Source organism: Vulcaniibacterium gelatinicum (genome assembly GCF_008033445.1).
Taxonomy (GTDB): domain Bacteria; phylum Pseudomonadota; class Gammaproteobacteria; order Xanthomonadales; family Xanthomonadaceae; genus Vulcaniibacterium_B; species Vulcaniibacterium_B gelatinicum.
Genome location: NZ_VNKO01000020.1, coordinates 1 through 54,174 on the forward strand (window position 1 = coordinate 1; position 54,174 = coordinate 54,174).

General features: G+C 72.2%; 49 protein-coding genes. 24 read left to right on the top strand and 25 right to left on the bottom strand.

The genetic code is table 11. The annotated features are described in order from the left end of the window. Window positions 1-168: 168 nt before the first annotated feature. From FPV26_RS10985 to FPV26_RS11005, 5 genes are all read right to left on the bottom strand, one after another. The gene (locus FPV26_RS10985) at window positions 169-1,254 is read right to left on the bottom strand and encodes an ABC transporter permease (RefSeq protein ID WP_147653930.1); all 1,086 of its coding nucleotides are present in this window, start codon (window positions 1,252-1,254) and stop codon (window positions 169-171) included. After that, window positions 1,251-2,180 carry an ABC transporter ATP-binding protein gene (locus tag FPV26_RS10990; protein WP_147653977.1) on the bottom strand — a complete coding sequence of 310 codons (930 nt, stop codon included), beginning with the start codon at window positions 2,178-2,180 and terminating at the stop codon, window positions 1,251-1,253. Before FPV26_RS10990 ends, FPV26_RS10985 begins: the two co-directional genes overlap by 4 nt. A 32-nt stretch (window positions 2,181-2,212) precedes the next feature. Continuing rightward, window positions 2,213-3,181 (bottom strand): HlyD family secretion protein, encoded by a 969-nt coding sequence (locus FPV26_RS10995; protein ID WP_425473096.1) that lies wholly within the window; start codon window positions 3,179-3,181, stop codon window positions 2,213-2,215. Between the two features lie 65 nt (window positions 3,182-3,246). Next, window positions 3,247-4,017, bottom strand: coding sequence for a TetR/AcrR family transcriptional regulator (locus FPV26_RS11000; protein ID WP_147653932.1), 771 nt, complete (start codon window positions 4,015-4,017; stop codon window positions 3,247-3,249). Window positions 4,018-4,140: 123 nt separating this feature from the next. After that, a complete protein-coding gene (locus tag FPV26_RS11005) occupies window positions 4,141-5,808 on the bottom strand; it encodes an amidohydrolase (protein WP_147653933.1) in 1,668 nt (555 codons plus the stop codon). Window positions 5,809-5,913: 105 nt separating this feature from the next. Between FPV26_RS11005 and FPV26_RS11010 the strand changes: the two genes are divergently transcribed. From FPV26_RS11010 to FPV26_RS11040, 7 genes are all read left to right on the top strand, one after another. After that, a complete protein-coding gene (locus FPV26_RS11010; protein ID WP_147653934.1) occupies window positions 5,914-6,894 on the top strand; it encodes a PhoH family protein in 981 nt (326 codons plus the stop codon). A 26-nt stretch (window positions 6,895-6,920) separates the two neighbouring features. Further along, the gene (gene ybeY / locus FPV26_RS11015) at window positions 6,921-7,394 is read left to right on the top strand and encodes an rRNA maturation RNase YbeY (RefSeq protein WP_147653935.1); all 474 of its coding nucleotides are present in this window, start codon (window positions 6,921-6,923) and stop codon (window positions 7,392-7,394) included. A 100-nt stretch (window positions 7,395-7,494) separates the two neighbouring features. Beyond that, window positions 7,495-8,355, top strand: a complete 861-nt coding sequence (locus FPV26_RS11020; protein WP_147653936.1) for a CorC family transporter — start codon at window positions 7,495-7,497, stop codon at window positions 8,353-8,355. Next, window positions 8,342-9,499: a lipoprotein N-acyltransferase Lnb domain-containing protein gene (locus FPV26_RS11025; protein WP_147653937.1), complete on the top strand. Its 1,158-nt coding sequence runs from the start codon at window positions 8,342-8,344 to the stop codon at window positions 9,497-9,499. The genes FPV26_RS11020 and FPV26_RS11025 overlap by 14 nt, the downstream gene beginning before the upstream one ends. Window positions 9,500-9,529: 30 nt before the next feature. Beyond that, the gene (gene corA, locus FPV26_RS11030; protein ID WP_147653938.1) at window positions 9,530-10,537 is read left to right on the top strand and encodes a magnesium/cobalt transporter CorA; all 1,008 of its coding nucleotides are present in this window, start codon (window positions 9,530-9,532) and stop codon (window positions 10,535-10,537) included. A gap of 318 nt (window positions 10,538-10,855) precedes the next feature. Further along, the gene (locus tag FPV26_RS11035; protein WP_147653939.1) at window positions 10,856-12,913 is read left to right on the top strand and encodes a carbon starvation CstA family protein; all 2,058 of its coding nucleotides are present in this window, start codon (window positions 10,856-10,858) and stop codon (window positions 12,911-12,913) included. Next, a complete protein-coding gene (locus FPV26_RS11040) occupies window positions 12,888-13,100 on the top strand; it encodes a YbdD/YjiX family protein (protein ID WP_220429087.1) in 213 nt (70 codons plus the stop codon). The genes FPV26_RS11035 and FPV26_RS11040 overlap by 26 nt, the downstream gene beginning before the upstream one ends. Here the strand turns inward: FPV26_RS11040 and FPV26_RS11045 are convergent. From FPV26_RS11045 to FPV26_RS11060, 5 genes are all read right to left on the bottom strand, one after another. Next, complete coding sequence (locus tag FPV26_RS11045) at window positions 13,070-13,300, bottom strand: hypothetical protein (protein WP_147653941.1); 231 nt, start codon at window positions 13,298-13,300, stop codon at window positions 13,070-13,072. The genes FPV26_RS11040 and FPV26_RS11045 overlap by 31 nt on opposite strands. A gap of 144 nt (window positions 13,301-13,444) precedes the next feature. Further along, window positions 13,445-13,615, bottom strand: coding sequence for a hypothetical protein (locus FPV26_RS12695; protein WP_181952643.1), 171 nt, complete (start codon window positions 13,613-13,615; stop codon window positions 13,445-13,447). Window positions 13,616-13,664: 49 nt separating this feature from the next. Then, complete coding sequence (locus tag FPV26_RS11050) at window positions 13,665-14,924, bottom strand: DUF819 family protein (protein WP_147653942.1); 1,260 nt, start codon at window positions 14,922-14,924, stop codon at window positions 13,665-13,667. A 55-nt stretch (window positions 14,925-14,979) separates the two neighbouring features. Further along, the gene (locus FPV26_RS11055) at window positions 14,980-17,052 is read right to left on the bottom strand and encodes a S9 family peptidase (protein ID WP_147653943.1); all 2,073 of its coding nucleotides are present in this window, start codon (window positions 17,050-17,052) and stop codon (window positions 14,980-14,982) included. 19 nt (window positions 17,053-17,071) lie between these two features. Further along, complete coding sequence (locus FPV26_RS11060; RefSeq protein WP_147653944.1) at window positions 17,072-19,018, bottom strand: OPT family oligopeptide transporter; 1,947 nt, start codon at window positions 19,016-19,018, stop codon at window positions 17,072-17,074. A 134-nt stretch (window positions 19,019-19,152) separates the two neighbouring features. Here FPV26_RS11060 and FPV26_RS11065 point away from each other — a divergent pair, with 134 nt between their 5' ends. Continuing rightward, window positions 19,153-20,736 carry a peptide MFS transporter gene (locus tag FPV26_RS11065; RefSeq protein ID WP_147653945.1) on the top strand — a complete coding sequence of 528 codons (1,584 nt, stop codon included), beginning with the start codon at window positions 19,153-19,155 and terminating at the stop codon, window positions 20,734-20,736. Window positions 20,737-20,761: 25 nt separating this feature from the next. On the opposite strand, the gene rfbD is transcribed toward FPV26_RS11065, so the two are convergent. Genes rfbD through ssb form a run of 5 tightly spaced genes read right to left on the bottom strand, consistent with a single transcriptional unit; the run spans window position 20,762 to window position 24,731 of the window. Continuing rightward, entirely contained in the window at window positions 20,762-21,676 is a 915-nt protein-coding gene (rfbD, locus tag FPV26_RS11070; RefSeq protein WP_147653946.1) for a dTDP-4-dehydrorhamnose reductase, read from the bottom strand. Next, window positions 21,673-22,230 carry a dTDP-4-dehydrorhamnose 3,5-epimerase gene (gene rfbC / locus FPV26_RS11075; protein ID WP_147653947.1) on the bottom strand — a complete coding sequence of 186 codons (558 nt, stop codon included), beginning with the start codon at window positions 22,228-22,230 and terminating at the stop codon, window positions 21,673-21,675. Before rfbC ends, rfbD begins: the two co-directional genes overlap by 4 nt. Continuing rightward, the gene (rfbA, locus tag FPV26_RS11080; protein WP_246109275.1) at window positions 22,227-23,129 is read right to left on the bottom strand and encodes a glucose-1-phosphate thymidylyltransferase RfbA; all 903 of its coding nucleotides are present in this window, start codon (window positions 23,127-23,129) and stop codon (window positions 22,227-22,229) included. The genes rfbC and rfbA overlap by 4 nt, the downstream gene beginning before the upstream one ends. A gap of 29 nt (window positions 23,130-23,158) precedes the next feature. Next, window positions 23,159-24,220: a dTDP-glucose 4,6-dehydratase gene (rfbB, locus tag FPV26_RS11085; RefSeq protein ID WP_147653949.1), complete on the bottom strand. Its 1,062-nt coding sequence runs from the start codon at window positions 24,218-24,220 to the stop codon at window positions 23,159-23,161. 43 nt (window positions 24,221-24,263) lie between these two features. Continuing rightward, the gene (gene ssb / locus FPV26_RS11090) at window positions 24,264-24,731 is read right to left on the bottom strand and encodes a single-stranded DNA-binding protein (RefSeq protein ID WP_147653950.1); all 468 of its coding nucleotides are present in this window, start codon (window positions 24,729-24,731) and stop codon (window positions 24,264-24,266) included. A gap of 175 nt (window positions 24,732-24,906) precedes the next feature. Here ssb and FPV26_RS11095 point away from each other — a divergent pair, with 175 nt between their 5' ends. After that, window positions 24,907-25,902 (top strand): polyprenyl synthetase family protein, encoded by a 996-nt coding sequence (locus FPV26_RS11095; protein ID WP_147653951.1) that lies wholly within the window; start codon window positions 24,907-24,909, stop codon window positions 25,900-25,902. Here FPV26_RS11095 and FPV26_RS11100 read toward each other — a convergent pair. The 4 genes from FPV26_RS11100 to FPV26_RS11115 are packed head-to-tail and all read right to left on the bottom strand — an operon-like array spanning window position 25,886 to window position 32,253. Next, window positions 25,886-26,872: a DUF2268 domain-containing putative Zn-dependent protease gene (locus FPV26_RS11100; protein ID WP_147653952.1), complete on the bottom strand. Its 987-nt coding sequence runs from the start codon at window positions 26,870-26,872 to the stop codon at window positions 25,886-25,888. The two genes, FPV26_RS11095 and FPV26_RS11100, sit on opposite strands and share 17 nt — an antisense overlap. A gap of 50 nt (window positions 26,873-26,922) precedes the next feature. Next, window positions 26,923-28,329, bottom strand: a complete 1,407-nt coding sequence (gene murD / locus FPV26_RS11105; protein ID WP_147653953.1) for a UDP-N-acetylmuramoyl-L-alanine--D-glutamate ligase — start codon at window positions 28,327-28,329, stop codon at window positions 26,923-26,925. Next, the gene (gene murL, locus FPV26_RS11110; protein WP_147653954.1) at window positions 28,310-29,671 is read right to left on the bottom strand and encodes a UDP-N-acetyl-alpha-D-muramoyl-L-alanyl-L-glutamate epimerase; all 1,362 of its coding nucleotides are present in this window, start codon (window positions 29,669-29,671) and stop codon (window positions 28,310-28,312) included. The genes murD and murL overlap by 20 nt, the downstream gene beginning before the upstream one ends. After that, complete coding sequence (locus tag FPV26_RS11115) at window positions 29,668-32,253, bottom strand: bifunctional aspartate kinase/diaminopimelate decarboxylase (protein ID WP_246109276.1); 2,586 nt, start codon at window positions 32,251-32,253, stop codon at window positions 29,668-29,670. The genes murL and FPV26_RS11115 overlap by 4 nt, the downstream gene beginning before the upstream one ends. Before the next feature lie 142 nt (window positions 32,254-32,395). Here FPV26_RS11115 and FPV26_RS11120 point away from each other — a divergent pair, with 142 nt between their 5' ends. Beyond that, window positions 32,396-33,274 (top strand): PhzF family phenazine biosynthesis protein, encoded by an 879-nt coding sequence (locus FPV26_RS11120; protein WP_147653956.1) that lies wholly within the window; start codon window positions 32,396-32,398, stop codon window positions 33,272-33,274. A gap of 60 nt (window positions 33,275-33,334) precedes the next feature. Here FPV26_RS11120 and FPV26_RS11125 read toward each other — a convergent pair whose 3' ends face one another. Both FPV26_RS11125 and FPV26_RS11130 read right to left on the bottom strand, forming a co-directional pair. Next, on the bottom strand, window positions 33,335-34,048 hold the full coding sequence (locus FPV26_RS11125) for a glycine zipper 2TM domain-containing protein (protein WP_147653957.1): 714 nt from the start codon (window positions 34,046-34,048) through the stop codon (window positions 33,335-33,337). 134 nt (window positions 34,049-34,182) lie between these two features. Then, complete coding sequence (locus tag FPV26_RS11130; protein WP_147653958.1) at window positions 34,183-34,617, bottom strand: OsmC family protein; 435 nt, start codon at window positions 34,615-34,617, stop codon at window positions 34,183-34,185. Window positions 34,618-34,884: 267 nt separating this feature from the next. On the opposite strand from FPV26_RS11130, the gene fusA reads away from it, so the two are divergent. The 4 genes from fusA (at window position 34,885) to FPV26_RS11150 (ending at window position 38,871) form a co-directional block, all read left to right on the top strand. Then, on the top strand, window positions 34,885-36,933 hold the full coding sequence (gene fusA, locus FPV26_RS11135) for an elongation factor G (protein WP_147653959.1): 2,049 nt from the start codon (window positions 34,885-34,887) through the stop codon (window positions 36,931-36,933). A gap of 171 nt (window positions 36,934-37,104) precedes the next feature. Beyond that, window positions 37,105-37,485: an HU family DNA-binding protein gene (locus tag FPV26_RS11140; protein WP_147653960.1), complete on the top strand. Its 381-nt coding sequence runs from the start codon at window positions 37,105-37,107 to the stop codon at window positions 37,483-37,485. 145 nt (window positions 37,486-37,630) lie between these two features. Then, window positions 37,631-38,212, top strand: coding sequence for a DUF1439 domain-containing protein (locus tag FPV26_RS11145; RefSeq protein WP_181952644.1), 582 nt, complete (start codon window positions 37,631-37,633; stop codon window positions 38,210-38,212). Window positions 38,213-38,223: 11 nt separating this feature from the next. Continuing rightward, on the top strand, window positions 38,224-38,871 hold the full coding sequence (locus FPV26_RS11150; RefSeq protein ID WP_147653962.1) for a hypothetical protein: 648 nt from the start codon (window positions 38,224-38,226) through the stop codon (window positions 38,869-38,871). Between the two features lie 7 nt (window positions 38,872-38,878). Here FPV26_RS11150 and FPV26_RS11155 read toward each other — a convergent pair whose 3' ends face one another. Continuing rightward, complete coding sequence (locus tag FPV26_RS11155; RefSeq protein WP_147653963.1) at window positions 38,879-41,122, bottom strand: DUF5916 domain-containing protein; 2,244 nt, start codon at window positions 41,120-41,122, stop codon at window positions 38,879-38,881. A 124-nt stretch (window positions 41,123-41,246) separates the two neighbouring features. Next, window positions 41,247-41,729 (bottom strand): SET domain-containing protein, encoded by a 483-nt coding sequence (locus FPV26_RS11160; protein WP_147653964.1) that lies wholly within the window; start codon window positions 41,727-41,729, stop codon window positions 41,247-41,249. Between the two features lie 136 nt (window positions 41,730-41,865). On the opposite strand from FPV26_RS11160, the gene FPV26_RS11165 reads away from it, so the two are divergent. From FPV26_RS11165 to FPV26_RS11205, 9 genes are all read left to right on the top strand, one after another. Beyond that, the gene (locus tag FPV26_RS11165) at window positions 41,866-42,435 is read left to right on the top strand and encodes a cytochrome C (protein WP_147653965.1); all 570 of its coding nucleotides are present in this window, start codon (window positions 41,866-41,868) and stop codon (window positions 42,433-42,435) included. 75 nt (window positions 42,436-42,510) lie between these two features. Continuing rightward, window positions 42,511-42,963 (top strand): SUF system Fe-S cluster assembly regulator, encoded by a 453-nt coding sequence (locus FPV26_RS11170; protein ID WP_147653966.1) that lies wholly within the window; start codon window positions 42,511-42,513, stop codon window positions 42,961-42,963. Window positions 42,964-43,020: 57 nt separating this feature from the next. Beyond that, entirely contained in the window at window positions 43,021-44,469 is a 1,449-nt protein-coding gene (gene sufB / locus FPV26_RS11175) for a Fe-S cluster assembly protein SufB (RefSeq protein ID WP_147653967.1), read from the top strand. Between the two features lie 65 nt (window positions 44,470-44,534). Further along, on the top strand, window positions 44,535-45,302 hold the full coding sequence (gene sufC / locus FPV26_RS11180) for a Fe-S cluster assembly ATPase SufC (protein ID WP_147653968.1): 768 nt from the start codon (window positions 44,535-44,537) through the stop codon (window positions 45,300-45,302). After that, a complete protein-coding gene (sufD, locus tag FPV26_RS11185) occupies window positions 45,299-46,558 on the top strand; it encodes a Fe-S cluster assembly protein SufD (protein ID WP_147653969.1) in 1,260 nt (419 codons plus the stop codon). The genes sufC and sufD overlap by 4 nt, the downstream gene beginning before the upstream one ends. Then, complete coding sequence (locus tag FPV26_RS11190) at window positions 46,555-47,811, top strand: cysteine desulfurase (protein ID WP_147653970.1); 1,257 nt, start codon at window positions 46,555-46,557, stop codon at window positions 47,809-47,811. The genes sufD and FPV26_RS11190 overlap by 4 nt, the downstream gene beginning before the upstream one ends. Window positions 47,812-47,872: 61 nt before the next feature. Further along, the gene (locus tag FPV26_RS11195; protein WP_147653971.1) at window positions 47,873-48,421 is read left to right on the top strand and encodes a GNAT family N-acetyltransferase; all 549 of its coding nucleotides are present in this window, start codon (window positions 47,873-47,875) and stop codon (window positions 48,419-48,421) included. Between the two features lie 28 nt (window positions 48,422-48,449). Continuing rightward, on the top strand, window positions 48,450-48,773 hold the full coding sequence (locus FPV26_RS11200) for a non-heme iron oxygenase ferredoxin subunit (protein WP_147653972.1): 324 nt from the start codon (window positions 48,450-48,452) through the stop codon (window positions 48,771-48,773). 139 nt (window positions 48,774-48,912) lie between these two features. After that, window positions 48,913-51,099 (top strand): TonB-dependent receptor, encoded by a 2,187-nt coding sequence (locus FPV26_RS11205; protein ID WP_147653973.1) that lies wholly within the window; start codon window positions 48,913-48,915, stop codon window positions 51,097-51,099. An 87-nt stretch (window positions 51,100-51,186) separates the two neighbouring features. On the opposite strand, the gene FPV26_RS11210 is transcribed toward FPV26_RS11205, so the two are convergent. After that, the gene (locus tag FPV26_RS11210) at window positions 51,187-51,792 is read right to left on the bottom strand and encodes a HutD/Ves family protein (RefSeq protein WP_147653974.1); all 606 of its coding nucleotides are present in this window, start codon (window positions 51,790-51,792) and stop codon (window positions 51,187-51,189) included. Window positions 51,793-51,985: 193 nt separating this feature from the next. Beyond that, window positions 51,986-52,300, bottom strand: a complete 315-nt coding sequence (locus FPV26_RS11215; RefSeq protein WP_147653975.1) for a ComEA family DNA-binding protein — start codon at window positions 52,298-52,300, stop codon at window positions 51,986-51,988. Between the two features lie 192 nt (window positions 52,301-52,492). Between FPV26_RS11215 and FPV26_RS11220 the strand changes: the two genes are divergently transcribed. Next, window positions 52,493-53,983, top strand: a complete 1,491-nt coding sequence (locus tag FPV26_RS11220; RefSeq protein ID WP_147653976.1) for a M20 family metallopeptidase — start codon at window positions 52,493-52,495, stop codon at window positions 53,981-53,983. Window positions 53,984-54,174 lie beyond the last annotated feature (191 nt).

Consider the following 54,174-nt stretch of genomic DNA (forward strand, 5'->3'; position numbering starts at 1 on the left):
ACCTGCGCACCGCTGCGGCGATCGCCACCCCGGTCGAGCGTTCGCTGCAGCGGTTGGCGGAACTGGAGCACGGGCAGCCGCAGCCGCCGTCGCCGGCATGGGCGCAGACGCACGCGCGCGGCGAACCCGAGGCCCCGCGCCTGGCCCTGAGGTGACACGCCGGACGCCTCAATCCAGGCGCTTGCGGAACCGCAGGATCGCCGCGGTCATCATCAGCACGGTGAAGGCGGCCAGGGCGAGCACGTCCGGCCACAGTTCGAGCAGGTCCGCGCCGCGCAGCATCACCCCGCGCACCAGGCGCAGGAAGTGGGTCAGCGGCAGCGCCTCGGCGAGCCACTGCGCGGCCCTGGGCATGCCCGAGAACGGGAACATGAAGCCCGACAGCAGGATCGAGGGCAGGAACACGAAGAAGGTCATCTGCATCGCCTGGAACTGCGAACGCGCGGCGGTGGAGATCAGCAGGCCCAGGGTGAGGTTGGCCAGGATCAGCAGCACCGCGGCCAGGTACACGTCGAGCGCGCTGCCGCGGATCGGCACCTCGAACAGCCACAGCCCGAGCAGCAGCACCAGCGTGGTCTGGACCAGGCCGATCGCCACGTACGGCAGCACCTTGCCGAGCATCAGCTCGGTGCGCGAGACCGGGGTGGCGATCAGCAGCTCCATGTTGCCGCGTTCGCGTTCGCGCACGATCGCCACCGCGGTGAACAGGACCATGGTCATGGTCAGGATCACGCCGATCAGGCCGGGCACGATGTTCACCGCCGAGCGCCGCTCCGGGTTGTAGAAGCCGACCACGGCGATCTGCGGCGGCCGCCGCGCGCCGCCGGCGCCGTCCAGCGGCATCTGCGCGAGCTGGATCGCCGCGCTCTGGACCACGGTGTCGGATCCGTCCACCAGCACCTGCACCGCCTCGCGGCCCTCGGCCAGGCGCCGCTCGAAGTCCGGCGGCACCACCACGCCGACGCTGATCTCGCCGCGCCGCAGCAGTTCCATCAGCTCCTGCGGCGCGCGCGCCTGCCGCACCGGCGCGATCACGCCGGTGGCGACCATGTCCATCACCAGCGCGCGCGAGGCGGCGGTGTTGGCCTGGTCGGCGATGCCGGCGTCGAGGTCGCGCAGGTTGAGGTTGATGGCGTAGCCGAACAGCACCAGCTGCAGCACCGGCACGCCGACGATCATCGCCAGGGTGATGCGGTCGCGGCGCAATTGCCGCACTTCCTTGAGCATCACCGCGAACAGGCGGCGCAGGCTCATGCGGCGCGCTCCTGCGCAAGCGCGCGGCCGCGGGTGGCGGCGACGAACACGTCCTCCAGGTTCGGCGCGGCCGGCGCGACCTCGGCCGCCACGCCGGCTCCGGCCAGCACCGCGCGCAGGCGCTCCGCGGCACCGCCATCCTCGGCCGTCAGCACGCGCAGCGCGTTGCCGACCTGGACCACGCTGACCACGCCGGGCGCCGCCTGCAACGCTTCCCGCGCGCGCCGCGGTTGCGCGGCGTGCACGACCAGGGTGCGGCCGGCGAGCGCGCCGGCCAGCGCCGCCGGCGCGCCGTCGGCGACCAGCACGCCGCGGTCGAGGATCGCCAGGCGGTGGCAGCGCTCGGCCTCGTCCATCAGGTGGGTGGAGACCAGAATCGTGGTGCCGGCGTCGGCCAGCTCGAAGAGTTTTTCCCAGAAGTCGCGGCGCGATTCGGGGTCCACCGCGCTGGTCGGTTCGTCCAGGAACAGCAGCTCGGGCGCATGGATCACCGCGCCGGCCAGCGCCAGGCGCTGCTTCTGGCCGCCGCTCAAGGTGCCGGCGAGCTGCTTCTGCCGGTCCGCGAAGTGGTACTGCACCAGCAGTTCCTCGATCCGGGCTGCGGCGCGGCGACGCGGGAGGTCCTGCACCGCGGCCAGGAACTCCAGGTTCTGGCGCACGGTGAGGTCCTCGAACAGCGAGAACTTCTGGGTCATGTAGCCGATCCGGCGCCGCAGCGCCTCGGACTGCTCGGGCACGCGCAGGCCGAGCACCTCGATCTCGCCCGCGCTCGGCGCGAGCAGGCCGCACAGCATGCGGATGGTGGTGGTCTTGCCCGAACCGTTGGGGCCGAGGAAGCCACACACCTGCGCCCGCGGCACGGTCAGGTCCACGCCGTCCACGGCCTGCAATGCGCCGAAGCGCTTGCCCAGGCCGCGGGCGCGGATGGCGACGTCGGCGGACATGGCCGCGGCCGGGTTCAACGCCGGAACTCCACCCGCACCGGCAGGCCGGCCGGCAGGCCGCGGGCGGCCGGGTCGGTCAGCGCGATCTCGGCCAGCCAACTCAGGCGCGCGGCGTCCTTGCCGATCAGCGCGTAGTACGGGGTGAACACGGGCTCGCTGCGGATCATGCGCACGCGCCCGGCGAACGTGTCCTCGCGGCCGTGCACGAACACGCGCACCGCCTGCCCCGCCCGCACCTGGACGCGGATCGGTTCGGGCACGTACACGCGCGCATACGGCGCCTCGCCGACCAGCAGCACCGCCAGCGGCGCGCCGGCCGGCGGCTGGTCGCCGGGTTCGTACGGCAGGCTGTCCACCACGCCGGCGCGCGGCGCGAGCACGTCGAGCTTGCCGCGCGTGGTCCGCTGTGCGCGCGCCTGCGCCTGCGCGGCGGCCACGGCGGCGCGGCCCTGGGCGAGGCGCTCGGCGCGCGTGCCCCGCTCCAGCTCCAGCAGCGCCTGCTGCGCGGCCTGCACCTGCGCCTGCGCGCCCTCGGCGGCGGCGCGGGCGCGGTCCACCTCGGCCGAGGCCACCAGCCGGCGTTCGCCGAGCGGGCGCACGCGCGCGTAGTACGCCTGCGCGTCGCGGGCCTGCGCCTGCGCGGCGGCGAGCTGCGCGCGCGCCTGCGCGATCGCTTCGCGGCGCGGTCCGGCCTCCAGTTCCGCCAGCGCCTGGCGCTGGCGCTCGGCCTCGGCCTGTGCGGCCTCGACCGCGGCCTGGGCCCGGTCGGGCTCGAGCTGCAGCAGCGGCTGTCCGGCACGCACCCGCTCGCCCTCGCGCACGTGGATCGCGACGATGCGCTCGCTCGCCGGCGCCGGCAGGGTGATGCGGTCGTACTCGAGCGTGCCGAGCGCCTGCGGCGGCTCGGGCTGGCAGGCGGTCAAGGCGAGCAGCAGAGCCAGCCACGGATGGACACGGATGAACACGGATCGGGCAAGCGGCAGGAACCGCCGGGCCAGGCCGGTCCGTCTCCGCGATGAAGCAAGCACGGCCATCGTCTTCTCCGTTTTCATCCGTGTGGATCCGTGTGCATCCGGGTGGGCCCGCCCTCGAGCCCCAAGCCGCGGCCGAGCAGCGCGAGCGCGTGGTCGCGCAGGCGCTCGGGGGAGATGTCTTCGGCGTCGAACATGCTGCGCCACAGCGGCGCGCTGGCGGCGGGGAACAGGGTCAGGCCGACCAGCGACACCACCACCAGGCGCGGGTCGAGGCCGGGATCGAGCGTGCCCGCGCGCTGCGCCTGCGCCAGCTTCTGCACCAGCAATTGCGGCAGTTGCGGGGCGAACCGCGCCAGCAGCACCTCGCGCAGCGCGCCGCCCTCGCACAGCACCTCGCGCACCCACAGCGGCGGCAGCCACGGATGGCGCGCGACCACCTCGGCCATGCCGCGCACGAAGCCGGCGACCAGCGCGGCCGGGGCGTCGCCGGCGCCCAGCACCGCCTCGCGCACGTGGGCGAACGCAGGCATCAGGCGTTCGGCAACCACCGCTTCCTGCAGGCGCGCCTTGTCGCCGAAGTAGTAATGCACCAGCGCCGGGTTCACGCCCGCCTCGGCCGCGATCCGGCGCAGCGTGGCGGCGCCGATGCCCTCACGGACGAAGCAGGCGATGGCGGCGTCGAGCAGGCGCTCGCGCAGGTCGGGGCCGTCGCCGGCGGGGCGGCCGGCGGGGCGACGCTTCGCCGGGCGCGCCGGCTCCCCGCCCGGTGCACGTGCCGGCTCCCGCGGTGCCCGCGACGGGGCGGAGCGGGCGGTGGGGCGAGCGGCGGCGGGGCGGCGGGCCATGCCCGTATTTAATTCACCGTTTAATTCATTTGCAAGCACCGTTCGTCAGCGGCGGCCGGGCGCCCCGGGCACTGGGTATAACGGGGCCGCGGACGGCGTTGCGGCGAAGGCGATGGGAGGCGGCTACCTGGCCTCGTACACGGGGCGCCCGTCCACGTAGGTGGCGCGGATCGGGAGCGTGCGCAGACGGGCCGGCTCGACCGCGAGCGGATCCTCGCCCAGGATCACGAAATCGGCGCGCTTGCCGGGTTCGAGGCTGCCCACCTCCTGCTCGGCGAAGCCGGCGTAGGCCGCGTCGCGGGTGAAGCCGCGCAGGGCCTCGAACGCGGTCAGCTTCTCCTCCGGGTGCCAGCCGCCGGGCGGCTGCCCTTGCGCGTCGGCACGGGTGACGGCGGCGTACAGGCCCAGGCGCGGATCCACCGACTCCACCGGGAAGTCCGAGCCCAACGCCAGCCGGGCGCCGCTGTCGCGCAGTTGCCGCCAGGCATAGGCCCCGACCGCGCGCGCGGGGCCGAGCCGGTCCTCCGCCCACGGCATGTCGCTGGTGGCGTGGGTGGGCTGCATTGAGGCGATCACCCCGAGCCGGGCCAGGCGCGGCAGGTCCTCCGGCGCCAGCACCTGCGCGTGCTCGATCCGCCAGCGGTGGTCGCCAGCCGCGTCGGCGCCGAGCACCTCGACATAGGCATCGAGCACCTCGCGATTGCCGCGGTCGCCGATCGCATGGGTGGCCGCCTGCACGCCGCAACGCCTGGCTTTCGCCAGCGCGTCGCGCAACCGCTGCGGCGACATCAGCAGCAGGCCGCGGTTGCCCGGATCGTCGGCGTAGTCGGCGAGCAGCGCGGCGCCGCGGCTGCCCAGCGCGCCGTCGGCGTAGAGCTTGACCGTGCGCATGCGCAGGCGGCCCGACGGATGCGCGTACAGGCCCTCGCGGCACAGCCATTCCAGCGCCTCGCCGTCGCCGTCGGCCATCGCGGTGATGCGCAGCGGCAGGCGCCCGGCGTCGGCGAGCGCGATGTAGCGCCGCAGCTCGGCGCGCGAGACGCCGGCATCGTGCACGCCGGTCAGGCCGTGGGCGACGGCCTCGCGCATGCCGAGCTCGAGCGCGCGCAGCGCGGTGGCCTCGTCCAGCGGCGGCACCGCCGCGTCCACCAGCGCCATCGCCGCATCCACGAAGATCCCGGTCGGCCGGCCCTGCGCGTCGCGCAGGATCTGGCCGCCCTCGGGCTGCCAGCTGCCGCCGAGTTCGCGCCGCACCGCGCGCATCGCCGCGCTGTTGGCCCAGCCGGCGTGGCCGTCCACCCGCTGCAGCCAGACCGGACGGTCCGGGAACGCGGCGTCGAGGTCGGCGGCGGTGGGGAAGGCTTTCTCCGGCCAGTCGTTCTGGTCCCAGCCGCGGCCCTGCAGCCAGGCGCCCGGCGGCAGTTCGCGCGCGAACGCGCGCAGGCGCTCGATCACCTCCTGCTTGCTGCGCGCGCCGACCAGATCCACCTGCCGCCGGCTCAGGCCGAGGTTGCCGACATGGCCATGCGCATCGATCAGGCCCGGAACCACCGTCGCCGAGCCGAAGTCGAGCCGCCGCGCGCGCGGGAACCGGGCCAGCACCTCGTCGCGTCCGCCCACCGCCAGCAGCCGGCCCTGCGCGTCCCAGGCCAGCGCCTGCGCCCGCGGCCGGGCCGGGTCGAGGGTGTGGATCCGCGCCGCGGTCAGCACCGTGACGCCATCGTCGGCGCGCGCTGGCATCGCCGCCACCGCCAGGACCGCCGCCAACACCGGGAGCGCCAATGCACGCATGGCCGTGTCCTTCGTCGAGGGAGGCACCCGACTTTGCGAAAAAGCCCGGACAGGCGCAAGCTGCGCACGCGCACCTCGTCCCCCGCCCCGGCGCGCCCCGACCGCATGACCGCCCCCGTCCAACGCGACTTCGTCCTCGAACCCGCCGACAGCGAACGCCTGGCCAACCTGGCCGGCCCGTTCGACGACCACCTGCGCATGATCGAGCTGCGCCTGGGCGTGGAGATCGCCAACCGCGGCAACGTCTTCCGCCTCACCGGCCCCGACGAAGCGGTCGAGCGTGCCGAGAAGCTGCTGCGCGAGCTGTACGCGGAGGCCGCCGACGAGGTGCTCGACGGGCATGCGATCAACCTGCGCCTCGGCACCGCGACGGGCCGCGGCGGGAACGACGAGGCCACGCCGCAGGAAGTGGTGGTCCGGGTCAAGCGCGGCACCATCCGCGGCCGCAGCGCCAACCAGCAGAAATACCTGCACGCGATCGCCACCCACGACATCAACTTCGGCATCGGCCCGGCCGGCACCGGCAAGACCTTCCTGGCCGTGGCGATGGCGGTGGACGCGCTGAACGAATCGCGGGTGCAGCGCCTGATCCTGGTCCGGCCCGCGGTCGAGGCCGGCGAGAAGCTCGGCTTCCTGCCCGGCGACCTGGCGCAGAAGGTGGACCCGTACCTGCGCCCGCTCTACGACGCGCTGTACGAGATGCTGGGCGTGGAGAAGGTGGTCAAGCTGCTGGAGAAGAACGTCATCGAGATCGCGCCGCTGGCGTACATGCGCGGACGCACGCTCAACGACGCGTTCGTGATCCTCGACGAGGCGCAGAACACCTCGATCGAGCAGATGAAGATGTTCCTGACCCGGATCGGCTTCGGCAGCACCGCGGTGATCACCGGCGACCTGACCCAGATAGACCTGCCGCGGCACCAGAAGTCGGGCCTGAAGGACGCGCTGGACGTGCTGCGCGGCGTGGACGGCATCAGCTTCACCTTCTTCGAGGCGCGCGACGTGGTGCGCCATCCGCTGGTGGCGCGGATCGTGGACGCCTACGGCGCGCGCGACCACAAGGACGCGCAGACCGGACCGGCGTAGACTGCCGGGGCCAACGGGGAGCGACGATGACCAGGGGACCGATCCGCCTCGACGTCAGCATCAGCTATGCCGTGCCGCGCGCCGGCGTGCCCGCTCCCGCGAGCTTCCGCAAGTGGGCGGCGGCGGCGCTGGCCGGCCGCATCCGCGAGGCCGACCTCGCCATCCGCATCGTCGGCACCAAGGAGGGGCGCGCGCTCAACCGCCACTACCGCGGCAAGGACTACGCCACCAACGTGCTGAGCTTCCCCGCCGAGCTGCCCGAGGGCGTGCGCCTGCCGCTGCTCGGCGACCTGGTGCTGTGCGCGCCGGTGATCGCGCGCGAGGCGCGAGAGCAGAAGAAGCCCCTCGCCGCGCACTACGCCCACCTCACCGTGCACGGCGTGCTGCACCTGCTCGGCTGGGACCACGACGACCCGCGCGAGGCCGACTGCATGGAGCAGCTCGAGCGCGAGATCCTGGCCGAGCTGGGGATCGCCGACCCGTACGCGCCCGCCGACTGAGCGCCCGCCTGCCCCCGGCCGTCCGGCTGTCACGTCGGCCCCCCGTTCCGCGCTAGACTTTGAACCAGCCGCTCCGTCCGCGGAGCCTCGTCCACCGACCATGTCCGAAGACGACAGTCCCCACGTCTCAGAACAGCCCGAAAAGCGCCGTTCCTGGCTCGACCGCCTCGCCGCGGCCCTTTCGGGCGAACCCGCCACCCGCGAAGACCTCGTCGAGCTGCTGCGCGACGTGCAGGCCGACGGCCTGATCGCCGCCGACACGCTGCGGATGATGGAGGGCGCGCTCGCCGTGTCCGACCTCACCGTGGGCGACGTGATGGTGCCGCGCGCGCAGATGGTGTCGCTGCCGGCCGCCGCGCCCCTGCCCGAGCTGATGCGGATGGTGGTGGAGTCCGGCCACTCGCGTTTCCCGGTCCACGGCGAGGACAAGGACGAGATCCTCGGCATCCTGCTGGCCAAGGACCTGCTGCGGGTGGTGGTGGCCGAGGGCGGCCCGCACGGCGTGCGCGAGCTGCTGCGCCCGGCGGTGCTGATCCCGGAATCCAAGCGCCTGAACGTGCTGCTGCGCGAGTTCCGCCAGTCGCGCAACCACATGGCGATCGTGGTGGACGAGTACGGCGGCGTGGCCGGCCTGGTGACGATCGAGGACGTGCTCGAGCAGATCGTCGGCGAGATAGACGACGAGCACGACGTGGCCGAGGAAGGCGCGCCGCGGATCGCGCAGGCCGACGGCCACTACATCGTGGACGCGCTGACCCCGATCGCGGACTTCAACGAACGCTTCGGCGCCGACTTCGGCGACGACGAATACGACACCATCGGCGGCCTGGTCACGGCCGCGATCGGGCACCTGCCCGAGGTCGGCGAGGAACTCACCATCGGCCGCTTCACCTTCCGCGTCGCGCGCGCCGATGCCCGCCGCCTGCACGCGCTGCATGTGAGCGTGCATGCGGACCATTGAGGGAGTGCTCGCGGCGCTGGCCCTGTGGCTGTGCGCCGCCGTCGCCTGCGCCGCGCCGCGGATCGGCGTGGTGACGATGCAGCCGGGCGAGATCTTCTGGGAGCGCTTCGGCCACAACGCGATCGTGGTGGACGACCCCGAGGACGGGCCGCCGGTGTCGTACAACTTCGGCTTCTTCGACCTCGACGAGCCGGGGTTCCACCGCCGCTTCGTGCGCGGCGAGATGGAATACGCGCTGGTCGCGCTGCCGCTGGCGCAGGACCTGCGCTACTACGAGGACGTCGGCCGCGGCGCCTTCATCCAGTGGCTCGACCTGCGCCCGGAGCAGGCGCGCCGCCTGGCGCGGGCGCTGGCCGAGAACGCGCGCCCGGAGAACGCGCGCTACCGCTACGACTACTTCACCGACAACTGCTCCACGCGCGTGCGCGACGCGCTCGACCTGGCGCTCGACGGCGCCCTGCAGCGGCAGCTGTCGGTGCGCTCGCAGGGCAACACCTACCGCAGCGAGGCGGTGCGGCTGGCCTCGCCGGCACCGTGGCTGTGGCTGGGCTTCGACCTCGGCCTGGGCCCGTACGCGGACCGGCCGCTGTCGCGCTGGGAGGAGGGCTTCGTGCCGATGCGGCTCGCAGACGCGCTGCGCGAGGTCCGCAACGGCGACGGCCGGCCGCTGGTGCTGCGCGAGGAAGTGCTGCTGCCGCACCGGATCGCGCCGGAGCCGCCGGAGCGGCCGCGGCGGGTGTGGGCCTGGCTGCTCGCGGGCCTGGCGCTGGCCGGCGCGATCCTGCTCGCGGGGCGACGCCACCCGCGCCTGCTCGCGGCCGCCGCGCTGCCGTTCTGGACCGCGGCCGGCGCGCTCGGCCTGACCCTGCTGTTCCTGTGGTGCGGCACCACGCACCGCGCCGCCTGGGCCAACCACAACCTGCTGCTGCTCGGCCCGCAGGCGCTGGCGCTGCTGCCCGGCGGCTGGCGGCTGCTGCGCGGGCGCGCCCCCGGCCGCGGGTTCCCGCGTCTGCTCGCGCTCAATGCCGGGCTGGCGCTGCTGACCCTGCCGCTGCAGCTGCTGCCGGGCGCGCAGTACCAGCTGCCGTGGATCGCGCTGCTGCTGCCGGTGCACTTGGCCCTGGCCCGCGCCCTGCGGCGCTGAGGCTTGCCGCGGCCCGGCGCGGCGGGCACGATGCCGCGCATGACGCCCCAGGACGGCACGCTGCCCGGCTCCGTGGTCAACTGCGCCGCCTACGATCGTGCGGGGCGCCGCCGCGACCTCACCCTCGACCAGATCAGCGAGGTGCTCGCCGACGACGACGGCAGTTTCGTCTGGGTCGGCCTGCACGAGCCGGAGGACGCGCTGCTGCTCAAGCTGCAGGAGGAGTTCGGCCTGCACGATCTGGCGATCGAGGACGCGCAGCATGCGCACCAGCGGCCCAAGCTCGAGGCGTACGGCGACGGGCTGTTCATCGCGGTGCACACGGCGCAGGTGGTGGACGAGCGGATCCGCTTCGGCGAGACGCACGCGTTCCTGGGGCCGCGTTACCTGGTCACGGTGCGGCACGGGGCGTCGCTGTCGTATGCGCCGGTGCGGGCACGGGCGGAGCGCGAGCCGGAGCTGCTGGCGCACGGGCCGGCCTTCGCGCTGTACGCGGTGCTCGACTTCATCGTGGACAACTACCTGCCGATCGTCTCGGAGTTCCGCGACGCGCTGAGTGCGCTCGAGCACGACATCTTCGCCGAGACCTTCCGCCGCGAGACCATCGTGCGGTTGTACGACCTCAAGCGCGACCTGATGCAGCTGCGGCTGGCGGTGGCGCCGATGCAGGACATCCTGTCGCAGCTCACGCGCCTGCACGCCTCGCTGGTGCCGGAGGAGATGCGGCTGTACTTCCGCGACGTGCACGACCATTCGATCCGGGTCAGCGAGGCCACCGACACGCTGCGGGAGATGCTGACGGCGGCGATGAGCGTGCATCTGTCGCTGGTGACGATCCAGCAGGGCGAGGTGGTGAAGAAGCTCGCCGGCTGGGCGGCGCTGCTGGCGGCGCCGACGCTGGTGGCGAGCTGGTACGGGATGAATTTCAGGCACATGCCCGAGCTGGGCGCCCGCTGGAGCTACGCGGTCGTCATCGCGGTGACCGCGCTGGTGTGCCTGGGGCTGTACCGGTACCTGAAGAAGGTGCGCTGGCTGTAGCGCCTCTTTTGTCGCTGCGGGTGGGGCATTGATATGCCCGCTGTCCATGGTGGCGGTGTGTGTCTTTGTCGCTTCGGGCGGGGGCGCCGGCATGCCTGGGGTGGGGTTCGCCGCGTGGGCCCCGCGTCCGGCTCCGACACGCGGCCGCGCGCCCGTGCCGCTGCGCGGCCCGGTCCGGCCCCGCGCAGCGGCGTTCCTGACCGAGCGGAAAGCGCCCCCCCGCGCACCGGACCCGGGCCGACCATCTCGTCTACCGGCAATTGACCATCGCCGCGCACATGGCCACCCTTCCGCCATCCACCCGGAGGGGATGACGGAATGAAGCTTCTGCAGTGGCTCGGCTGGGGTGCGGTGTCCGTGTTCGCGGCGTTCAGCCTCGGCACCGTGGCGCTGGCGCGCGGGGAGACGATCAGCGCGATGTGGATCGTCGCCGCCGCGGTCTCCGTGTTCGCCATCGGCTACCGCTTCTACGCCCTGTACATCGCCCACCACGCCCTCCGGCTCGACCCCAACCGCGCCACCCCTGCCTGGCGGCGCAACGACGGACTCGACTACGTCCCCACCCCGAAACCGGTGCTGTTCGGCCACCACTTCGCCGCCATCGCCGGCGCCGGCCCCCTGGTCGGCCCCGTGCTCGCCGCACAGATGGGCTACCTGCCCGGCATGCTCTGGATCCTGTTCGGCGTGCTCCTCGCCGGCGCGGTGCAGGACTTCATGGTCCTGCTCCTGTCCACCCGCCGCGACGGCCGCTCGCTCGGCGAAATGATTCGCACCGAGATGGGCGCCGCCGCCGGCCTGACCGCGATGGTCGGCATCCTCGCGATCATGGTGATCCTGCTCGCCGTGCTCGCCCTGGTGGTGGTCAAGGCGCTGGCGGTCAGCCCCTGGGGCACCTTCACCGTCGCCATGACCATCCCCACCGCCCTGCTGATGGGCGCCTACCTGCGCTGGCTGCGCCCCGGCCGCATCCTCGAGGTCTCCCTGCTCGGCCTGGCCCTGCTGCTGGCCTCGATCTGGATCGGCGGCAAGGTCGCCGCCTCGCCGGTGTGGGGCCCGATGTTCACCTTCGACGGCCGCGCCCTGGCCTGGATGCTGATCGCCTACGGCTTCGTCGCCGCGGTGCTGCCGGTGTGGCTGCTGCTCGCCCCGCGCGACTATCTCTCGACCTTCCTCAAGATCGGCACCGTCGTCCTGCTCGCGCTCGCAGTGCTGGTGGCGATGCCGGAGCTGAAGATGCCGGCGGTGACCCGGTTCGTGGACGGCACCGGCCCGGTGTTCGCCGGCGACCTGTTCCCGTTCCTGTTCATCACCATCGCCTGCGGCGCGGTGTCCGGCTTCCACTCGCTGGTGAGCTCCGGCACCACGCCGAAGATGCTCGAGAACGAGCTGCACGCACGTGCGATCGGCTACGGCGGGATGCTGATGGAGGCGTTCGTCGCGATCATGGCGCTGATCGCCGCCTGCGTGCTCGAGCCGGGCGTGTACTTCGCCATGAACGCGCCGACGGCGGCGATCGGCGCCAGCGCGGAATCGGCGGCGCAGGCGATCGCACAGTGGGGCTTCGTGGTCACCCCGGAGATGCTGACCCGCACCGCGCAGGACATCGGCGAGTCCACGATCCTGTCCCGCACCGGCGGCGCGCCCACGCTCGCGGTGGGCATGGCGCAGATCCTCAACGACGTGTTCGGCGGGCGCGGGATGATGGCGTTCTGGTACCACTACGCAATCCTGTTCGAGGCGCTGTTCATCCTCACCACCATCGACGCCGGCACGCGCGTGGCGCGGTTCATGCTCCAGGACCTGATCGGCGTGGCCTGGCCGGCGTTCCGCCGCACCGAGAGCTGGACCGCGAACGTGGCCTGCACCGCGCTCGCGGTGGGCGGCTGGGGCTGGTTCCTGTACCAGGGCGTGGTGGATCCGCTCGGCGGCATCAACACGCTGTGGCCGCTGTTCGGCATCGCCAACCAGATGCTGGCCGGAATCGCGCTGATCTTCTGCTGCGTGGCGCTGGTGAAGATGAAGCGCGAGCGCTGGCTGTGGATCCCGGCACTGCCGACCGCGTGGCTGCTGGTGTGCACGCTGACCGCGGGCTGGCAGAAGATCTTCCACGACGATCCGAGGATCGGCTTCCTGGCCAACGCGCACCGCTTCGCCGAGGCCGCCGCCCGGGGCGAGGTGCTGGCGCCGGCCACCTCGCTCGCGGAGATGCAGCGGATCGTGTTCAACAACCAGCTCAACGCCGCGCTGTGCGCGGTGTTCATGGCCGTGCTGCTGCTGATGCTGTGCTTCGGCCTGCGCGCCGCGCTCGCCGCGCGCCGCAGCGCCGCCCCCACCGCGCAGGAGACGCCCTATGTGGCCTTCGATCCGGCCCGCTGAGGCCATGCGCCGGTTCTGGCGCACGGCGGTGCGCACCGCGCGCCTGGCGATCGGCGTGCCCGACTACGAGGCCTACCTGGCACACATGCGCACGCACCATCCCGGACGCGCGCCGATGGATCGCGCGGGGTTCTTCGCCGAGCGGCTGCAGGCGCGTTACGGGCGCGGCCGCGCGCGCTGCTGCTGAGCGGCCCGCTCCGCCGCAAGGCCGTGGAGCCAGTGGCTGGACTTGCGCCGATCCTCGCCGCTGCGGCGGTCGGCCAGGCGGCCGGGCTCGAAACGCGCCTCGGCGCGCCGGTCCGGCTGCTGGCGGCGGTCGGCAAGGGTCTGGCGCCGGTCGGGCCCGCGGTAGGGCACGGGCTGTTTCCTGAAGAAGACGTCTTTCATCTCCGCCCCCCCGGGGGTAGGGACAGGGCATCGGGCTGCCGCCACCACACTAGCACTTCCGCGCCCGGCCGCCTGCCGCCGGCCGGCGGGGGCGTTCCGTTCATCGGTGGGGCGCGCCGGCCCGGCGTCGGCCCGGCCACGCCCTCAACGGACGCTGTCCCAACCGTTCTGCCTGCGCCGGTCCTTGCCGCCGCGGCGGTCGCCCTTGCCGGGCTCGAAGCGGATCATGTCGCGCCGGTCGCCGCCCTTGCGGCGCTCGCCCTTGCGACGGTCCGTCCCGCGGGGGCCCGCGGGCCCCGGGGTGTTGCCGGCCATGTGCCTTCCCCTCGGTGTGCCCTGCTGCGGCCAACGTGGCCGGGAGGGGTCATCCGGCCAGCCCGCGCAGCATCAACCCGGTCAGGTAGGCGCAATAGGTGCCCAGGGCGTAGCCCAGCACCGCCAGCAGCACGCCCACCGGCGCCAGCGCCGGATGGAACGCGCTGGCCACCACCGGCGCGGAGGCAGCGCCGCCGATGTTGGCCTGCGAGCCCACCGCCATGAAGAACACCGGCGCGCGGATCAGCCGCGCCACGCCCAGCATCAGCGCGGCGTGCACCGAGATCCAGATCAGCCCGAGCAGGAACAGCCACGGCCGGTCGAGCAGCGCGCGCAGGTCCATGTGCATGCCGATCGTGGCCACCAGCACGTAGAGCATGGCCGAGCCGACCTTCGACGCGCCGGCGCCTTCCAGCGACCGCGCCCGGGTGAAGCTCAGCAGCACGCCGAAGGTGGTGGCGAACACCACCAGCCAGAAGAAGCGCGAATCCAGGCTGTAGTCCTGCAACCGCCACTCCGCCGGCAGGGTCTTGATCCAGGCCACCAGCGGCTCGGCCAGGAAATGCGACAGCCCGGTCAGCCCCAAGCCGAGGGCCAGGATCACCATCAGGTCGGTGAGCGAGGGAATGCGTGCGTGTTCGGCCTGGTAGGCCTCGATCCGGCGCTTGAGGTCCTCGATCGCCGAGGTGTCGGCGCCGGTCCAGCGATCGATGGCGCCGGCGCGCGCGGCCAGGAACAGCAGCACCGCCATCCACACGTTCGCCACCAGCACGTCCACCGCGACGAACTGGCCGAACAGGGTGGCGTCCACCTCGAACACCTCCTTCATCGCCGCCTGGTTGGCGCCGCCGCCGATCCAGCTGCCGGTGAGCGTGGTCATGCCGCGCCAGGTGTCGCCCGCCACGGTCTCGGGATGGATCACGCCCATCGCCAGGAACGACACCAGCGCGCCGAGCATCACCCCCAGCGTGCCGGTGAGGAACATCGCCAGCGCCTTCGGCCCCAGGCGCAGGATCGCGCCCAGGTCTATGGCCACGCACAGCAGCACCAGCGCGCTCGGCAGCAGGTAGTCGCGCGCCATCGGGTACAGGCCCGAGGCGTTGCCGTCGATCAGGCCGAGGCTGTTGTAGATCGCCGGCAGCAGGTAGCACAGCAGCAGCGCCGGGACGTAGGTGTAGAACCGCTTCCAGAAGCCGGCCGGACGCGAGGAGGTCCAGAACACCAGGCCGAGGGTGGCGGCCAGCAGGCCGAGCACCACCGCATCGTTCTGGATCAGCGCCGTGCTCGCGGCGGATTCGGGCGAGGCCATCGTTTTCTCCTTCGGACGAGGGTGCGCCGCGCGCGCGGCGCACCCCGCGGGGCCGTCACTGGCCGAGGTACCGGTGCAGCCAGGCGTTGACGGTGTCGTGCCAGAGCACCGAGTTCTGCGGCTTCAGCACCCAGTGGTTCTCGTCGGGGAAATACAGCAGTTGCGACGGGATGCCGCGCCGTTGCAGCGCGGTGAACGTGGACAGGCTCTGGTCGATCGGCACGCGGAAGTCGTTCTGCCCGGCGACCACCAGCATCGGCACCCGCCACTTGTGGATGTGGCGCGCCGGATTGAAGCGCTCGTAGTTCTCGGGCACGTCGTGCACGGTGCCGCCGAATTCCCATTCGGTGAACCACAGCTCCTCGGTCACCAGGCCCATCGAACGGGTGTCGAACACGCCGTTGTGGTTGACCAGGCACTTCCACGGCTCGTTCCAGTTGCCGGCGATCCAGTTGACCATGTAGCCGCCGTAGCTGGCGCCGAGCGCGCAGGCCCGCTCGCCGTCCAGGAACGGGTACTTGGCCAGCGCCGCGGCCCAGCCCTTCTGCAGGTCCTCGAGCGGACGGTCGCCCCAGTGCTGCGAGATCGCGTCGGTGAAGGCCTGGCCGTAGCCGGTGGACCCGTGGAAATCGATCATCACCACGGCCCAGCCCTGCCCGGCGTAGGTCTGCGGGTTCCAGCGGTAGCTCCAGCCGTCGCCGAAGCTGCCCTGCGGGCCGCCGTGGATCAGGAACGCGACCGGATACTTCCGCCCCTTGCGGTAGTTCCACGGCTTGACCACGTAGCCGTGCACGGTCTCGCCGTTCCAGCCGACGAAGCGGAACTGCTCGTAATCGCCGAACCGCACGTCCGGCAGCATTTCCGCGGCGCTGGGGGTGATCGCGCGCAACGGCGCCTTGCCGTCCGGCGAGGTGGCGTGGATCACGTCGCCGGTCCTGAGCGTGTTGCGCGCCAGCGCGAGCGTGGGCCCGGCGAGCGCGAACGCCGACACACTGCCGTCAGCGACGATCGTCTCCACCTCGCCGTCGTCGAGCCGCACCGCGAACAGCGGATGCCGGCCGAGTTCCTGCGCGGTGGTGTAGATGCGGCGCCCGTCCGGCGACAGGGTGATGCCGTCGGCCGAGGCGTCCCAGCGCGGGGCGAGCTCGCGGCTGGCGCCGGTGGCCAGGTCCATCGCCATCAGCGCGAAGCGGTCGGCCTCGAAGCCGGGCCGGCGCATCGCGCGGTAGTACAGGGTCCTGCCGTCGGCGCTGAACACCGGGCCGGCGTCCCAGGCCTTGTTCGCCTCGGTCAGGTTCTTCGCCGGGCCGGTGCCATCGGCCTTGACCAGGTACAGGTCGAAGTTGGTGGACCAGGCTTCCTCGCGGTCGGCCTTGCGCGCGCTGAGCACCAGCGTGGCGCCGTCGGGCGACCAGGCGTAGTCGGAAGCGTCGCCGAACGGCTTGGACGGCACGTCGCCGACCACGTCCGCGCCCACCAGTGTGGCGGCCTTCGCCGGCGCCTCGCCGAGCGCGAGCACGAACACGCGGTTCAGGCGGCCGTCGCTCCAGGTGTCCCAATGGCGCACGAACAGGCGCTCGTACAACACCCCGCTGCTCTTGCGCGCGGCGCGCTCGTCGAGCTTGCCCTTGGTGCAGCCGAGGTCGCCGCCGCACTCGGGGAAGACCTCCAGGCTCAGCGCCACGCGCTTGCCGTCGGGCGAGAGCCGGTAGCTGCCGACATCGAGCGGCAGGTCGGTGAGCTGGCGCGGCTGGCCGCCGCGGGCCGGGATCGCGTACAGCTGCTGCGAACCGTTCTTCGCGCTGAGGAAGTACACCGTGGCGCCGTCCGGCGAGAACGCCGGCGAGTTGACGTTCCAGCCTTCCGGGGTGAGCCGCACCGGCGGCGCGGCGTCGCGCGCGAACAGATCCTCGATCCACAGCGAGGTGGACGCCTTGTTGGCGTCGAAGTCCACCACCCGGCGGGCGAACACCAGCAGGCGCCCGTCCGGGGAGAGCGTGGGCGAGGAATAACGGTCGAGCGTGGCCAGGTCGCGCGGCTGCAGGCCGCGCGGCGCGGCCTGCGGCGCCGCCGCGGCGGACGCGGCGGCGGCCAGCAACGGGACAAGGGCGAAGGCGTGCAGCTTCATGCGGTCGTTCTCCCTGCGGTCAGGAAGCGGAGGGCGCGGCGTGCGCGCGCACGCTGCTGCGGTACAGCATCCAGCCGACCACGGCCAACACCAGCAGGCCGGTCCACTGGCCGAAATGGAACGCCTCCGGCAGCGCCAGCACGTCGGCGCGCTCGGACAGCACGATCGGGACCGCGATCGCGATGCCCATCAGCGCCTCGCCTGTGATCAGGCCGGCCGAGAACAGGATGCCCGGACGGTGGATGCGGTCGCGCTCGACCTCGTCATGCGGGTGCACGCCGTGCTTGCGTTCCACCAGCCACGACAGCAGGCCGCCGAGGAAGATCGGCACCATCAGCTCCAGCGGCAGGTAGATGCCGATCGCCGCCGCCAGCACCGGCACGCGGAAGTGCGAGCCGCGCTTCTTCAGCCATTCGTCCACGGCGATGATCAGCGCGCCGATCACCATGCCGGCGGCGATCATGTCCCACGGCAGCTTGCCGCCGAACATGCCCTTGGCCACCGAGGCCATCAGCGTGGCCTGCGGCGCGTTGAGCGAGTTCGGGTGCTCGGGCGTGGCCGGGCCGATGCCGTAGGCGGCGGCGAGCAGGTTCAGCACCGGCGCCATGATCAGCGCGCACGAGAACGCGCCGATGCCGAGCATCAGCTGCTGCTTCCACGGCGTGGCGCCGACGAGGTAACCGGTCTTGAGGTCCTGCAGGTTGTCGCCGCCGACCGCGGCCGCGCAGCACACCACCGCGCCGATCATGATCGCGGCCACTGCGCCGATCGGCGAGCCCGCGCCGAGCAGGAGCAGCAGCACCGCGGAGGCGAACAGGATGGTGGCGATGGTGATGCCCGAGACCGGGTTGTTGGACGAGCCCACCAGGCCGGCCAGGTAGGCCGACACCGACACGAACAGGAAGCCGGCGACGATCATGATCACCGTCATCGGCACGCTCACCCACAGCTGGCCGACGATGGCCTGGTACAGCACGCCCAGCGGCACCACGAACAGCACCATGGCGACCAGCATCCACTTCATCGGCAGGTCGCGCTCGGTCTCGGCCACCGCCTCGCCGGCAGCGCTCTTGCGCGCCGCGGCGATGCCGCTGCGGATGCCCGACAGCAGCGACTTGCGCAGCGAGAACAGGGTCCAGATGCCGCCGATCAGCATCGCGCCGACGCCGAGGAAGCGGATGCGCTCGCCGCGGATGATCGCCGCCGCCTCGGCCGCGGTCTTGCCCGCGACCTGCGCGGCGACGTCCGGATCGCCGGCCATGAGGAACATGTGATAGAGCGGGATCGCGATGTTGTAGGCGAGGATGCTGCCGGACAGCACCACGATGCCGATGTTCAGGCCGACGATGTAGCCCACGCCGAGCAGCGCCGGCGACAGGTTGGTGCCCATGTAGCCGAGGTACTTGCCGAAGAAGCCCGCGCCTGCGGCGTTGTCCGGGATCAGGCGCAGGCCGCTCTCGGCCGCCAGCTTCACCAGCCCGCCGATGCCGGCGGCCAGGCCGAGGATCTTCAGGCCCGGGCCCGGGTTCTCGCCGGCCTTGAGCACTTCCGCCGCCGCCTTGCCCTCGGGGAACGGCAGCGGGTTCTCGACGATCATCGTGCGCCGCAGCGGCACCGAGAACAGCACGCCGAGCAGGCCGCCCAGGCCGGCGATCGCCAGCACCCACGAGTACCGGAAGTCCTGCCAGTAGCCGAGGATGACCAGCGCCGGGATGGTGAAGATCACCCCGGCCGCGATGGACGACGCCGCCGAGGCGCCGGTCTGCACGATCGTGTTCTCGAGGATGTGGCCGCCGCCGAGCAGGCGCAGCACGCCCATCGAGACCACCGCCGCGGGGATCGCGGTGGCGATGGTCAGGCCCGCGAACAGGCCGAGGTAGGCGTTGGCCGCCGCCAGGATCACGGCGAGCACGATCGCCAGCGCCACAGCGCGGAAGGTGAGCTGGGGAACCGCTTCGTGCCTCATCAGGAAGGACTCCGGGGAACCAAAATCCGGCACACGCTACGCGGGCGCGGCGGCTCCGTCCAGTGCGGGCCGGGCCGCGGGCGGGCGCCGGCGCGTGCCTATACTCGCGGCCTCGTCCCTGCCGGAAGCCGCGCATGTCCGCCCCCTCCACCGCCGTCGCCGCCGCGCCGGCCGAATTCCTCGGCCACCCGAAGGGGCTGTACGTCTGCTTCCTGACCGAGATGTGGGAGCGCTTCGCCTTCTACGGGATGAAGGCGCTGCTGTTCCTGTACCTGACCAAGCACCATTTGTTCGCCGACGAGGACGGCTACCTGCTGCTCGGCACCTACGCCGGCCTGGCCTACGCGCTGCCGCTGCTCGGCGGGCTGCTCGCCGACCGCTGGCTCGGCATGCGCAAGGCGGTGGTGTACGGCGGCGCGCTGCTGGTGCTGGGCCAGCTCGGCATGGCCTGGACCGGCGCGCCTGCCAGCGGCGTCCAGGGCGCGGGCGCGCAAGACGCGGTCGCGTTGCAGGTCATGTACGCCTCGCTGGCGCTGATCGCAGTGGGCGTGGGCTTCCTCAAGCCGAACATCTCCACCATCGTCGGCCGGCTGTACGCGGAGGACGATCCACGCCGCGACGCCGGGTTCACCATCTTCTACATGGGCATCAACGTCGGCGCGTTCACCTCCTCGCTGATCGTGGCCTGGATCGGCGAACGCATCGGCTGGGGCTGGGGGTTCGCGGTTTCCGGCGTGCTGATGGCGCTGGGCCTGGTGCAGTTCCTGTTCGGCCAGCGCCACCTGCTCGGCCACGCCGAACCGCCGGATCCCGCACGGCTGCGCGCGCCGGCGCTGGCCGGCCTCTCGCGCGAGGCGTGGATCTACCTCGGCGGGCTGCTGCTGACGGTCGCGGTGTGGCAGGTGCTGCAGACGCGCGTGGACCTGGGGCCGCTGTCGGCGCTGGCCGGGGGCCACGAGGTCACGCTGACCGAGGTGGTCGCGGTGGTGCTCGGCGCCGCGCTGTACCTGTGGTTCCTGCGCCTGATGCTGTCGGACCTGTCCGCACGCGACAAGGGCCGGATGCTGATGCTGATGGTGCTGATCACGGTCAGCGCGCTGTTCTGGGGCCTGTACGAGCAGAGTTACGGCCCGTGGGTGGCGATGGCCGACCGGGTGATGGACCGCACCACCTTCGGCATCGCATGGACCGCCGGCCAGACCACCGCGCTCGGGGCGCTGTTCGTGATCGCGCTCAGCCCGGTGTTCGCCTGGCTGTGGCCGCGCCTGGACCGGCGCGGCTGGAACCCGGGCTATCCGGCCAAGTTCGGCTGGGCGCTGGCGCTGTGCGGGCTGGCCTTCGGCGTGCTCGCCTTCGCCGCCGCGCACCCCGGCGAGGACGGCCTGGTCAGCCTGTGGTGGATGGTGCTGGCCTATTTCGTGCTGTGCCTGGGCGAGATGATGCTCTCGCCGATCGGCCTGTCCGCCGTCACCACGCTGTCCATCCCGCGCGCGGTCGGCATGATGATGGGCGCGTGGTTCCTGTTCTCCGCCTTCGGCGAGATCATCGCCGGCCGCCTCGGCACCTGGGCCGCGCTCGACCCCGGCACCACCACCGCGCAGGCGCTCGCCACCTACGCCGACGTGTTCATGCGGATGATGTGGATCGGGCTTGCGGCGGGAGCGGCGATGTTCGTGCTGACGCCGGTGCTGCGGCGACTGGTCGGGCCCCGGGCCTGACGTCGCGCGCGGACACCGCGCATCTTCAGCGGACTAACGCCGGCGCCAGCATCGCCAGCACCTGCTCGAGCCCCTCACGCCAATCAGGCAGCGCCATGCCGAACTCCCGGCACAGACGCGCGGTATCCAGGCGCGAGTACGCCGGGCGCCGGGCGCGGGTCGGATAGTCACCGCTCGCGATCGGGATCACGCGCGGCGCGCGCGGCAGCAGCCCGCGTGCCACCGCGCCGGCGAAGATCGCCTCGGCGAAGCCGTGCCAGCTGGTCTCCCCTTGCGCAGTGAGGTGCCACAGGCCGCAGGCGCCGGGGGCGTCGCGCAGGACCGCGGCGGTGACGTCGGCGATCAGCCAGGCCGGGGTCGGCGTGCCGACCTGGTCGGCGACCACGCGCAGCTCCTCGCGTTCGGCGCCGAGCCGCAGCATCGTGCGCAGGAAGTTGTGGCCGTGGTGGGCGTACACCCACGCGGTGCGGAAGATCAGGTGCCGGCAGCCGCTGGCCCGGATCGCCTGCTCGCCGGCGAGCTTGCTGGCGCCGTACACGCCGAGCGGCGCGGTCGGGTCGTCCTCGCGGTAGGGGCGCGTGCCGCGGCCGTCGAAGACGTAGTCGGTCGAGTAGTGCACGAGCGGGATGCCCCGCCGTGCACAGGCGGCGGCGAGCACGGCCGGGGCCTCGGCGTTGGCGCGGAACGCGGCCTCGGGCGAGTCCTCGGCACGGTCCACCGCGGTCCAGGCCGCGGCGTTGACCACCACCGTGGGCGCCACGCGCTCGACCAGCGCCGGCAGCTCCGCCGGCCGGTCGAAGTCGGCGCGCTCGCAGGGGGCGCCGTCGAGCGTGCCGCCGCGGGTCGCCGCGACCACCTCGCCCAGGGCGGCCAGGCTGCGCCGCAGTTCGGTGCCGACCTGGCCGTTCGCCCCGAGGAGCAGGAACCGCGCCGGGCTCATGGCGCGTACAGCGGCAGGCGCTCGGCGGGCACGTCGGCGAGGAACGGCGCGCGCGCGTCCTTGTCGGACAGGACCGGCTCGGCCACCGGCCAGTCGATCGCCAGCTGCGCGTCGTTCCAGCGGATGCCGGCGTCGGCCTTCGGGTCGTAGGTGGCGGTGCACAGGTAGGTGAACACCGCGCGCTCGCTGAGCGTGACGAAACCGTGGGCGAAGCCTTCCGGGATCCAGAAGTGGCGCCGGTTCTCCGCGCTGAGCAGCACCGCGGTCCAGCGGCCGAAGGTGGGCGAGCCGCGGCGGACGTCCACCGCCACGTCCCAGACCTCGCCTTCCAGCACCGAGACGTACTTGCCCTGCGGCTTCGGCCACTGGTAGTGCAGGCCGCGCAGCACCCCGCGCGCCGAGCGGGAGACGTTGCCCTGCACGAACACGGGCGCAAGGCCGTGCGCGACGAGCCGGTCGAGGTTGAACGACTCGTAGAAGAACCCGCGCGCGTCCTCGAACACCTGCGGCTCGATCACGAGGCAGCCGGGCAGGCCGGTCTCGATCACCTTCATGCGATGCGTCCGTGCTCGAGCAGGCTCAGCAGGTACTGGCCGTAGCCGCTCTTGGCCAGCGGCCGGGCCAGCTCCGCCAGCTGCCCGGCATCGATCCAGCCGTTGGCGTAGGCGATCTCCTCCGGGCAGCACACGCGCAGGCCCTGCCGCTTCTCGATCGTCTCGATGTAGCTGGAGGCCTCCACCAGCGACTCGTGGGTGCCGGTGTCGAGCCAGGCGAAGCCGCGGCCGAGCTTCTCCAGGTGCAGCGCGCCCTCGGCCAGGTAGCAGCGGTTGAGGTCGGTGATCTCCAGCTCGCCGCGCGGCGAGGGCCTGAGCGAGGCGGCGAAGTCGCTGGCGCGGCCGTCGTAGAAGTACAGCCCGGTGACGGCGTAGTGCGACTTCGGCTGCGCCGGTTTCTCCTCCAGGCCGACCACCCGGCCCTCGGCGTCGAACTCGGCCACGCCGTAGCGCTCCGGATCCTTGACCCAGTAGCCGAACACGGTCGCGCCCGCCTCGCGCGCGTTCGCGCGCTGCAGCAGCTCGGTCAGGCCATGGCCGTAGAAGATGTTGTCGCCGAGCACCAGGCAGCTCGGGCCGCCGGCCAGGAAGTCGCGGCCGATCAGGAACGCCTGCGCCAGGCCGTCCGGGCTCGGCTGCACCGCGTACTCGATGCGCATGCCCCACTGCGCGCCGTCGCCGAGCAGGTTGCGGAACAGCGCCTGCTCGTGCGGGGTGTTGATCACCAGCACCTCGCGGATGCCCGCCAGCATCAGCACGCTGAGCGGGTAGTAGATCATCGGCTTGTCGAACACCGGCAGCAGCTGCTTGCTGACCGCCTTGGTGATCGGGTACAGGCGGGTGCCGGATCCGCCGGCGAGGATGATCCCTTTGCGCGCGTCCGTCGTGACCGCCCGCACAGCTCCGTGCGGACTTTCCGGTGGCGCCGTCATGCCGCCACCCCGATCCGCTCCAGGCGGTAGCTGCCGTCCAGCACGCGCTTCACCCACGCCTGGTTGTCGAGGTACCAGTCCACGGTGCGGGCCAGGCCTTCCTCGAAGGTCACGGTCGGCGCCCAGCCCAATTCGCGCTTGATCTTGGAGGCGTCGATCGCGTAGCGCCGGTCGTGGCCGGGCCGGTCGGCGACGAAGGTGATCTGGGTCTCGCGGCTGGCACCGTCGGCGCGCGGGCGGCGCGCGTCGAGCAGGGCGCAGATCGCACGCACCACCTCGAGGTTGCGGCGTTCGGCGTCGCCGCCGACGTTGTAGGTCTCGCCCACCCGGCCGCGCTCGAGCACGGCCCGGATCGCGGCGCAGTGGTCGCCCACGTACAGCCAGTCGCGCACGTTGCCGCCGTCGCCGTACACCGGCAGCGGTTCGCCGGCCACCGCCTTGGCGATCATCAGCGGGATGAGCTTTTCCGGGAACTGGTACGGCCCGTAGTTGTTCGAGCAGTTGGTGGTGAGCGTCGGCAGGCCGTAGGTATGGTGGAAGGCGCGCACCAGATGGTCGGAAGCGGCCTTGGACGCCGAATACGGGGAGTTGGGCGCGTACGGCGTCTCCTCGGTGAACCGGCCGGTCTCGCCGAGCGAGCCGTACACCTCGTCGGTGGAGACGTGCAGGAAGCGGAACGCGTCCTTCGCCGCGCCCTCGAGCGATTTCCAGTAGTCGCGCGCGGCCTCGAGCAGGGCCAGGGTGCCGACCACGTTGGTCTGCACGAACGCGGCCGGGCCATCTATCGAGCGGTCCACGTGGCTCTCGGCGGCGAAGTTGACGATCGCCTGCGGCCGGTGCTCGGCCAGCAGGCGCGCGACCAGCGCGCGGTCGCCGATGTCGCCATGCACGAACACGTGGTCCGGATGGCCCTCGAGCGAGGCGAGGGTGTCGAGGTTGCCGGCGTAGGTGAGCGCGTCGAGGTTGACCACCCGCACCCCGCGCCGCACCGCCTCGAGCACGAAATTGCCGCCGATGAAACCGGCACCGCCGGTCACGAGCCAAACCGTCCGATCCATTCGGTGTTTCCTGTGGGCCTGTCGCCGCGCCAGCCGGCGAGGCTCAGAACGGGATGTCGTCGTCCGTGAACGGGTCGTCGGCGACACCGGACTCCTGGCGTGCCGCGGCCGGTTCGCGGCGCGGCGCGGCGGCGGGCCGCGCGGGGCGCTCGCGCGGCTCGGCACGACCGCCGCCCTCGCCGCCGCCCAGCATCTGCATCTCGTCGGCGATGATCTCGGTGACGAAGCGCTCCTGGCCGTCCTGGCCGGTGAACTTGTCGTAGTTGATCGAGCCTTCGATGTAGACCTGACGCCCCTTGCGCAGGTACTCGCCGGCGATCTCGCCCAGGCGCCCGAACAGCTTGACCCGGTGCCACTGGGTCTTCTCCTGGGTGTTGCCGTCGCGATCCTTGCGCACGGTGGTGGTGGCCACGCTCAGGGTGCAGATGGCCATCCCGCCCTGGGTGTACTTCATGTCGGGATCGTTGCCGAGATTGCCGACCAGGATGACCTTGTTGACGCCACGGGCCATGGGAAGTGTCCTTCGGATGCGAACGCCCGGAACTGGGCGCAGTGGATTGCAGTATAGCCCGGGGGCGGCGGGCGATCGGCGGACGCCGCCGCGCGGCGTCGGAGAAATCCGGGGGGCGGCGGACACCCCCATGAAATCACGCGATAATCACGCGCTCCGCCGCGCCGCCCCCGCCATGCACACACTCACCGCCCGCCCCGCCGCCGACCTCCGCGCCATCCAGGCGCTGACCGCGGAGGACATGGCGGCGGTGGACGCGCTGATCCGGCGCCGGCTGGCCTCCGACGTGGTCCTGGTCAACCAGGTCGCCGAGTACATCGTCGGCGCCGGCGGCAAGCGCCTGCGGCCGATGCTGCTGCTGCTCGCGGCCGGCGCCCTCGGCCACCGCGGCCCGGATGCGCACCAGCTCGCGGCGGTGATCGAGTTCATCCACACCGCCACCCTGCTGCACGACGACGTGGTGGACGAGTCCGACCTGCGCCGCGGCCGCCGCACCGCCAACGCGGTGTTCGGCAACGCGGCCAGCGTGCTGGTCGGCGATTTCCTGTACTCGCGCAGCTTCCAGCTGATGGTCGAGCTGGACCGGATGGAGGTGATGCGGATCCTGGCCGACACCACCAACCGGATCGCCGAGGGCGAGGTGCTGCAGTTGCTGCACGTGCGCAACCCGGACACCGACGAGGCCGCGTACCTGCGCGTGATCGAGCGCAAGACCGCGGTGCTGTTCGCCGCCGCCACCCGCCTGGGCGCGCTGCTCGCCGGTGCGCCCGCCGCGGTGTGCGATGCGCTGCACGACTACGGCCTGCACCTGGGCTACGCGTTCCAGATCGCCGACGACGTGCTCGACTACGCCGCCGACGCCGAGGCGCTCGGCAAGAACCTGGGCGACGACCTGGCCGAGGGCAAGGCCACGCTGCCGCTGATCCACGCGATCGCGCATTCGGACGCGACCACCCGCCGGCGGTTGCGGGAGATCGTGGAGGCAGGCGAGGCGGCAGCGCTCGACGAGGTGGTCGCCGCGATCCGCGCCACCGGCGGCCTGGACTACAGCCGTCGGCGCGCGCTCGCATACGCCGAAGCCGCCGAGCGCGCGCTCGAGGGCCTTGCGGAAAACGCGCACGTGGCCGCGCTGCGCGGTCTGGCGCGGTACGCGGTCACTCGCGACCGCTGAAGCCGGACGCCGCGCCGCCCAGCATTTCCTCGATCGCGCGCCGCACCACTGCCGGCATCTCGGCCTCCGGGATGCGCGCGATCTGCGCCAGCGACATGCCCTTCCCGCGCAGGTGCTCGATCACCCACCAGCCGGCCGCATAGGCCTCGCGCTCGAAACCGTTGGGACCCTGGCCCATGGTGAAGCGGAACACGGTCTGGCCGTCGCTGGATTCGAGTGCAGGCAGGATCCCCCGCAGGATCTCGCGGCGTTTCGGTTGCACCTGCGCCCACCAGCCCGGCGTGTACTCGATCAGCTCGGCGAGGTCCCGGTCCGGCACCACTTCCCGCGCGACGTGGACCGCCAGCCCCTCCTGCATCAGCGTGGCCGCGATGCTGCGTTCCCAGCCGCCGGACAGCCCCGCGGTGACGATGTGCACGGCATGCGTCATCTCGTGCGGAAGGATCGCGCCGCGCTGGCGCTCGTCCATCTCCAGCGGCACCGCCACCACAGGCTTGCCGTCCTGGCCGTAGCTGAAGGCGTTGCCGTCGAAGGCACCGACATAGGCGATGACGCGCACGTGCACCGGCTTGTCGGGTTGCAGCACCGCGGCGACGGCGCGCAGCGTCTCCAGCGGGTCGGGACGCATCGCCGCCGCTCCCTGGCGCACGATCGGCAACGCCTCGCCGTAACGCGGCCAGGCCTGCTCCAGCAGGCGACGCGCCATCTGCTGCCCTTCCGCCGTCGGCGGCACCGCCGCGAAACCGTAGCGTTCCTGCCAGAGCTGCCAGCGCCGTTCGTCGTCCACGCCGGGCGCGCTCGCCGCCGCATGGAAATCCAGGAAGCGCGGCGAGAGGTCGGTCACCTCGATGCGCAGCTCGTCATCGCCGCGCGTGAACTCGACCGGCGCAACCTTGGCAGCCTGTGCACGGGCTCCTGACGGGGCGATTGCGAGCACGATGGCCAGCAAGGGGACGAACACTTGCCACATGGCGATTTCCTGCGGAACGAACGCCGGTCAGCGTAGGCAGGCCGCCCCGTTCAAGCAATCCCCAGGCCCGGGATCGCGCTGATGGCGTCCGGATCGAACCCGGCCAACTCGGCGAAGTGGCGGCCGCGGGCGACGTAGTCGCGGTAGGGACCGAAACTCGGCGCGCCAGGCGAGAGCAGCACCACCCCGCCCTCGCCGCCGAGCGCGGCGCGCGCCGCCCGCAACGCCTGGGCGAGATCGTCCGCGGCGGCCAGCACGAAGCCGCACTCGCGCGCCAGCGGTTCGAGCAGCGCATGGATGCGCGGACCGTTCTGGCCCATGGTCACGATCGCGTGCGGGGCGTGCCGACGCATCGCCTCGGCGAAACCGTCCCAGGGCAGGCCGCGGTCGTGGCCGCCCACCAGCAGCGCCACGCGCCGGCCGCGGAAGCAGTCGAGCGCAGCCAGGCTCGCGTGCGGCGTGGTGCTGATCGAGTCGTTGACATAGGTGAGGCCGTCGCGGACCCCGAGCGTCTGCAGCCGGTGCGGCAGCGGCCGGAACGTGGCCGCGTGCGGCGCCAGCGCGCGCGCGTCCAGCCCGGCCGCCTCCAGCACCGTCAGCACCGCGCACAGGTTGCCGCGGTTGTGGCGGCCGGGCAGCGGCAGCGGCGCGGTGTCGAGCACCGGCTCGTCGCCGCGGTGCAGCACGTCGCCGCGCAGGTGCCAGCCGTCCTCGCGGCCGAACCAGCGCACCTGGCTGCCGGGCAGGTCGAGCGCGGCCAGCACCGGGTCGGCGGCGTTGAGCACGGCCACGCGCGGACGCGCGTCGGTGACCAAACGCAGCTTGTCGGCGACGTAGCGTTCCTGCGAGCCGTGCCAGTCGAGGTGTTCCGGGAACAGGTTGAGGACCGCGGCGATGTCCGGCCGCACGCCGCTGTCGGCCACGTCGCCGGTCTGGTAGCTCGACAGCTCGATCGCCCAGTACTCCGGCGCGGGCTGCGGGGCGAGCACCTCCAGCAGCGGCAGGCCGATGTTGCCGGCGAGCGCGGTGCGGTGCCCGGCCGCGCGCAGCAGGTGCGCGAGCAGCGCGGTGGTGGTGCTCTTGCCCTTGGTGCCGGTCACGCACAGGGTGCGCGCGGCGATGCCGTCGGCGCCGCCGTGCTCGGCGAACCACAGCGCGGTGCCGCCGAGGAAGCGGGTGCCGCGCGCGGCCGCGGCCTGCGCCTCGGGCCGGTACGGGCTGATCCCCGGCGACTTGACCACGACCTCGAACGCGGCCAGCCGCGCGGCATCGGCCTGCGTCTCCAGCGCGAGCCGCGCATCGCCCAGCGCGCGCGCTTCCGCGGCCTCGGCGTCGTTGCAGAACAGGGTCAGCGCCTGCGCCGGCAGACGCGCGCGCAGCGCGTGGTAGGCGGCGCGGCCCTCGCGGCCCCAGCCCCACAGCGCGACGCGCCGGCCCTCAAGCTGCGAAATGCGCACGCACCCGCTCCCACAGCGCCGCCGGCACCCGGTGCTCGCCGTCCAGCGCGAGCAGCGGTTCCAGGCGCAGTTCGTCCGCGTCGAGCTGCGGCAGGATCTCGCGCGCGAAGCGCTCGACCAGCGCGTCCTCGCGCCATTCCGGCCGCACGGTCAGCGCCGCCATCGCCGCGCGCGACTCGCGCCCCTCGCCGACGCATTCGAACGGCTTGTGGTCGCGGTATTCCAGCAGCGCGTCGTAACCGGCGGTCTGGGCCGGGTCGTCGAGCAGGTTGCGGCCGAAGATCCCGGTCAGGCGCGGCTTGGACATGAACGGCGCCAGCGCCAGGAACACGAAGTGGCACTTCGGGCACACCCCGCACCAGCGGCTGGCCGGGCGCTCGCCGAGGATGTGGAAGTTGCGGTTGCAGCTGGAGAAGTGCGCGTCGTAGCGGTCGGTCTTCGCGAACTGCCGCGCGACCGCCAGCTCGCTCAGGGGGCGCAGCAGCGAGTAGTACCGCAGGTCGGCGGCGACGCGCGCCTGCACGTGCTCGCCGAAGGCGCGTTCGAACGCCCAGCCCTTGGACCACTGGTGGTTGACCTCGCCGGTGCCGGGGATCAGCGAGCCGTAGCTGGCCGAGCGTTCGTTCGAGAACACCACCTGGTCGAAACCGTGCAGCAGCGCGGCCAGCACCAGGATCGCGGAATTGACCGCGGTCACCGGGATGTGCCCGTTCCAGGCGCCCTGGCGGTTGTAGTCGAACAGCTGCGGCGCGAGCTGGCGGCCGATGTTGAGCGTGGCCAGGCCGGTGCGCTCGGCGCAGGCGCGGATCAGCTGCGAACCGCCGATCCAGACGACCGTCTGCGGCACGCCGGCCGCGCGCAGCGCCTCGATCGTCACCAGCGAGTCCTTGCCGCCGCCGATCGCGACCAGGGCGTGGCCGCGCAGGCCGAGCGCCGGCGCGGCCCGGGCCGGGGACGGGGCATGCGGGAACCGGATCCGCCCGTGCAGGTCCAGCCCGTTGCGGTAGGCGAACTCGCCCAGGCCGTTGACGTACACCGTCTCCAGCAGCGCCGCGGTGTCCGCGTCGATGTCGCAGGACTCGATCCGGATCTCCTCCGGCACCGCCGCCTTGTAATAGCTCACCCCCGCGATCAGGTGCAGCAGCCGCAGCGCGCGTTCCACCGCCTCCGCGCGCACGGCGTCCAGCCGGAACGGCGCGCCGGGCACGGTGACGGTCTCGACCAGCTCCGGGCCGTCGTCGAAGGCGTACACCAGTTGCGCCACGCCGCTGGCGGCGTCGAACGTGCAGCGCACGAAACGGAACGCGCGGATCTGGTCGCGCCGGAACTCCCACTCGCTCATTCGATGATGTCCTCCGCCGGCAGCGGACGCAGGTTGTAGGTATTGGCCATGGCCATGCCGTAGGCGCCGGCGTCGGCGACCAGGATCGTGTCGCCCTCGGCGGTGGCGCGCGGCAGCGGCCGGTCGCGGCCGAGCACGTCGCTGCTCTCGCAGATCGGGCCGACCACGTCGCAGGCGACGGTGTCGGCATCGTCCAGCCGGCTCAGGTTGAAGATGCCGTGGTAGGCCTCGTACAGCGCCGGGCGCATCAGCGCGTTCATGCCCGCATCGCAGCCCACCCGGCGCACGCCGTCCTTTTCCACCGTCTGCGTGGCCGTGAGCAGCAGCACGCCGCTCTCGGCCACCAGGTAGCGGCCGGGTTCGATCGCCAGCCGGTAGCGCGGGTACGCCGCCTTGATCTCGGCCAGCCCCTGCCGCCACTGCACCAGGTCGAACTCCGGCGCCTCCGGCGCGTACGGGATCGGCAGGCCGCCGCCGATGTCAATGGTCTCGACCGTGCCCACGCTGTCGGCCAGGCCGGCCAGGTGCGCGTACACGCCGCGCCAGTGGCCCGGATCCTCGATTCCGCTGCCCAGGTGCGCGTGCAGGCCGCCGATGCGCACGTCGAGCCGGCGTGCCTGCTCCAGGAACGCGTCGAACCGGGTCATCGGCAGGCCGAACTTGGCGGCGATGCCACCGGTGCGGACCTTCTCGTGGTGGCCCTCGCCGTGGCCGAGGTCGAGGCGCAGCCACAGCGCGCGGCCGCGGAACAGCGCCGGCCAGCGCTGCAGCGCCTCGAGGTTGTCGAGGGTCACGGTGACGCCGCGCGCGAACGCGGCCTCGTACTCGCGGCGCGGGGCGAAGCTGGGGGTGAACAGCACGCGCGCCGGGTCCAGCCCGGGCACGGCGGCGAACACGTGCTCGACCTCGGCCAGCGACACGCACTCCAGGCCGAAGCCCTCCTCCACCAGCGCGCGCAGGATCGCCGGGTGCGGGTTGGCCTTGAGCGCGTAGTAGCAGCGGTCCACCGCGTCCGAATCGCGCAGCGCCCGCGCGCGCTCGCGCACGGTGGCCAGGTCGTACACGTAGCGCGGGGTGCCGTTGCGCGCCAGCGCCAGCAGCGCCTCGCGCCGCGCGCGCCACCAGGCCGGCGCGCGCGGCGTGGCGCCGTGCGCGATCTCGTGCCAGCTCGGGCCGAACACGGTGGCGTCGCGCACCGGCATCGCCCGCGAGCGGATCAGCTCGGCGTGCAGGTGCGCCAGCAGCCCGTCGGCGTCGGCCTCGTCAATCACGAAGGTCAGGTTGAGGTCGTTCGACGACTGCGAGATCAGGTGCACGCGCTCCTGGCCGAAGGTCGCCCAGATGTCGGACAGGCGGTGCAGCAGCGAGCGCATGCCGCGCCCGACCAGGGTGATCGCCGCGCACGGCGCGATCACCTTGACCCGGCACACCTCGGCCAGGTCGGCGCTGAGCGCCTCCAGCACGTTGGTGGTGACCAGGTTCTCGCTGGGGTCGAGCGAGACGGTGACGTTGGTCTCCGACGAGCCGATCAGGTCCACCGACAGGCCGTGGCGCTTGAAGCGCTCGAACACGTCGGCGAGGAAGCCGACCTGCTGCCACATGCCGATGGTCTCCATGGACACCAGCACGATGCCGTTGCGGCGGCTGATCGCCTTGACGCCGGGCACGGTCGCGGCCGCGGCGTCGATGCGCGTGCCGGGCAGGTCGAAGCGCTCGGTGTCGAGGATCGCCATCGGCACGCCGGCATCGCGGCACGGCGCGATCGAACGCGGATGCAACACCTTGGCGCCGGTGGTGGCGATCTCCTGCGCCTCGGCGTAGTCCAGGCGGGTGAGCAGGCGCGCGTCGGGCACCTCGCGCGGATTGGCGCTGAACATGCCCGGCACGTCGGTCCAGATCTCCACCCGCAGCGCCTGCAGCAGCGCGCCGAAGTACGCGGCGGAAGTGTCGGAGCCGCCGCGGCCGAGGATCGCGGTGCCGCCGTCGGCGTGGCGGGCGATGAAGCCCTGGGTGATCAGCACCGGCGCGGGCTGCGCCGAGAAGCGCTCGACGAAACCGGGATCGCGCTCGTGCCGGCAGTTCACCGACAGCCGCTGCGCCCAGGCGCTGGCGTTCGGCAGCGTCACCGCCTGCAGCCAGTCGCGCGCGTCGCACCAGCCGATGTCCAGGCCCTGCGCGCGCAGGTAGGCGCAGCCGAGCGTGGACGACAGCAGCTCGCCCTGGGCCAGCACCTCGGCCTGCCAGTCGAGCGGGCGCGCGACCGCGCGCGGATCGCGGCCCAGCGCCTCCAGCGCGGCCAGGCGCGGGCCCAGCACCGCCTCCGGATCCAGGTCCAGCTCGGCGCAGAACGCGCGGTGCCGCGCCGCCAGCGCCGCGATCCGCGTCTCGACCTCGCGCCCGTCGGCGATCGCCTGCAGCTCGTTGGTGACCCCGGACAGGGCCGAGACCACGACCAGCACGCGCGCGTCCTCCTCCTGCCGGCGTTTGGCGGCGAGCGCCCCGATGGTGTCCCAGCGGTTGCGGCGCGACACCGAGGTGCCGCCGAACTTGAGCACGACCCAACGCTGCGCCTGCGTCGCCACGAATGCTCCGGAGCTGATGAGGAAGCGTGATGTGCCCGGCCGCGGGCCGGGGCCTAGAATTCGTCTTTCCGCGCCCGACGGGCGCGAGCCCGCGATTCTAAATCGAACGCCGCAGGCGGAAGGCCTGCCCGGAGCCCAGCGCATGATGCCGCGTCGTTATATCCAGCTCGACGTCTTCGCCGACTGGCCGGGGGCGGGCAATCCGCTGGCGGTGGTGCTCGACGGCGCGGGCCTGGACGAGGCCACGATGCAGGCCATCGCGCGCTGGACCCGGCTGCCGGAAACCACCTTCGTGTTCCCGCCCGCCTCGGCGCAGGCCAGCTACGGGATCCGCATGTTCAGCCCGCGCCGCGAGGTGCCCTTCGCCGGCCACCCGAGCGTGGGCACCGCGTTCGCGGTGCTGGAAGCCGGGCTGGCGCAGCCGCGCGCGGGCCTGCTGTGGCAGGAGGGTGTGGCCGGGCTGCTGCCGCTGCGGGTGGAGGGCGAGGGCGCGGCGCGCACGATCGCGGTGCGCACGCCGCGGGCGCGGGTGGTGGACGTCGCCCGCGCCGACGATGCGCGCCTGCGCGCGGCGCTCGCCGGCCTGCCGCTCGGCGCCCTGCCGCCGGCGCTGGTGGACGGCGGCCGCCGCTGGTGGCTGGTGGAGCTGCGCGACGAGGCCGGCCTGCGCGCCGTCGCCCCGGACTGGAACGCGGTCGCGGCCCTGGCCGAGGCGACCGCGAGCATGGGCCTGTGCGTGTTCGCACGCGCCGACCCGGGCCGCGACTACGACCTGGCGGTGCGCGCCTTCGTCGGCGCGCCGGCGCGGTTCGAGGACGCCGCCTCCGGCGCCGCCAACGCCACCCTCGCCGCCTGGCTGCACGAGAACCGCGCCCTGCCCGGCCGCGACGGCCGCTACGTGGTCAGCCAGGGGCGCGAGGTCGGCTTCGACGCGCGCCTGCACCTGCACGTGGACGCCGAGGGCGAGGTGTGGTCGGGCGGACGCGTGCGCCCGATCGTGCGCGGGCAGCTGGACTGGTAGCCCGCAACGGCGAAGGGGCCGTCGCCGGCCCCTTCGCGCGCCTCCCCGCGATCGCGGGACTCACTCTGGAATCACCTCCACCCGCACCCGGATCCGGTCGCCCGGGTGGTAGTCGGTGCGGGTGGTGAAGCGGCGCCCGGCGTATTCGTAGGTCACGTCGTAACCGACCACGCGCCCGTCGTTGACCGGGTAGCGGCCGTAGCCGTCGGCGCGCACCGGTTCGCACACCCGCACCGTGCCGGTGCGGTAACGCTCGCGCTGCGCCTGCTCGTAGATCTTCTGCCCGGCCATGCCGCCGACCATCGCCCCGACCGCGGTTGCGGCGGTGGCGCCGCTGCCGTCGCCGATCTTGCTGCCGAGCACCGCGCCGGCGATGCCGCCGAGCACGGTCGCCATCGTGCGCCCGGCCTCGGTGCCATGGCGGCGCTGGCCGGTGTACGGGTCGTAGTAACCGTCGCGGCCGTAGGGATCGCGGCCGTAATCGCCGTCGCCGTCATACGGATCGCGGCCGTAGCCGTCGGCATAGGTGGCATCGCGGTAGTAGCAGCGCTGGCCGGAGGTGCCATAGCCGTAACGGGAATCGATCACCGGATCCACGCGCACCACGCGCGCGTAGTCGTAGATTGCGCCGCTGCGCCGGCCGTCGCGATCCGGATACACCCGGGCGCTGCCGTCGTCGCGGCCGTAGGGATCGTAGCCGTAGTAATCCTGCGCGGACGCCGCCCCTGCGGCAGCCAGGCCCAGGGCGAGCACGGTGGCGGACAGACGCTTCATGGCGGGCTCCAGCGCGCCGGGATGGCGCAGGCGCATCCTCGGCGCGGCGGAATTAAACCGGGCTGAACCCTGCCGGTCGTCGCGGACACGTTAAGCGCGGCGACAGCGTGAGCGCCCCGGCCCGGGCCTCCGGCTCATTCGAGCAACGTCGCCTCGAGCGTGACCGGCACCGCCGCCAGCGCCTTCGAGATCGGGCAGTTGCGCTTGGCGTCCTCGGCAAGCTCCCGGAAGCGCGCGGCCTCGATGCCCGGTACGCGCGCCTGCACCGTCAGCCGGATGCCGCTCAGGTGTGGGCCGCCGTCCATGGACAGGGTCACCTCGGCACGCGCATCCACCGCCTGTGGCGGATGCCCGGCCTCGGTCAGCTTGGCCGACAGCGCCATCGCGAAGCAGCCGGCATGCGCGGCTGCGATCAGTTCCTCCGGATTCGTGCCCTTCTCCTCACCGAAACGGCTGTTGAAGCCGTAGCGGGTGCCGTCGAGCAGGCCGCTCTGCGGCGTGGCCAGACGGCCCTGGCCGCTGCGCAGGTCGCCTTCCCAGCGGGCGGTGGCGTGACGGGTGATGGCCATGGCGGGACTCCTGTCGTATCGGTGGGAGGCACAGCCTACGCCGCATGCGTGCACGCACCGTGTGCGGGCCGGCTTGACCCGCCCCGGCCGCTGCGGGAGGCTTGCCGCTCCGGCGCCCGGCGCCGGCCACCGCCATGACCGCCCGCCGAGCGCGCGCTCGGACGGCAGCGCTTCCGTCGCGGACAGCCATGACGGCACGTGCGTTTCCCTTCGCAGGAGCCCGGTCGTTCCCCGGCCGGACTGTTCAACCACGGGAGTCACGGCCTCATGTCCTACAGCACAGAACAGATCCGCAACGTGGCCCTGGCAGGCCACCCCGGCGCCGGCAAAACCACCCTGTTCGAAGCCCTGCTGCATGCCGGCGGCGCGATCCAGACGGCAGGCACCGTCGAACGCGGCAACACCGTGTCCGACTTCGACCCGATCGAGAAGGAACGCGGCCACTCGATCGACATCGCCATCGCCAGCACCGACCACGCCGGCATCCACGTCAACCTGATCGACACCCCCGGCTATCCGGATTTCCGCGGCCCCACCCTCTCCGCCCTGGCCGCGGTCGAGACCGTCGCCATCGTCGTGGACGCCGACACCGGCGTCGAATACGGCACGCGCCGGATGATGGAGTACGCCAGGGCGCGCAACCTGTGCCGGGTGGTCGTGGTCAACAAGATGGACCACGCCGACGCCGACTGCGCGCGCGTGCTGCAGGACCTGCGCGAGGCGTTCGGCCCCGAGGTGCTGCCGCTGAACCTGCCGGCGAACGGCGGCAAGGCGGTGGTGGACTGCTTCGGCAACGCCGGCGGCGAGTCCGACCTGGGCCCGGTCGCCGACTGGCACCAGCGCATCATCGACCAGGTGGTGGAGATCAACGAACAGGTGATGGACCACTTCCTCGAGGTCGGCGAGGAGGGCCTGTCCGGGCAGGAACTGCACGATGCCTTCGAACAGTGCCTGCGCGAGGGCCACCTGGTGCCGGTGTGCTTCGTCTCGGCCCGCACCGGGGTCGGGGTGAAGGAGCTGCTCGACATCGCCGAGCGCCTGTTCCCGCACCCGGGCGAGGCCAACCCGCCGCCGTTCGTGCGCGGCACCGGCCCCGACGCCGCGCCGATCGTGGCCCGCCCGGACCCGGACGCGCACGTGATCGCCGACGTGTTCAAGATCGTCAACGACCCCTTCGTCGGCAAGCTCGGCATCTTCCGCGTGTACCAGGGCACGGTGAAGCGCGACACGCAGCTGTTCGTGGACGACGGCCGCAAGCCGTTCAAGGTCGGTCACCTGTTCAAGCTCAAGGGCAAGGACCACGTCGAGATCGAGCGTGCGATCCCCGGCGACATCGCCGCGGTGGCCAAGGTGGACGAGCTGCATTTCGACGCCGTGCTGCACGACTCGCACGACGAGGACCACATCCACCTCGCTCCGCTGGACTTCCCGAAGCCCATGTTCGGGCTGGCGGTGGAGGCCGCGCACAAGGGCCAGGAGCAGAAACTGTCGGTGGCGCTGCACAAGCTCGCCGAGGAGGACCCGGCGTTCGCGGTCGAGCACAACGCCGAACTCAACGAGCTGGTGATCCGCGGCCTGTCCGACCTGCACCTGCGGGTGATGCTGGCGCGGCTGAAGGACCGCTACGGCGTGGAAGTGAAGACCCGCCCGCCGCGCATCGCCTACCGCGAGACGGTGAGCGCCAGGGCCGAGGGCCACCACCGGCACAAGAAGCAGACCGGCGGCGCGGGCCAGTTCGGCGAGGTGTTCCTGCGCATCGAGCCGCTGCCGCGCGGGGGCGGCTTCGAGTTCGTGGACGAGGTCAAGGGCGGCACCATCCCCGGCCAGTTCATGCCCGCGGTCGAGAAGGGCGTGCGCCAGGTGCTGGCCTCCGGCGCGATCGCCGGCTACCCGCTGCAGGACGTGCGGGTGATCGTGTACGACGGCAAGTCGCACCCCGTGGACAGCAAGGAGGTGGCGTTCGTCACCGCCGGCAAGAAGGCCTTCCTCGACGCCATCGCCAAGGCCCGGCCGCAGGTGCTCGAGCCGATCGTGGACCTGGAGGTGACCGCGCCCGAACAGTACATGGGCGACATCACCGGCAGCCTCTCGTCCAAGCGCGCGCGCATCAACGGCACCGATTCGCTGCGCAGCGGCGAGGTCTCGGTCCGCGCCCAGGTGCCACTGTCCGAGCTGGAAGGCTATGCGGCCGAGCTCAAGGCGATGACCGCCGGCCGCGGCCGTTACGCGCTGGATTTCAGCCATTACGAGCCGGTGCCGGCGCCGGTGCAGCAGCGCCTGGTGGAGGCCTACAAGCCCCGCCCCGAGGAGGATTGAACCCGCAACGGAACCGGGCACCCGGGCCGGACAGCCCCCGCAGGGCGAAAAAACCCTGCAAAAAAAGCCCTGCGGGGACTTGGCGGCAGCAAAGGACTGTCCTACATTCCGCCTTGCCGAGGGGGATCTCCAGGCACTCCATCCACCGATTACCTACCGAACGGAACCAACATGGCGAAGAAGAAAGCCCCTGCCAAGAAAGCCGCGTCGAAGGCCGCCAAGCCGGCCGCTCCGAAGCCGATCAAGGAGGCCCTGAGCAAGTCCGGGCTGGTCGCCCACATCGCCGAGCACAGCGGCGTGGCCGCGCGCGACGTGCGCGCCGTGCTGGCCTCGCTGGAAGGCGCGGTGCACGCCTCCATCGGCAAGAAGGGCGCGGGCACCTTCACCCTGCCGGGCCTGCTCAAGATCACTGCGGTGAACGTGCCGGCCAAGCCGCGCCGCAAGGGCATCAACCCGTTCACGAAGGAAGAGGTCTGGTTCGCCGCCAAGCCCGCCACCGTGAAGGTCAAGGTGCGTCCGCTGAAGAAGCTCAAGGACGCGGCCACGGCCTGATCCGACGAACGGTCGCGGCCGCAGCGCCGCCACCGGCGAACGGCGCGTCGCGATGCGGCGCGCCGTTTTCGTTTCCGGAACGCGCGGCGTGGCGTCCCCGACCCGGTGCGGAGTAAGGTGCGCGCGAGCCGCCCGGAGACACCGCATGTCCCATCCGCCGTCCCTGCAGGTCCGTGTGCGCCTGCTCGTGGCGCTGCTGCTGGCCGCCGCGCTCGCCGCCTGCGCCAGCACCGGCCCCGCCGGCGCGCTGTTCGCCGACCGCGTGGTGTTCACCGTGCCGCAACTGCAGGCCTCGCTGGATCGCCGCTACCCGCGCGAATTCGACACGCTCGGCGGCCTGGTCACGCTCAGCCTGCGCAACCCGCGCCTGAGCATCCCGCCCGGCAGCCAGCGGCTGCGGCTCGAGTTCGACATCGGCATCGGCGGGCTCGGCCGCGACCCGCGCGTGCCGGCCGGTTATTTCACGCTCGACAGCGCCCTGCGCTACGACCCCGCCACGCGCGGCCTGCACCTGGACGCCCCCGAGCTGCGGGACGTGCGGGTGGACGCGCTCGGCGGGCGCATGAACGACCGGGTGCGCGAGGCGGTCAACCGCTGGCTGGCGCGCCATGCGCGCGAGGAGCCGGTGCACACGCTGGACGACGGTCTGCTCGCGCGCCTTGCACAGCGGCGCATCGGCCGCATCGCGATCGGCGACGGTGTGGTCACCCTGCATCTGGATCAATGAGAGGACGACGCATGCGTGGTTGGTGGTGGGGAGCCTGTCTGCTCGCGGCGCTGACCGGTTGTGGCGGCGACGAAGCCCGGGACGATGCCGGAGCGCCAGCGGCCGCAGGCCGCGTCGAGGCACTGCCGCGCCCCGAGCGGCCGCGCGGCTCGGTCACCGGCATGCCGCCGGCGCGCACTCCCGGCGTACCCGCCGACGCGACGCTGACGCCGGAAGCCGTCACGGCGGAGGACGGCGCCGGCCTGCCGGAGGCAGGAGATGCGGAGGCAGGCACCGAACCCGGCCCGGCCACCACACCATCCACGGACGAGGCGCTCGCGCTGCTGCAGGAGTACTACGCCCGCATCGGTCGCGGCGATTTCGCCCAGGCCGCCGCGCTGTGGGCCGGCGGCGGCGATGCCGCGGCCCCGCCCGAGTTCGCCGGCGGCCTGGCCGACGCGGTGCGCGTGCAGGCCCAGCCCGGCGCGCCCGCGGCCGCGGCGGGCGCGGTCGGCGCGCCGTTCGTCGAGATCCCGGTCGAGGTGCTGGTCGAGTACCGCGATGGCAGCACGCGCCACTACCGCGGCCGCTACCTGCTGCGGCACATGCCGGCCGACGGCGCCGGCGCCGAACCGCGCGCCTGGCGCATCGCCTCGGCCAGCCTGCGGCCGGCGTCCTGACCCGGGCTCAGATCTCGAAGCGGTAGGACAGCTTCACCAGCAGCTGCTCGCTGTCGCGCAGGTCGAACGCATCGCGCAGCACCTCGCCCATGCCGGGCTGCGCGCCGAAGTTCTCGGCGAACAGCGACCCGCCGCGCACGTAGGCGATGTACAGGTACGACAACGGCGCCAGTTCGTAGCGGTAGCGCACCTGGAAGCCGAGGTTGTGCAGGGAGAAGTTCGGGATGGCCTCGTTCACCGCCAGCGGCGTGCCGTCCGGCTGCACCCGCCAGGCCCGTTCCGCGCGCGCCTCCACGCCGATCGCCTCCAGCCGCACGCGCAGATCCTGCCGGCTGTCGATCAGCCAGGTCATGCCCGCGTCGAAGAACACCAGGTCCGCATCGAACGTGCCCAGCAGGTTGCCGCCGCGCCACAGCAGCCAGTCGGGGTTCCGGGTGTAGCGCACGCCGGCGGACACGCGCAGGCCGTCGCTGACATGGTAGGTCGGCTGGAAATTGACCGTCACCGCGCCCTCGTCCACCCCGCCGAGTCCCTCTGCGGCATAACGCAGATGCCCGTACAGCTCCCAGCGCCCGCCCTCCTGGCGCGGCCGGTAGCGCTCGGCGAACGCGAACAACCTGGCCGGCATCTTCACGACGCCGTTGCCGCGCAGGATCAGGTCGTCGCGCCCGTCGCTCATGCCGACGACCTCCATGAACTGGTTGCCGCCGTCCTTGCGCTCGCTGTAGCGGCTCATGGCCCAGGCATCGAACAGATGGACGCCGTCGTCGTTGACCCGCCGCGAGGTCGCCACACGCACCTCGTGCGAGCGGTAGGGCGAGGATTCGGGCAGCGCGGTCAGGCGCCGCGCCAGTTCGTACCGGCCGTAGTTGAGGTTGTTGCGCTCGAGGAAGCCGAAGTCGTTGAGCTGCAGCGCCCCGCCCGTATGCAACACGTACAGTTGCTGGCGCCAACCGTCGCCGATCTCGTGGTCCACACGGACCTGCGCGCCGCTGTCGTCCAGCGTCCGCCCGCCCTGCTCGACCGACGAGGCCACCAGCGTGGTGCGCACGTTCCACTTCCCGCGCGACCAGCGATGGTCGGCTTCGTACACCGTCGCCTCGCGGTCGAGGAACGGCCGTTCCACGCGCGTCACCATCGCGCCCACGCCGTGGCCGTCGAAGTCGCGGGTGCCGCGCACCGCGTAGAAATCGCGGCCGACGTCGTCACCCTCGCTGGCGGCGAACACGCCGTAGTTGAACGCGCCCACGCTGCCGTTGAGCTTGACCGCCGCGGTGACGTCGCCGGCGCCGTTGCCATCGTCGGCGCGACTGCCCACGCGCCGGGTGTACAGCAGCCGGTTGGCGTTGCCCAGGCCACCGAACGGGACGTCGAAGAAGCCCTGATTCTCGGTGAAGAACGGGCGCTTGTCGCTGAAGAAGGTCTCGGTGGCGCTGAAGTTCACCACCAGCTCGTCGCTCTCGACCTGGCCGAAGTCGGGGTTGAGCGTGGCGCTGAGCTGGAACTGGCCGCTGGGCTTCCAGAACAGGTCCAGGCCGGCATCGAAGTCCGCCCGGGCGGCGATGGTGTCGTACAGGCCCACCACATACGGCGTGACCGCCAGCAGCGACTGGCGGTACTGCGGCACCTCGATCCGCTCCAGGCGGGTCAGGAACCGCTGCTCGACGAAGGTCACCGCCGGCCAGGCCATGCGCTCGCCGGTGGCGCCGACCACGCGGTCGAGCGACAGCCCGATCGTGCGCGTGTCGCCCGCGCTCTTCTGCATCGGCGCGATGTGCCAGGGCAGCAGGATCTCGGCCGACCAGCCGGCCTCGTCCTCGCTCACGGCATGGCGCCAGTCGCCGTCCCAGTCGTCGTTGAACTGGTTCTCGTTGGTGATGGTGCCGTCATTGATGCTGTCGGACAGCAGCAGGGTGAAGTTGTAGCCGGTGCGGCCGTCGCCATCGAAGTCCACGTACACGTTGACCCGGTCCACCGGCCCGCCCTGGTCGCGCTGCGCGCGCTGGCGGGTGCGCGGCACGTGCGCCGGCTGCAGGTTGCGGAACGCGATCGCCAGGCCGTCCTCGGTGGCCTTGACCCAGGCTTCGGTCGGGTACGGCGCCGGCTCGCGCGTGAGCGGCTGCACCGAGCGGAAATCGGTGATGTGGCGCGCGCCCTCCCATTCGGCGGGATCGATGCGGCCGTCGATCTCGACCGCAAGCACGGGCGATGCGAACAGGGCCAGCAAGGCCGGCAGGGCGGAATGGCGCATGGGGAAGGAGCCCCGGCGATGGGAGTCGCCGTCACCGCGCGCAGGGTGCCCGCCCGCACCGGCGCACGCGCCTGTCGTCAGTCATGGGGCCGCGCCGCAACCTTCCGGCCCGTTCCGGCATCCTTCAGCTTCCGCGCCGGCGGCGCTTCGGCTTGAGCATGGTGCCGGTGCAGTGCTTCGCCCCGCAGCGGCAGGCCCAGATCTTCTTCAGCCGCGGCGTGTGCGGCTCGTCCAGGGTGATGCCGTAGTCGTAGGTCAGCTCCTCGCCGGGACTGATGGCGCGGATCGCCTCGATGAACACCCGGTCCTTGCGCCGGTCCTCGCCCTCGTGCTCCTCGATCACCGCCTCGCAGTTCGGGTCGCAGCTGTGGTTGATCCAGCGCGCGATGTTGCCCTCGAAGTTGGCGTCGATGACGTACTCGTCGTTGAGGGTGAAGAGGAAGGTGTGGCCGCTCTCGACGGCGCCGCTGTCGCCGGCGTCCACCTCGGCGTGGGTCCGGCGGCGGCCCTTGTATTCGATGATGCGCTCGCCCCTGGCGATGGGGGCGATGGCGAACACGCCATTGCCATGGATGGCGGAGCGGCGGGCGACGATCTTGCGCGGCATGCGGGGTCCAGGCGGGAAAAAGAGCAATTGTCGCCGCTGGCCCGGTGCCGGCCAAGCGCTGGCCGGCCGCGCCCGGTTTTCGCGTCAGCCTGCGCAACCGTGTCCGGACGGTGCCATCGCCAGCGAGGATCCCGCCATGCCCGTGTCCCGCCCTGTCTGTCTCGCCCTTGCGCTGCTCGCGCTGGCCGGCTGCCGCCAGGCCACCCCGACCCCGGCCGCCGCGGCCAAGGCCCCGGAGGCCGAGGACGCCGGCCTGGTCGCCCGGGGCGAATACCTGGTCAGGATCGCCGGCTGCAACGACTGCCACACCGCCGGCTACCTGGAGCGGGCCGGTGACGTGCCGAAGGCGCAATGGCTGACCGGCAGCCCGATGGGCTTCCATGGCCCCTGGGGCACCACCTACGCCGCCAACCTGCGGCTCAAGGCCGCCGAAATGGACGAGGCGGCGTGGCTGAAGTACACCGGTGAGCTGCACACCCGGCCGATGATGCCGGACTTCACCCTGCGCGCCATGGCGCCCCAGGATCGGCGTGCGATCTACCGCCTGCTGCGCGCGCTGGGGCCGGCCGGCACGCCGGCGCCGGCCTACCTGCCTCCGGAGCAGTCCCCGCCCAAGCCCTACCTGCAACTGGTCGCCGACCCGCCGCCGCAGCCCGCGCCATCCGCGGCCGGCGCCCTGGTCGGAGGCACCCCGGCCCAGTACTGAACGGGCCGGGCCCGCGCATGGCCGCGGGCGGGAGAAAACCGTACAATTCCGGTACGGATTCCCCCCCCCACGCCCATGCTCCGCGTCACCAAGCTCACCGACTACGCCACGGTCGTCCTGACCGCGCTCGCCAGCGACCCCGAGGCCGTGCTCAGCGCCTCGGAGCTGGCCGAGCGCGCCGGCCTGGAGCCGCCCACCGTGGCCAAGGTGCTCAAGCCGCTGGCCCAGGCCGGATTGGTCGAAGGGTTCCGCGGCGCCAACGGCGGCTACCGCCTGGCCCGCCCGGCCGACGAGATCGGCCTGCTCGACATCGTCACCGCGATGGAAGGCCCGCTCGGCATGACCGAGTGCAGCGTGCATGCCGGCCAGTGCGGGATCGAGGCCTCCTGCGGCGTGCGCGCCAACTGGCGCCGGATCAACGACGTGGTGGTGGACGCGCTGCGCGAGGTGACCCTGGCGCAGATGCTCGCCCCGCCCCCGCCCGCCCCCCGCTCCAGGCGCATCGCCCTGCGCCTGGCCCCCACGTAGGACGGGCCCCGCCCCGCCGCTCGCCCCGCCGCCCCGTCTCCCCCGTAGGCAGCCTCCATGGCCACCGAAGTCAGCGAAAACCAGGCGATCCACGCCCAGCTCGGCCGCAAGTACCAGGCCGGCTTCGTCACCGAGATCGAGTCCGACAGCCTGCCGCCCGGGCTCGACGAGGACACGATCCGCGCGCTCTCGGCCAGGAAGGGCGAACCGGAGTGGATGACGCAGTGGCGCCTGGCCGCCTACCGCCACTGGCTGACCATGCCGATGCCGCAGTGGGCCAAGCTCAACATCGCCCCGATCGATTTCCAGGCGATCAGCTACTACGCCGCGCCCAAGGCCAAGTACGACAGCCTGGACGAGGTGCCGAAGGAACTGCTCGAGACCTACGAGAAGCTGGGCGTGCCGCTGCACGAACGCGCGCGCCTGGCGGGCGTGGCGGTGGACGCGGTGTTCGACTCGGTCTCGGTCGGCACCACCTTCCGCGAGGAGCTGGCCGAGAAGGGCATCATCTTCTGCTCGATGTCCGAGGCGATCCGCGAGCACCCCGAACTGGTGCGCAAGTACCTGGGCAGCGTGGTGCCGCAGGGCGACAACTTCTTCGCCGCGCTCAACTCGGCGGTGTTCTCCGACGGCAGCTTCGTGTTCATCCCCAAGGGGGTGCGCTGCCCGATGGAGCTCTCCACCTATTTCCGCATCAACGCCGGCCATACCGGCCAGTTCGAGCGCACGCTCATCATCGCCGAGGAAGGCAGCTACGTCTCCTACCTGGAGGGCTGCACCGCGCCGATGCGCGACGAGAACCAGCTGCACGCGGCGGTGGTGGAGCTCGTCGCGCTCGACGACGCCGAGATCAAGTACTCCACGGTGCAGAACTGGTACCCCGGCGACGAGCAGGGCCGCGGCGGCATCTACAACTTCGTCACCAAGCGCGCCGAATGCCGCGGCGCGCGCAGCAAGGTGACCTGGACGCAGGTCGAGACCGGCTCGGCGATCACCTGGAAGTACCCGAGCTGCGTGCTGCTCGGCGACGACTCGGTGGGCGAGTTCCACTCGGTGGCCCTGACCCACCACCGCCAGCAGGCCGACACCGGCACCAAGATGATCCACGTCGGCAGGCGCACCAAGAGCAAGATCGTCAGCAAGGGCATCAGCGCCGGCCACGGCCAGAACACCTACCGCGGCCTGGTGAGGGTGGAGCGCAGCGCGGTCGGTGCGCGCAACCACACCCAGTGCGACTCGCTGCTGATCGGCAAGAAGTGCGGCGCGCACACCTTCCCGTACATCGAGGTCAGGCACCCGAGCGCGACCGTCGAGCACGAGGCCACCACCTCCAAGATCAGCGAGGACCAGCTGTTCTACTGCCGCGCGCGCGGCATCTCCGAGGAGGACGCGGTCTCGATGATCGTGGACGGCTTCTGCAAGAGCGTGTTCCGCGAGCTGCCGATGGAGTTCGCGGTCGAGGCCAAGAAGCTGCTCGAAGTCTCGCTGGAAGGCGCGGTGGGGTGAGCGGCCCGGCGCCGGAACGTCATCGCCACGGATGGCATCGCTGAAAACGAATCCAAGGGATCACCATGCTGAAGATCGAGAACCTCCACGTCCGCGCCGGCGAGCGCGAGATCCTCAAGGGCCTGACGCTCGAGGTCCTGCCCGGGCAGGTGCACGCGATCATGGGCCCGAACGGCGCCGGCAAGTCCACGCTCGGGCACGTGCTGGCCGGGCGCGAGGGCTACGAGGTCACCCAGGGGCGGGTCGAGTTCGAGGGCCGCGACCTGCTCGCGCTCGAACCCGAGGCGCGCGCCGCGGCCGGCCTGTTCCTGGCCTTCCAGTACCCGGTCGAGATCCCGGGCGTGAACAACACCTACTTCCTGCGCGCCGCGCTCAACGCCCAGCGCAAGTCGCGCGGCGAGCCGGAGCTGGACTCGATGCAGTTCCTGAAGCTGGTGCGCGAGAAGCTGGCGGTGCTGCACCTGAAGGACGAGCTGCTGCACCGCGGCGTGAACGAGGGCTTCTCCGGCGGCGAGAAGAAGCGCAACGAGATCTTCCAGCTGGCGGTGCTGGAGCCGAAGCTCGCGATCCTGGACGAGACCGACTCGGGCCTGGACATTGACGCGCTCAGGAACGTGGCCGAGGGCGTGAACGCGCTGCGCGCGCCGGACCGCGCGTTCCTGGTCATCACCCACTACCAGCGCCTGCTCGACTACATCCGTCCGGACGTGGTGCACGTGCTCGCCGACGGCCGCATCGTCGAGAGCGGCGGCCCCGAGCTGGCGCTCGCGCTCGAGCAGCACGGCTACGCCTGGGTCCGCGACCGCATCGCGCCGGGGGCCGCCGCCGCATGAGCCCGCTGCTCGACTCGCTCGCCTCCGCCTTCGACGGCGACGCCACGCGCCGCGCCGCGCTCGAGGCCGCGCTGCGCGACGGCCTGCCGCACGCGCGCAGCGAGGCCTGGAAGTACACCTCGCTGCGCGCGCTGGAACGGCGCGCGTTCGCGCAGGCCGAACCGGCCGCGCTCGACCCGGCGGCGATCGCGCACATCCCCGCGCCGCGCGCGGTGTTCGTCAACGGCCGCTTCGACGCCGGCGCCTCCGACCTGGCCGGCCTGGATCCGGCCTGGGTCGCGCCGCTCGCCGTCGCCCTCGCCGGCGACGACCCGCGCGAGGCCAACGTGCTCGCGCGCCGCTACGAAGGCGCCGACGCGGTCTTCGCCCGGCTCAACGCCGCCCTGGCCCGCGACGGCGCGCTGGTGCGCATCCCCGAGGGCGCGCGGCTGGAGGCGCCGCTGCACCTGGTGTTCGTCGGCGCGCCCGCCGCCGCCGACCAGGCCTGGCACCTGCGCCACCTGATCGAGCTGCGCCGCGGCGCACAGGCCACGGTGGTCGAGCACCACCTGGCCGCGGGCGGGCACGCGCACCTGGCCAACACGGTGGCGCACGTGCACCTGGCCCAGGGCGCGCGCCTGCTGCACGCGCGGGTGCAGGACGAGTCGGCGCAGGCGACCCTGATCGCGCGCACCGACGCGGTGCTGGCGCGCGAGGCCGCCTACGAGCGCGTGGACCTCGAGCTCGGCGCGGCGCTGTCGCGGCACGAGCTGAACGTGCGCCTGGAGGGCGAGGCCGCGCGGCTGTCCGCGCGCGGCGTGCTGTTCGCCGACGGCCGCCGCCACCTCGACACCCGCCTGGGGGTCGAGCACATCGCCCGCGACACGGCCTGCGCGCTGCTCTGGCGCGGCCTGGGCGCGGGGCGCGGCCGCGCCGTGTTCCACGGCGGCATCACCATCCGCGCCGGCGCCGACGGCAGCGTGGCCGACCTGTCGAACAAGAACCTGCTGCTGTCAGAAGGTGCCGAGATCGACGCCCAGCCGGTGCTGGAGATCCACGCCGACGAGGTCAAGGCCGCACACGGCGCGACCGTCGGCCAGCTCGACCCGACCGCACTGTTCTACCTGCGCGCGCGCGGCCTGCCGGAAGCGGCGGCGCGGCGCCTGCTGACCGGGGCGTTCTGCCGCGAGGTGGTCGCCACGATCGAAGCCGAGCCCCTGCGCGCGACGCTGACCCAGGTGCTCGACACCGCGCTGGCGCGGCTGGAGGCGGCATGAACCGGCCCGACGCCCCGTCCCCGCCTCCGGCCCCCGCCGCGGTGGACTGGGCCGCGGTCCGCGCCGACTTCCCGCTGCTGACCCGCGAGGTCAACGGCAAGCCGCTGGTCTATCTCGACTCGGCCAACACCGGGCAGAAGCCGCGCGCGGTGATCGAGGCGGTGGACGACTTCTACCGCCGCCACAACGCCAACGTCAGCCGCGCCGTGCACACCCTCGGCAGCGAGGCCACCGAGCGCTACGAGGCCACCCGCGCCGCCCTCGCCCGCCACCTCAACGTGCGCGCCGACGAGCTGGTGCTGACCTCCGGCACCACCTTCGCGATCAACCTGGTCGCGTACTCGTGGGCCCTGCCGCGGCTCAAGCCCGGCGACGCGATCCTGCTCACGCGCATGGAGCACCACGCCAACATCGTGCCGTGGCAGCTCGTCGCCGAACGCACCGGCGCCACGATCAAGGTCGCCGAGATCACGCCGCAAGGCACCCTCGACCTCGACGCCCTGTTCGCGGCGATGACGCCGGAGGTGCGCCTGCTGGGCGTGACCCACGTCTCCAACGTGCTCGGCACGATCAACCCGGTGCGCGAGATCTGCCGCGAGGCGCGGCGCCGCGGCATCGTCACCGTGGTGGACGGCTCGCAGGCGCTGCCGCACATGCCGGTGGACATCGCCGCGATCGGCTGCGACTTTTACGCCCTCACCGGCCACAAGATGTGCGGCCCCACCGGCACCGGCGCACTGTGGGCGCGGCGCGAGCACCTGGCGGCGATGCCGCCGTTCCTGGGCGGCGGCGAGATGATCAAGGAGGTGCGCTTCGAGGGCACCGTGTTCAACGACCCGCCGCACCGGTTCGAGGCCGGCACGCCCAACATCGCCGGCCACATCGGGCTCGGCGTCGCGGTCGAATACCTCGCCGCGCTGGGCATGGAACGGGTCGCCGCGCGCGAGGCCGAGCTGCTCGCGCACCTGACCGAGGAACTGGGCCGGATCGAGGGCCTGCGCATCTTCGGCACCGCGCCCGAGAAGGCCGCGGTGGTCTCGTTCCTGGTCGAGGGCGCGCACGCGCACGACCTGGCCACCCTGCTCGACCTGGAGGGCGTGGCGGTGCGCTCCGGCCACCACTGCGCGCACCCGCTGATGCAGTTCTACGGCGTGCCCGCGACCTGCCGCGCCTCGCTCGCGTTCTACAACACGCACGCCGAGATCGAGGCCTTCGTCGCCGCGATGCAGAAGGTACGCAAACTGCTGCTGTAGGGCGGGCCTCGATCCGCCCGACGATCCGCCCGACGAGCCACCCGACTTCCGGCCGACCTGCATGACCACGCCCCTGCGTTTCCGCAACGCCGCCGAGGCCGACATCCCGGCCCTCGTCGCCCTGGTCACCTCCGCCTACCGCGGCGAGGCCAGCCGCGCCGGCTGGACCACCGAGGCCGACCTGCTCGAGGGCAACCGCATTGATCCGGAACTGCTGCGTCGCGACATCCTGCGCCCGCACAGCCGGGTGCTGCTGGCCGAGCGCCCGCGCGCCGACGGCACGCCCGAACTGGTCGCCTGCGCGCACGTGTGCATCGAGGACGGCGCCGGTTACTTCGGCATGTTCTCGGTCCGCCCCGAGCTGCAGGGCGGCGGCATCGGCAAGGCGGTGCTGGCCGAGGCCGAGCGCATCGCGCGCGAGGAATGGCATCTGCCGGCGATGCGCATGACCGTGATTGACGTGCGCGAGGAACTGATCGCCTGGTACGAACGCCGCGGCTACCGCCGCACCGGGGTCAAGAAGCCGTTCCCGTACGGCGATCCGCGCTTCGGCATCCCCCTGCGCGACGACCTGCGTTTCGAGGTGCTGGAAAAGCCGCTCCTACAATAGGCGCCCATCACCGAGGGGAGAGCGGGCCATGTCCGACTGGGTGCGCGTGTGCGCCACCTCCGAGCTGCTGCCGGGCGAGATGAAGGTGGTCTGGGCCGGCGACACGCCGATCTGCGTGTTCAACTACGACGGCGACTACTACGCGCTCGAGGACCGCTGTTCGCACGAGGACTTCGAGCTCTCCGCCGGCTGCTTCGACCCGGAGGCGGCGACGATCGAATGCGTGCTGCACGGCTCGAGGTTCGACGTGCGCGACGGACGCGCGCTCAACCCGCCGGCCTACGTGCCGGTGGCGAAGTTCCCGGTGAAGGTGGAGGACGGCGCGGTGTGGACCCGCGACGACCGCGACTGACAGCGTAGCGCCGGGTCGGCCCCGCACCCGGGCGCGGCCGGCCCGCGAACGGCTATCGTTTGCACTTGATAACCGTTCTCATTACCATGTGCGCCCTGCGGCGCCCGCCGCCTGGACTCCTTCTCCCCGGGACTTCCCCATGGATCGCACTGCCCACACCCTCGCCGCGGCGCCGCTCGCCGTGGCCATCGCCGCCTGCCTGTTCGCCCTGCCCGCCCGCGCCGAGACCGCCACCGCCGCCGACGCGCTGGCCCAGGCCGCGCGCCGCGCGCCCACCGACCTCGACCGGGTCGAGGTGGTCGGCAAGGCCGAGTACCACTACGTCGAACGCAACACCACCTCCGCGACCCGGACCGACACGCCGCTGCTCGACGTGCCGCAGTCCATCACCGTGATCACCGAGGACCTGATCGACGACACCGCGATGCGCGGCCTGGCCGACGCGGTGCAGTACGTGCCCGGCGCCGGCATGGCCCAGGGCGAAGGCCACCGCGACGCGCCGGTGCTGCGCGGCAACACCTCCACCGCCGACCTGTTCGTCAACGGCATGCGCGACGACGTGCAGTACTTCCGCGACCTGTACAACGTCGAGCGGGTCGAGGTGCTCAAGGGCCCGAACGCGATGATCTTCGGCCGCGGCGGCACCGGCGGCGTGATCAACCGCGTGACCAAGCAGGCCGGCTGGGAGACCCGGCGCGAGGCCACCCTCCAGCTCGGCTCCTGGGACCGTCGCCGCCTCACCGCCGACCTCGGCCAGGGCCTCAGCGACACCGTCGCGTTCCGGGTGACCGCGCTGTACGAGGACAGCGACAGCTTCCGCGACGGCTTCGGGCTCGAGCGCTGGGGCGTCAACCCGGGCCTGGCCTTCCGCATCGGCGAGGGCACCCGCCTCCACGCCGACGTCGAGCACTTCGAGGACCGGCGCGTCACCGACCGCGGCCTGCCCTCCTACGCCGTGCCGTTCGAGGGCCGCCGCCTGCCGGTCGCAGTGGACCGCTCGGTGTTCTTCGGCGACCCGGACAACAGCCCGTCGGACTTCGAGGTCAACGCCGTCAACCTGCTGGTCGAGCACACCTTCGGCAACGGCGCGCTGCTGCGCAATCGCACCCGCTGGGCCGACTACGACAAGTTCTACCAGAACGTGTATCCGGGCGGCCCGGCGCGCTTCAACGCGGCCAGCGGCCGGTTCGAAGTCGCGATCGCCGCCTACAACAGCGCCACCAAGCGCGAGAACCTGTTCAACCAGACCGACTTCGTGTTCGAGCTGCAAACCGGCGCAATCGAGCACCGGCTGCTGGCCGGGGCCGAGTTCGGCCGCCAGGAAACCGACAACCGGCGCCTGACCGGCAGCTTCCCGAGCAACACCTGCTACGGCGCCACCACCACCGCCTCGTTCTGCGTGCCGCTCGCGAACCCGCGCTACAACGGTCCGGTCACCTTCTTCCAGAGCGCGACCGACGCCGACAACCACGTGGAGGCGACAGTCGCCGCGGCCTACGTGCAGGACCAGATCGAATTCTCGCCGCAGTGGCAGGCGGTGCTGGGCCTGCGCTACGACCGCTTCGAGGTGGACTTCCTCAACCGCCGCAACGGCACCACCATCGTCACCGAGGACGACCTGTGGTCGCCGCGCGCCGGCCTGATCTACAAGCCGCGCGAGGACGTCTCGCTGTACGCAAGCTACGGCCTGACCTACCTGCCGCGCTCGGGCGAGCAGATGAGCTCGCTGACCCCCTCCAACGCTGCGTTCGATCCGGAGGAGTACGAGAACCGCGAACTCGGCGCGAAGTGGGACATCAAGCCGGACCTGTCGCTGACCGCGGCGGTGTACCGGCTCGAGCGCAGCAACGTGATCGCGCCCGACCCGGCCAACCCGGCGCGCTCGATCCTGGTGGACGGCGAGCGTATCGAGGGCGTGGAGATCGGCCTGGCCGGCAATATCACCGAAGCCTGGCGGGTGATGGGCGGCTATGCCTGGCAGGACGGCGAGATCCTGGCCGGCGCCGACCGCGGCAGGCGCCCGGCGAACCTGCCGGAGGAAACCGCCTCGCTGTGGAACCGCTACGACTTCAGCCAGGCCTGGGGCGTCGGCTTCGGCGTGGTGTACCGCGGCGCGTTCTTCGCCCAGACCAACAACGCGGTCACGCTCAAGAGCTTCACCCGTTACGACGCGGCGCTGTACTACACCCCCTCCGAGCACGTCGAGCTGCAGCTGAACGTCGAGAACCTGTTCGACAAGCGCTACTTCGTCTCGTCGCACAACGACAACAACCTGTCGCCGGGCTCGCCGCGCGCGGCCTACGTGAGCATGACGGTGAAGTTCTGAGCGGCACGGCCCGGCGCGCGGATGCGCCGGGCGACCCGCCCGTCACGGAAAGCCCGCGCCTGCGGGCTTTCGCGTTTCCGGCCACGCTCACACAGCCAGCGGCTGCACCCGGATCAGCAGCGCCTCGCCCGCGCCGTCGAGGACGTGGCGCAGGCGCTCCGTCCCCGCGCCGAGGAAGGCGGTGTCGCCGGCGGCCAGCGGCGGCAGGCCGGACTCGTCGGCGAATCGCGCCTGCCCCGCGAGCAGGTGCACGATCCACGTGGTGTGCGGCTCGGCGAAGATCACCATTGGCCCGACCAGCGGCCGGTGCCACAGCTCGGCCTGCACCGCGTCGCGCCGCCACATCAGGTTGAAGTCCTGGGTAGGGCCGTCGAGCAGTTCGCCGCGCACCCCGGCCTCGCCGGGGAAACGGCAGCGCGCGTGCGGCGGGCGCAGCTCCTCGCAGCGGCCGTCGTCGAAGCGCAGGCGCAGGCCGTTGCCCGACAGCAGCACCAGCACCCGCTCGATGCCCGGGAACGAGGAGAACGGGGCGTCGGCCTCGATCTCGGCGATGGACAGCCGCCAGTCCCAGCCCTCGCCCGCAGCGGACGGATGGGCGTAGATCTCGCGCGTCCAGCCGGCGCCGTTGCGCCAGCGCTCGCGGCGGTATTCGTTCGCGGGGATGACCCGCGGGGCGGACGCGGCAAGGGACATGCGCGGGTTCCCGGGACGATTGCCGCCAGTGTAGTCCCTGCCAGTGACGCGGCCGTGCCGGCCGGCGGCGGACCGCGGTCACGGCCGGCGTCCCTGCCGGCCGTGGATCGCGGCACGTCCTTGTCCTGCGCACTGCGGCTGCCGGTTTCCTTCCGGCCGCGTCCTTGCGTACTCCCGGCCCGGCGCCGGCCGCTCAGCGCCGCGCGGTGGGCTTCGTGGCCGGCTTCTTCGCCGGCGCCGCACCGAGCAGGATCCGGTCGCGGTTCTTCTCCACGGTCTTCAGGCCGATGCCCTTGACCTGGGCCAGCTGCTCGAGGCTGCGGAACGGACCGTTGGCCTTGCGGTGGGCGACGATCGCCTCGGCCTTGGCCGGGCCGATGTTGAGCAGCACCCGGTCGAGGGTGGCCGCGTCGGCGGTGTTGATGTTGACCTTCTCCTGGGCCAGTGCGCTGCCGGCGATCAGCAGCGACAGCAACAGGGTCTTGCAGGCAAGGGCGAATGCCTTCATGGCGGAGTCCTCCTGAGGGATGGGCCGGGGCGGGGTGCCGCCGGTGAGCGCAGTCTCGCGGTCGCGCCGCGACCGCTCGATCGCCGCAGTACCCGTGCCGGGGCCGGCGCAGGCCGCAAGCCCGGGTCGGAAAAGTCCGCCTCCGCCCGGGGCGCTAGAATTCCTGGTCTCCCCGTACGCAAGGCCCCGTCCATGGACGCCCGCCAGCTCGATCGCCACGTCAGCGCCATGTGGGACGACGAGATCGTCCCGCAGTTGGTCGAGTACATCCGCATCCCGAACAAGTCGCCCATGTTCGACACCGATTGGGCCACGCACGGCTACATGGACGACGCGGTGCAGCTGATGGAGCGCTGGGCGCGGCGGCAGCCGATCCCGGGCATGCAGGTCGAGGTGGTGCGGCTGCCCGGGCGCACGCCGCTGATCTTCATCGAGATCCCGGCCGCCCACGGCGGGCGCGAGGACGACTGCGTGCTGCTGTACGGCCACCTCGACAAGCAGCCGGAGATGACCGGCTGGGACGAGGACCTCGGCCCCTGGAAACCGGTGCTCAAGGGCGACCGGCTCTACGGCCGTGGCGGCGCCGACGACGGCTACGCGCTGTTCGGTTCGCTCGCCGCGATCCTCGCGCTGCAGGAGCAGCAACTGCCGCACGCGCGCTGCGTGATCCTGATCGAGGCCTGCGAGGAGTCCGGCAGCTACGACCTGCCCGCCTACGTGGACCACCTCGCCGCGCGCATCGGCAAGCCCTCGCTGGTGGTGTGCCTGGATTCGGGCTGCGGCAACTACGAGCAGCTGTGGTGCACGACCTCGCTGCGCGGCCTGACCGGCGGCAACCTCACGGTGAAGGTGCTGAGCGAAGGCGTGCACTCGGGCGACGCCTCCGGGATCGTGCCTTCCAGCTTCCGCCTGCTGCGCCAGCTGCTCTCGCGCATCGAGGACGAGGACACCGGGCGGATCCTGCTCGAGGGCCTGCATGCGGAGATCCCGGCCGAGCGCGTGGCGCAGGCGCGCGAGGCCGCGCGCGTGCTGGGCACCGCGGTCTACGACAAGTTCCCGTTGCTGCCGGGCATGCGCCCGATGCACGAGGACCTGGCCGAGCTGGTGCTCAACCGCACCTGGCGCCCGGCGCTGTCCATCACCGGCGTGGACGGCATCCCGCCGCTGTCCTCGGCCGGCAACGTGCTGCGCCCGTACACCGCGGTCAAGCTCAGCCTGCGCCTGCCGCCGACGGTGGACGGCAAGCAGGCCGGCGAGCTGCTCAAGGAGGCGCTGCTGCGCGACCCGCCCAACGGCGCACACGTCAGCCTGGAGCTGGAGAAGGCCAGCACCGGCTGGAACGCGCCGGCGCTGTCGCCGTGGCTGGAGCGCGCCATTGACGAAGGCAGCCGCACCCACTTCGGCAAGCCGGCGATGTACATGGGCGAGGGCGGCACGATCCCGTTCATGGGCATGCTCGGCGAGAAGTTCCCCGGCGCGCAGTTCATGATCACCGGCGTGCTCGGCCCGCACAGCAATGCGCACGGCCCGAACGAGTTCCTGCACATCCCGATGGGCAAGCGGGTCACCGCGTGCGTGGCGCACGTGATCGCCCGCCACCACGAGGCCAGCCTGCGCGGCGAGACCACGGGCGTGGGCGCGGTGGCCGGCGGCGAGGCGCACGGCGCGCACGGTTGCTGCTGAGCCGCGCACCACGGCGGGCGCCGACGTCGCGACGCCCCGCTCCGGCGGGGCGTCGTCATTTGCGGCCTTATCTCTTGAGTTTCTGAGAGGGTAGGCGTCGAGAGCCGACGTGGGCGACCGATTGCGCCTGGGTCTTGCGACCGTGACTGAGCATGGTCCCCACGTCGGATTCTCCCCATCACGCCCGAACA

Coding starts and splice junctions, on each gene's coding strand:
- FPV26_RS11035 (WP_147653939.1), top strand. CDS start 10,856: ATGAAGCTTCTGCAGTGGCTCGGCTGGGGTGCGGTGTCCGTGTTCGCG.
- FPV26_RS11195 (WP_147653971.1), top strand. CDS start 47,873: ATGACCACGCCCCTGCGTTTCCGCAACGCCGCCGAGGCCGACATCCCG.
- ybeY (WP_147653935.1), top strand. CDS start 6,921: ATGACCAGGGGACCGATCCGCCTCGACGTCAGCATCAGCTATGCCGTG.
- FPV26_RS11050 (WP_147653942.1), bottom strand. CDS start 14,924: ATGGCCTCGCCCGAATCCGCCGCGAGCACGGCGCTGATCCAGAACGAT.
- FPV26_RS11095 (WP_147653951.1), top strand. CDS start 24,907: ATGCACACACTCACCGCCCGCCCCGCCGCCGACCTCCGCGCCATCCAG.
- corA (WP_147653938.1), top strand. CDS start 9,530: ATGCCGCGCATGACGCCCCAGGACGGCACGCTGCCCGGCTCCGTGGTC.
- FPV26_RS11100 (WP_147653952.1), bottom strand. CDS start 26,872: ATGTGGCAAGTGTTCGTCCCCTTGCTGGCCATCGTGCTCGCAATCGCC.
- sufC (WP_147653968.1), top strand. CDS start 44,535: ATGCTGAAGATCGAGAACCTCCACGTCCGCGCCGGCGAGCGCGAGATC.
- FPV26_RS11125 (WP_147653957.1), bottom strand. CDS start 34,048: ATGAAGCGTCTGTCCGCCACCGTGCTCGCCCTGGGCCTGGCTGCCGCA.
- FPV26_RS11160 (WP_147653964.1), bottom strand. CDS start 41,729: ATGCCGCGCAAGATCGTCGCCCGCCGCTCCGCCATCCATGGCAATGGC.
- sufD (WP_147653969.1), top strand. CDS start 45,299: ATGAGCCCGCTGCTCGACTCGCTCGCCTCCGCCTTCGACGGCGACGCC.
- murL (WP_147653954.1), bottom strand. CDS start 29,671: ATGAGCGAGTGGGAGTTCCGGCGCGACCAGATCCGCGCGTTCCGTTTC.
- FPV26_RS11120 (WP_147653956.1), top strand. CDS start 32,396: ATGATGCCGCGTCGTTATATCCAGCTCGACGTCTTCGCCGACTGGCCG.
- FPV26_RS11165 (WP_147653965.1), top strand. CDS start 41,866: ATGCCCGTGTCCCGCCCTGTCTGTCTCGCCCTTGCGCTGCTCGCGCTG.
- rfbC (WP_147653947.1), bottom strand. CDS start 22,230: ATGAAGGTGATCGAGACCGGCCTGCCCGGCTGCCTCGTGATCGAGCCG.
- FPV26_RS11020 (WP_147653936.1), top strand. CDS start 7,495: ATGTCCGAAGACGACAGTCCCCACGTCTCAGAACAGCCCGAAAAGCGC.
- fusA (WP_147653959.1), top strand. CDS start 34,885: ATGTCCTACAGCACAGAACAGATCCGCAACGTGGCCCTGGCAGGCCAC.
- FPV26_RS11000 (WP_147653932.1), bottom strand. CDS start 4,017: ATGGCCCGCCGCCCCGCCGCCGCTCGCCCCACCGCCCGCTCCGCCCCG.
- FPV26_RS11200 (WP_147653972.1), top strand. CDS start 48,450: ATGTCCGACTGGGTGCGCGTGTGCGCCACCTCCGAGCTGCTGCCGGGC.
- FPV26_RS11040 (WP_220429087.1), top strand. CDS start 12,888: ATGTGGCCTTCGATCCGGCCCGCTGAGGCCATGCGCCGGTTCTGGCGC.
- FPV26_RS11155 (WP_147653963.1), bottom strand. CDS start 41,122: ATGCGCCATTCCGCCCTGCCGGCCTTGCTGGCCCTGTTCGCATCGCCC.
- FPV26_RS11150 (WP_147653962.1), top strand. CDS start 38,224: ATGCGTGGTTGGTGGTGGGGAGCCTGTCTGCTCGCGGCGCTGACCGGT.
- FPV26_RS11145 (WP_181952644.1), top strand. CDS start 37,631: ATGTCCCATCCGCCGTCCCTGCAGGTCCGTGTGCGCCTGCTCGTGGCG.
- FPV26_RS11060 (WP_147653944.1), bottom strand. CDS start 19,018: ATGAGGCACGAAGCGGTTCCCCAGCTCACCTTCCGCGCTGTGGCGCTG.
- FPV26_RS11220 (WP_147653976.1), top strand. CDS start 52,493: ATGGACGCCCGCCAGCTCGATCGCCACGTCAGCGCCATGTGGGACGAC.
- FPV26_RS11130 (WP_147653958.1), bottom strand. CDS start 34,617: ATGGCCATCACCCGTCACGCCACCGCCCGCTGGGAAGGCGACCTGCGC.
- FPV26_RS11190 (WP_147653970.1), top strand. CDS start 46,555: ATGAACCGGCCCGACGCCCCGTCCCCGCCTCCGGCCCCCGCCGCGGTG.
- FPV26_RS11215 (WP_147653975.1), bottom strand. CDS start 52,300: ATGAAGGCATTCGCCCTTGCCTGCAAGACCCTGTTGCTGTCGCTGCTG.
- ssb (WP_147653950.1), bottom strand. CDS start 24,731: ATGGCCCGTGGCGTCAACAAGGTCATCCTGGTCGGCAATCTCGGCAAC.
- FPV26_RS11205 (WP_147653973.1), top strand. CDS start 48,913: ATGGATCGCACTGCCCACACCCTCGCCGCGGCGCCGCTCGCCGTGGCC.
- FPV26_RS11170 (WP_147653966.1), top strand. CDS start 42,511: ATGCTCCGCGTCACCAAGCTCACCGACTACGCCACGGTCGTCCTGACC.
- FPV26_RS10985 (WP_147653930.1), bottom strand. CDS start 1,254: ATGAGCCTGCGCCGCCTGTTCGCGGTGATGCTCAAGGAAGTGCGGCAA.
- FPV26_RS11210 (WP_147653974.1), bottom strand. CDS start 51,792: ATGTCCCTTGCCGCGTCCGCCCCGCGGGTCATCCCCGCGAACGAATAC.
- FPV26_RS11005 (WP_147653933.1), bottom strand. CDS start 5,808: ATGCGTGCATTGGCGCTCCCGGTGTTGGCGGCGGTCCTGGCGGTGGCG.
- FPV26_RS11055 (WP_147653943.1), bottom strand. CDS start 17,052: ATGAAGCTGCACGCCTTCGCCCTTGTCCCGTTGCTGGCCGCCGCCGCG.
- FPV26_RS11140 (WP_147653960.1), top strand. CDS start 37,105: ATGGCGAAGAAGAAAGCCCCTGCCAAGAAAGCCGCGTCGAAGGCCGCC.
- sufB (WP_147653967.1), top strand. CDS start 43,021: ATGGCCACCGAAGTCAGCGAAAACCAGGCGATCCACGCCCAGCTCGGC.
- rfbD (WP_147653946.1), bottom strand. CDS start 21,676: ATGAGCCCGGCGCGGTTCCTGCTCCTCGGGGCGAACGGCCAGGTCGGC.
- FPV26_RS12695 (WP_181952643.1), bottom strand. CDS start 13,615: ATGGCCGGCAACACCCCGGGGCCCGCGGGCCCCCGCGGGACGGACCGT.
- rfbB (WP_147653949.1), bottom strand. CDS start 24,220: ATGGATCGGACGGTTTGGCTCGTGACCGGCGGTGCCGGTTTCATCGGC.
- FPV26_RS11045 (WP_147653941.1), bottom strand. CDS start 13,300: ATGAAAGACGTCTTCTTCAGGAAACAGCCCGTGCCCTACCGCGGGCCC.
- FPV26_RS11065 (WP_147653945.1), top strand. CDS start 19,153: ATGTCCGCCCCCTCCACCGCCGTCGCCGCCGCGCCGGCCGAATTCCTC.
- FPV26_RS11025 (WP_147653937.1), top strand. CDS start 8,342: ATGCGGACCATTGAGGGAGTGCTCGCGGCGCTGGCCCTGTGGCTGTGC.
- FPV26_RS11010 (WP_147653934.1), top strand. CDS start 5,914: ATGACCGCCCCCGTCCAACGCGACTTCGTCCTCGAACCCGCCGACAGC.